The following is a 55,818-nucleotide window of genomic DNA, read 5'->3' as shown; positions in this document are numbered from 1 at the left end:
TGGCGCGGACGACGCCGGCCGCGCCGTCCGTGTAGCGGGTGGTCAGGGTGCCGGTGAAGCCGGCGACGGGGAGGCCGGTGAGGGCCGGGCGGAGTTCGGGGTGGGCGGGGTCGGCGGCCTTGGTCAGGAGGGCTGTGAGGAGGTTCGCCGTCAGCCGGTCGGCGCGGTTGAGGCCGCTGCCGTCCTTGAAGCGGGCGCCGTCGACGGGGAGGCCGAGTCCGCGGAGCCGGGCGGTGACCGCCCGGTCGGCGCCGGCGAAGTCGGCGCTCTCGCCGGTGGCGATCGCCGTCTGGCGGGCCAGGGCCTCGGCGATGTCGTTGTCGCTGTTGGTCAGCATGCGTTCGACCAGGGTGGACAGCGGGGGCGAGGAGACCTCGCCGAGTGTGCTCGCACGGGTTGTGGCCTTCGACGGGCCCGGGAACGTGGCCTTGATGCCGCGGGACTTGAGAAGGTCACCGAAGCGGCGGGCCGCGTCCGTCGCCGGGTCGGTGACGCGGGTGACCGGGCCGCTCGTCGAGTCGTTCGTGCGGCCCTCGTCGGCCATGAGGGGGCTGACGAGGGCGAGATTGGGGTTGACCCCGATCGGGTGCATTTGGGGGCCCGTGTAGCGGGTCGTGTCGTAGGAGAGGGTCACCTCGCGGATGCCGCGCTGGGCCAGGGCCGCGGCCGTCCGGTCGGCGAGGACGCGCAGGCTGGCCCACCCGTCGATGGCCTCGCGGGCCGTGAGGGTGGGGTCGCCGCCGCCGACCAGGACGACTTCGTTGGTGTCGGGTTCCAGCGCGGCGCGGGTGGTGAGGCGGTGGTCGGGTCCCATCGCGGACAGCGCGGCGACGGCCGTGGCGATCTTCGTTGTCGAGGCCGGGGTGAGCGCGGCGTCCGGGTTCGTGCCGTACAGCCGCCTGCCGGTCGTGACGTCCACGACCGCCGCGGCGGGCCGGGGGCCCAGCGCCGGGTCCTTCAGCAGGGGTGTGAGGGCGTTCGCGAGGGCCTTGCCGTGCGGTGCGGACCTCACGGTGTTGACGCCGCCGAGTCCGGTCAGGACGGGATCGGCGCTGGGGGCGGGCCGGGGCTGCGCGGGTGTGCCGGGGACTCGGCCGTGATCTGTGCCACCCACGCGGGAGAGGGCGGCGGCCCGGTCCCGCTCGGCCGTACGCTGACCCGAGGAGTCCCAGGGACCGGTGGCGGTCACCACGCCGGCGGCCAGGGCCAGCCCGGCGGTGGCGGCGCCCGCGGTGTACTGCCAGGTCTTCGGCGGCGTGACCCACGCGACCTGCGGTTTCCCGGCACGGGCGAGCCGCGCGACCCGTGGTTTCGCTGCCGCGGCGGCCCGGGCCAGGCGTGGTCGTACGGCATCCGCGATCCGCACCACGTGCGGTCTCGCGGCCCGCCAAGGCCTCAGCTCTGGCACGACCACCAGCCCCTTTCGCGATCACACACCTGCGTGAGGGACACTTAACCACCAGAACTATGTGTTGATCATGGAGGAGCCACCGGTGGAGTTCGACGTCACGATCGAGATTCCGAAGGGTTCGCGCAACAAGTACGAGGTGGACCACGAGACCGGTCGGATCCGCCTGGACCGTCGCCTCTTCACCTCGACCAGCTACCCGGCCGACTACGGCTTCGTCGAGAACACCCTCGGCGAGGACGGCGACCCGCTGGACGCGCTGGTCATCCTGGACGAGCCGACCTTCCCCGGCTGCCTCATCCAGTGCCGTGCGATCGGCATGTTCCGCATGACGGACGAGGCCGGCGGCGACGACAAGCTGCTGTGCGTGCCGGCGCACGACCCGCGTGTGGAGCACCTGCGGGACATCCACCACGTGTCGGAGTTCGACCGTCTGGAGATCCAGCACTTCTTCGAGGTCTACAAGGACCTGGAGCCGGGCAAGTCGGTCGAGGGCGCCAACTGGGTGGGCCGTACGGACGCCGAGGCGGAGATCGAGCGGTCCTACAAGCGCTTCGAGGAGCAGGGCGGTCACTGACCTACCTTTCTGACGCAGACGGGCCGCACGCGTGCGTGTGCGGCCCGTTCGTGCGTCTGTGCGCATACTGAGGCTGAACGGGTAACCGAGGCTGATGTGCAGGGTCGTACAGGGAGTTCCAGAGCAGTGACGGATGCGGTGGACCGCAAGCCGAGGTCGGACGAGGCGAGGAGCGGGTTCCTGCCGCCGTCCGGGACATCCGTCGACGGGGACATGTCGACGACGTCGGAGTTCGCGCTACCCGAGGGCCTGGCCGTGCCGAGACCGACGGCCACGGAGTCCGAGACGACGTCCGAGTTCGCGGTGCCGGACGGGCTGGACGTGCAGGCGCCCGCGGCGGAGTCGGAGGGCTCGGCGTTCACGCCGCCGAGCACCTACAGCGCGAAGCAAGCGCCGTCGGCGTTCACGCCGCCGAGCGGGATCCCCGTGGTCAGCCTGACCAAGGACGTGCCCTGGCAGGACCGGATGCGCACCATGCTGCGCATGCCGGTGGCGGACCGGCCGGCGCCGGAGCCCAGTCAGCGCGGCAGCGACGACAGCGGTCCCGCGGTGCCGCGCGTGCTCGACCTGACGCTGCGTATCGGAGAGTTGCTGCTGGCGGGTGGTGAGGGTGCCGAGGACGTGGAGGCGGCGATGTTCGCCGTCTGCCGGTCCTACGGGCTGGACCGCTGCGAGCCCAACGTGACCTTCACGCTGCTGGCGATCTCGTACCAGCCATCGCTCGTCGACGATCCGGTCACGGCCTCGCGGACCGTGCGCCGCCGGGGCACCGACTACACACGCCTGGCGGCCGTCTACCAGCTGGTGGACGACCTCAGCGACGACGAGACGGCGGTCTCCCTGGAGGAGGCCTACCGGCGGCTGGCGGAGATCCGCCGTAACCGGCACCCCTACCCCGGCTGGGCGCTGACCGGCGCGAGCGGACTGCTGGCGGGTGCGGCCTCGGTGCTGGTGGGCGGTGACGTGATCGTGTTCGTCGCGGCGGCGCTGGGCGCGATGCTCGGCGACCGGCTGGCATGGCTGTGCGCGGGGCGCGGGCTGCCGGAGTTCTACCAGTTCACGGTGGCGGCGATGCCGCCGGCCGCGATCGGGGTGGCGCTGACGCTGGGCCACGTCGATGTGAAGGCGTCCGCGGTCATCACCGGTGGGCTGTTCGCGCTGCTGCCCGGGCGGGCGCTGGTGGCGGGTGTGCAGGACGGGCTGACCGGTTTCTACATCACGGCGTCCGCGCGTCTGCTGGAGGTCCTGTACTTCTTCGTGGGCATCGTCGCGGGCGTGCTGCTGGTGCTGTACTTCGGTGTGCAGCTGGGCGCGCGGCTGAACCCGGACGCGGCGCTCGGGGCCTCCGACGAGCCGCTGCTGATGATCGGGGCGTCGATGCTGCTGTCGCTGGCGTTCGCCGTGCTGCTGCAGCAGGAACGAGCCACCGTGGTGTGGGTGACGCTGAACGGGGGCGTCGCCTGGGTCGTGTACGGGGCGATGCACTACGCCGGGGACATCTCGCCGGTGGCGTCCACCGCGGCGGCCGCGGGACTGGTGGGGCTGTTCGGGCAGCTGCTGTCCCGGTACCAGTTCGCCTCCGCGTTGCCCTACACGACGGCGGCGATCGGGCCGCTGCTGCCGGGTTCCGCCACCTACTTCGGTCTGCTGGCGATCGCGCAGAGCGAGGTGGACGAAGGGCTGGTGTCGCTGTCCAAGGCGGTGGCCCTGGCCATGGCGATCGCCATCGGGGTGAATCTGGGGTCCGAGATCTCGCGGATGTTCCTGCGGATCGGGTCCGCGGAGAAGCGGCGGGCCGCCAAGCGGACCAGGGGTTTCTAGCGCCGAGTGGCTTGTGGCTCGGGGCTTCCTGTCCGTTGGCGGCCGCGGGTCGTGCCGGTCAGTAGCCGCCGTTGTAGGGCTGCTGGTTGCCCTGCTGGGTGCCATACGGCTGCTGCTGGCCGTAGCCCGGGTTCTGCGGGTACTGGTTGTAGTACTGCTGGTCGTTGTAGCCGCCCTGGTTGCCGCCCTGGTTGCCGTACTGGGGCTGCTGGGGCTGCTGCTGGTGGGGCGGCTGGGCGTCCGGGGTGATGCGGCGGAGCTGGGTCGTCGCGTCGTCCATGGCCGGAGGCTGCTGCCGGTGTTCCGCGGGGGCCTCCGCCGCCGCGCGCTTCTTCTGGGAGCGGTCGCGGAGGTACTCGATGATGATCGGGACGACGGACAGGAAGACGATCAGGATGAGGATCGACTCGACGTTCTTCTTGATGAAGCCGATCTGGCCGAGCCAGTAGCCCGCGAGGGTGACGCCGGTGCCCCAGGCGATGCCGCCGATGACGTTGTACGTGAGGAACGTGCGGTACTTCATGCGGCCGGCGCCGGCGACGATGGGGGCGAAGGTGCGCACGATGGGGACGAAGCGGGCCAGGACGATCGCCTTCGGCCCGTACTTCTCCATGAACTCGTGGGCCTTGTCCAGGTTCTCCTGCTTGAAGAGCTTGGAGTTGGGCCGGTTGAACAGCTTCGGCCCCAGGAACTTGCCGATCATGTAGCCGACCTGGTCACCGACGACGGCGGCGATCACGATCAGCGTGCACACCAGCCAGAGCGGCTGGGTGATGTAGGTGCCCTCGGCCACGAAGAGGCCGGCCGTGAACAGCAGGGAGTCACCGGGCAGGAACGCGAAGAGTCCGGACTCGGCGAAGACGATGAGCAGGATGCCGGGCAGGCTGAACGTCGAGATCAGATAGTCCGGGCTGAGCCACTCGGGGCCGAGCGCAAGCGTGGTCACGGGGATGTGGCTCCTGCTGCTGGGGGGTACGGGCGGGGGCTGACTGCTTCAAAGTATCAACGCAGCCGTCATGACCCAGGTTCCATGGGCGTACTCAGGATGCACTGTGCGCGGTCCCGGTCAAAGCTGTGGACCATGAGCATCGATGAATACGGCGGTGGACAGGGCCCCCGGCCCGACGTCATCGTCGTCACCACGAACGACGTTCCCGGCTACCGCGTGCAGGAGGTGCTCGGTGAGGTCTTCGGCCTGACCGTGCGTTCCCGGCACCTGGGAAGCCAGATCGGCGCCGGCCTGAAGTCGATGGTCGGCGGTGAGCTGCGCGGGCTCACCAAGACGCTCGTGCAGACCCGCAATCAGGCCATGGAGCGGCTGGTGGAACAGGCACAGGCGCGTGGCGCCAACGGGGTGCTGGCGTTCCGCTTCGACGTGACGGAAGCGGCGGACGTGGGCACCGAGGTGTGCGCGTACGGGACGGCGGTGGTCCTGGCCCAGGAGTGAGACCCCCGGGCCAGGACTTCAGGAGGTGTGCCGGGCCGCGTTCGCGGCGATGGCGTCCCTGAGGTGTTCGGCGAGACCCGGGCGCATCGAGTCGTAGAACGCCTTGAAGCGCTCGTCGGAGACGTACATCTCGCCCAGGCAGCGGTGGAGTTCGTGGGAGCACTCGTAGAACCAGGTGCAGATGTGCTGCCGGTGCTCCTCCGCGAGGGTCATGGCCGCCTCGCCGGCGGGCGGTTCCCCGGCGGCCATCAGGGCGTCGTAGCGCGTACCCCAGTCGGCGGCCTCGGCCTGGATGCGTTGCCAGTCCTCCTTGGTGTAGCGGGCCGTGCGGCGCTGCGACTCGGCGTACTCGTCCGTGCCGCCCCAGCGCTCCTCGACCTCGTCGGCGTACTGCTCCGGGTCCTTGCCCCCGAAGACCTCGAACTTCTCCTCGGGCGTGAGGTTGATGCCCATCTTGCGTGCCTCCATGGCGTGCTCCACGGCCGCCGCCATCTTCCGCAGCTTCTCGATCCGGGCGGTCAGCAGCTCGTGCTGGCGGCGCAGGTGTACGCGCGGGTCCGCGTCCGGGTCTTCGAGCAGGGCGGCGACCTCGTCGAGCGGGAAGCCGAGCTCCCGGTAGAACAGGATCCGCTGCAACCGGTCGAGGTCGGCGCCGCTGTAGCGCCGGTGTCCCGCGTGGCTGCGTTCGCTGGGGACGAGCAGGCCGATGTCGTCGTAATGGTGCAACGTGCGCACCGTGACGCCGGCGAAGCCCGCGACCTGTCCCACGGAGTAGCTCACTTCCGCTCCCTTCTCGGTACGTCCTCCACGGTCGGGCCTCACGCCGCGTGAGGTGCAAGCGTGTTTCCGGTTTGTCAGCTTTTCTCCGCTTATGGTGTGCCCGTGGTCCAGGACTCCGCGCAGCAGGCGCCCTCCGTCACCCCCGCGACTCCCGCCCGTGATCTGCTGCCGTCGATCCTGCCCGCTGTCGCCGCAGGGGTGATGTGCGGCCTGCTCCTGGTGGGCGTGGAGGTCGCCGCCGAGCAGCTCCAGCACGTGCTGTGGCGGACCGTGCCGGACGCGCTGGGGATCGGCCGGTACTCCGTGGCGTGGATGTTCGTGATGCTGGTGGCGACCGGGTTCGCGGTCGGGCTGGTGGTGTGGAAGGTGCCGGGGCACGCCGGACCGGATCCGGCCACCCTCGGTCTGGACGCCCCCGTCCTGCCTCCGGTGGTGCTGCCCGGGCTGGTGCTGGCGACCGGGCTGATGCTGGCCGGCGGGCCGAGCCTCGGCCCCGAGAACCCGATCATCGCCGTGAACGTCGGCCTGGCGGTCTGGCTGGGCGCCCGGGCCGTCCCCCGGGCGCCGGGCCGGATCTGGCCGGTCCTGGCGGAGGCGGCGACGATCGGCGCCCTGTTCGGGACTCCCGTGGCGGCCGCCCTGGTGATCTCCGAGGCGCTGGCCGGACAGCAGACGCGCGGTCTGCTGTGGGACAACCTGTTCGCGCCGCTGACCGCTGCGGCGGCCGGTTCCCTGACCGCCACCCTTCTCGACCGCACGAGCTTCGACCTGGACCTGCCGGACTTCGGGCAACCCGCATGGGGGGACCTGGCAGCCGCGGTGGTGGTCGCCTCGCTGGGCGCGCTGCTCGCCCTGTGCGCCGTGTACGCCTTCCCGTACGTCCACGGGGCCTTCCGCAAGCTGCGGCACCCGATGCTGATGCTCCCGGCCGGCGGGGTCGTGCTGGGGGGCCTCGCGGCGGCGGGCGGCCATCTGACGCTCTTCAAGGGGCTCGACGAGATCGCCACGCTGGCGCACGACCCGGAGGGCTGGTCGGCCGGGGAGTTCGCCGTCATGACGGTGGTGAAGCTGGCCGCGCTGCTCGTCGCCGCGTCCTGCGGCTTCCGCGGCGGGCGGATCTTCCCGGCCGTGTTCGTCGGCACCGCCCTCGGGCTGGGCGCACACGCCCTGGTGTCCGGCGTGCACCCGTCGGTGGGTGTGTCCGCCGCGGTGCTCGGGGTGCTGATGGCCATCACCCGGCAGGGCTGGGTGAGCCTGTTCGTCGCCGCGGTGCTGGTCGCCTCGCCGGGGATCATCGCCCTGCTCTGCGTCGCCTCGCTGCCGGCCTGGCTGCTGGTGACGGGCCGGCCGCAGATGCAGCTGCGGCCGGACGGGACACCGGTCCGATGACATCGCCCTTTCGCACCCAACCGACACTGGAGGCTCCCTTGCCGCTCCACGAAGGCCCCCGCACGGACGGCGAACGCCGGATGTCCGTCAACCCCTTCTACGGACCCGCCAATCCCCTCGGCGACATGGCCGGGGCCCCGCCCACACACCGGCTCCCGGACCTGCCCATGCCACCGGAGATCGCCCACCAGCTGGTACGCGACGAGCTGATGCTCGACGGCAACGCGCGGCTGAACCTCGCCACGTTCGTCACCACCTGGATGGAACCGGAGGCCGGGCTGCTGATGGCGGAGTGCCGGGACAAGAACATGATCGACAAGGACGAGTACCCGCGCACCGCCGAACTGGAGCGGCGGTGCGCGGCGATGCTCGCCGACCTGTGGCACGTGCCCGACCCGGCGACGGCCATGGGGTGTTCGACGACCGGGTCGAGCGAGGCGTGCATGCTCGCCGGGATGGCGCTGAAGCGGCGCTGGGCGAAGCGCAACGCCGACCGGTATCCGGGGGCCCGGCCCAATCTGGTGATGGGCATCAACGTGCAGGTCTGCTGGGACAAGTTCTGCGCCTTCTGGGAGGTCGAGCCCCGGCTGGTCCCGATGGAGGGCGAGAGGTTCCACCTGGACCCGCAGGCCGCCGCCGAGCTGTGCGACGAGAACACCATCGGGGTCGTCGGGATCCTGGGCTCCACCTTCGACGGGTCCTACGAGCCGGTCGCCGACCTGTGCGCGGCGCTGGACGCGCTGCAGGAGCGGACCGGGCTCGACATCCCCGTGCATGTCGACGGTGCCTCCGGCGCGATGGTCGCGCCGTTCCTCGACGAGGACCTGGTGTGGGACTTCCGGCTGCCGAGGGTGGCGTCGATCAACACCTCGGGGCACAAGTACGGCCTCGTCTACCCGGGCGTCGGCTGGGCGCTGTGGCGGGACGCGGACGCGCTGCCGGAGGAGCTGGTGTTCCGGGTGAACTACCTGGGCGGTGACATGCCGACGTTCGCGCTCAACTTCTCCCGGCCGGGCGCGCAGGTCGTGGCGCAGTACTACACGTTCCTGCGGCTGGGCAGGACCGGCTACCAGGCCGTTCAGCAGGCCGCGCGGGACGTGGCCATGGGCATGGCCGCACGGATCGAGGAGCTCGGCCACTTCCGGCTGCTGACCCGGGGCGACGAGCTGCCGGTGTTCGCCTTCACGACCGCCCCGGACGTGACGGCGTACGACGTCTTCGACGTCTCCCGCCGACTGCGCGAGAGCGGCTGGCAGGTGCCCGCGTACACCTTCCCGGCCAACCGCGAGGACCTGTCGGTGCTGCGGGTGGTGTGCCGCAGCGGCTTCACCGCCGACCTCGCCGAAATCCTCATGGAGGACCTGGAACGCCTGCTGCCGGAGCTGCGGCGGCAGCCGGGCCCGCTCACCCGGGACACGGACGCGGCGACCGGGTTCCACCACTGACGACAGGGCGGTCAGGAGGGGAAGGCACCGCTCCTGACCGCCGTGACGAACGCCGACCAAGCGGACTCCGGGAGGATGATCGCGGGTCCCTGGGGGTTCTTCGAGTCGCGTACGGGAACGCCCTGGCGGTGGCCGTCGAGGACTTCCAGGCAACTTCCTGCTTCGCTGTTGCTGAAAGAAGACTTACGCCAGCCATTCAACTTGGCGGATTCCGGAACGATTCGGTCATTCATGGTGTCCGTAACCTCTCGCCGTGGCCCTGAGCATGGCCAGTGATTCCTTCATGGGCATGGCGTCACTCAGCGCGAGATCGTAGCGACTTTGCAGATCGTGAACCACGGTCGGTGAGTCGTGGAGCTTCCCCATTCGCACACCCTCGCTGTACGCCACAGGCGGCTGGTCCTCGAACCACATGAGCGTGAGCATTCCTTCCAGCAGCCAGTGGTGGCCCACGCCGAACGGCATCACGTGCACACGGATGCGTCCCGTCTCGGCGAGGCGAACGATGTGCGTGATCTGCTCCGCCATGACGCCTTCACCCCCCATCGGGCGCCTCAGCACTGCCTCATCGAGGAGCGCCCACACTACGGGCGAAACGGGGTCCTCAAGGATCATCGCGCGCTCAAGGCGTGTGACAAGGCGTCTGTCACACTCCTCTTCACTCACCGGAGGGAAGCCCGAGCTCAACACCGCACGCGCGTACGCTTTCGTCTGGAGGATTCCTGGCACGAACGACAGAGCGAACTCGCGAATCATCACTGCTTGCTGCTCAAGGAGACGCACCGACTCAAAGTAGTCCGCCGCTGCAACTTCCTCCTGCGGCAGAAAGCTGCTCAGCACGTTCCCCGTGTTCAGAGCGCTGTCCAGCCGCCTCGCGTCCTCCTTGGAGGGCACCCGGCGCCCCGCCTCGATATGCGCGATGTGAGTGCGCGTCATGACCGCCCTGTCGGCCAGCTGCTGCTGTGTCAGCCCGGCCGCCTCGCGCTGCTCCTTGAGCCAGTCGCCGTACTTGGTGCCCAAGAGATCTACCCCCTTGTGACAAATGCCCTGTCACGTCTCACCCCCTGGCGAGCCTAGTCCGATTGCTCTCACTCTGTATGTCGATCGCTACAGACAGCGACATCGATCACGGAGTCACGCCATGCCCGACGCCATCACCCGCCTGCTCGAAGCACTGCTTCACCTAGTCCTCCCCGCCACGGGGCGACATCGGCTCACCGCGAGGCACGGATACGCCCCTCCGCACCCGCCGGTCGACGGGCCGACTCCCCACCGGTTCGGCGCACGCCCTCTACGCGGTGAGGACAACGCCCTCGTACGCCCCTACCTCGTCGCACACGAGCGCCGGGAGCGGGAGCGGCGTCGGCGGGCCCGGCGTGGCCCCCTGCTGCTCGCCCCTCAGGGCATCGACCTGCGCCCGCATCACTCGTACCCGGACCCGATCCACGACATGGGAATGACCGCATGACGGACAGCGCCATCACACCGGCGCGGCTGCTGCCCTGGGCAAGCCCCGAAGGCAAGCCGTGCTATCTCCTGACCGACGGGAGCGGCCGGCTCTCCCGGGCCGCCGACGCCATCGAGAACGCCCAGCTCGGCATGGCCGATGCCCTCCTCGACCATGCGGCCGACATGCTCGAGGACCAGCGGGTGACCACCGGCCAGCTCCGCTTCCTGCTCGCCCGCATGAGCGAGGCGCTGACCGACGTACGCCGCATCGCGGAGAGCAGAGGCGCCCGCCTTCTCGCCCACCCGGACGCCGGGAGCGGCGCGAACAGCAGTCGTTGACCGCGCCGTACCGACGGAAAGCCCGTCCCTCGCCGATGTCGGTACGTCGCGAGAAGCCGGCCACGGTGCGAAGACAACTGCTGCGGCGTACGGCGTCGCTGCTCAGCACTCCTGGGGACGAGGTCTGCCCAGGGCGTTGGAGAACTCGACGCGCGTGGTGTCGTCCTTCTCGATCACCCAGAGCGTTCCGCTCCCGGGCGTCCAGTCCGATCCCACCAGGAACACGCGGTCGCCCGATACGTGGAAGAGGCGTAGGCCCGCGTAACGGAATCCGTAGGCACTGTCCTTGTCCGTGATGCGGTTGTAGCAGGTTCCGTTGCCGCGGATCAGCAAATCCTTCTCGCTGAAGACGACGACCGCGGGGAACGCCGTGTTGACGGTACGTGCGGCCTCGGCGGCCCGGCTGCGGCCCACGATCCCGGCGTACGCCGATGTGGCCCAGAACAACAACAGCACGCTGATCAGCACGGTCAGCCCCCACAGGCGCAGCGCTCTGCGGCGGTCGGTCGGCAGGGTTCCGGGGCCCGGAAGGGTGCGCGAGTACGTGGTCAGCAGGAAGCCGAGGATCATCGCCAGCGGGACGATCAACTCGAAGGCGGCAGGGTAGCCGGGCAGCAGCGCCAGCAGGGCCAGAGGCGGCAGCCACGCGTGGCGGAAAACTCGCGTCACCGTCTCGGCGCGTCCGGGGGACTGCTTCACCCAGTGGTGCAGGCCCGTACCGGCGAGCGCTGCGGCCGCCACGAGCCAGGCGGGCAGGAACAGGGCGTCCACGCTGCGCAGCAGGTAGTCGATGGTCGACAGGCGCAGCACGGTGTCGCGCAGCCCGAGGGCGCGGGTTTCGGCGTCGGTACTGGACCAGCCGAAGTAGAACAGCACAGCGGTGAGGAGCGACAGCAACGACCCGACCGCGCCGAGGAGTTCCAGCCAGCCGGGTGGGAGGGCGGCGTTCTCGTCCTGTGGCTCCGGGCTCGGGGCGGAATCGGAATCGGTGTCGGCGGGGCGGGTGGGAGCGGGATCAGGCAGGGGGTGAGGAGGGGGATTGGGCGGGGCGGGAGCAGAGGGTGGAGCGGGCGGGTCCGGCGTCGGCCCGGGGCCGGCAGGCGGCCCACCGCTCCGGGCCCGACGGCCCGCGTCGTCCGGGCGGGGCCGGCGGGCCCGGCTCGCCACGGCGCGCAACCGTGCTGTGCCACGGGGAGCAGGCATGGCGGCTACTGGACCTCGAAGGTGATGCGTGCGCTGATTCTGAAGCCGGCTCCGGTGACCGTCACTTCGTTCACGGTCCCCTTCGGCATGTTCTTCGGCACCGTGAAGCTGACGGAGGCGTTGTGGCAGCAGCTGTGCTGGTCGGAGTCCGGCAATCGGATGACCGGTGCCTCCGTCCCGTTCAGGAGGACACGCCCGACCTCGCTCGGCCAGGTTCCACGCGCCCAGAGCTCGGTCCCGGGAGCGACTGTCTCCGGGGACCGGCCGGTCGCGCTCACGTACACATCCTGGATCCGGTAGGGGCACGCCGCGGAGCCCGGTCCCGTCGGCGCGTCATCGATCAGCACCTTGCCGTCGGGGTGCGCCTGTACGAACGACGCGACCGCTTCCAGCAGCCGGTACCCCGCCTCGTACTTGCAGTTCCCCGTGGAGATTCCCCGGACGTCCCGGTAGGAGTCGACAACGGTTTCCCACTCACTCTCGTCTCCCTGCACGGCAAGACAGATGCCGATGAGCCCCTTGAGGAGATTCCAGGTGTTCGGGTCGCTGTTCGCCCTGCGCTCCGGGCCCACCGTGTCGTATTTGTCCCGGGCGTAGTCGCATTTGTGTTGCTGGACCGAATCGTAGACGTGGTCCGTGTTGATCGAGTCCATCACGGGGGACTTGGGGCCGATACGAAGCCAGGAGAAATGCTCCGTCGGCGTTTCCTCCTTTCCCTTTCCCTTTCCCTTTCCGTTCCCGTTTCCGTCGCCACCGCCTCCAGACCCTGGCGACCCTGGCGACCCGGGCGACCCCGGCGACCCGGGCCCGGACGGCCAGGTGGATGCCGCAGGCCCCGAGGCGGCCGGTGTCCAGGACCGTCCCTCGGAACCCGGAGCGCCTGTCCAACTGCCGCCAGGAGTGGATGATCCCGGCTTCCCGTCCGTGCCGTCTGTCGCGCGGGGCGACTTGGTCGGGCCATCGCCCGGCCCGGCGCTGCGCGGCGCGCCTGTCGTACTCCCCGGACTGTCCGCTCCCTGGTTGGACCCGGGCCTTTCGCAGCCGGCGAATACGAGAGTGCCCGCCACCAGAAGAACGATGAAAGATGCGACCCCACTCCACCATAGGGAGTGTGTTCGAATGCCGTTCTGTTGTGCCAATGTCCCGCCCCCGTGCAGCCATCACGACCACTGCGCGATCGAAGCGCGCATTGACGACGGTATCCCCGCTCGGCGGGAGGAGATGCGGAGGTTCCGGAAACCTTGCCGTCGTATTTCAGGGCCCGCGAATGACGAGCGCGTCACTTCATTCGACGTATGCCGGGGCCGTCTCGAGCCTCCGCCGGGTCGGCGGGGTCACGGCGTCGCTCGTACGGTGAAGCCCCCTCACCTACTGAGCCGCCCGAACCGCCGTACCGCCAGCGGGAAGAACACCGCCAGCAGGGCGAGTGGCCAGGCGATCGCCGCCCCCACGTGCCCGGACTCCGCGCCGGGGGTGCCGAACAGGTCCCGTACGGCCGTGGCCGTGTGGGACATCGGGTTCCACTCGACGACCGTGCCCAGCCAGCCGGGCATGGAGTCGGGCAGGGCGAGGGCGTTGGACAGGAAGCCGATCGGCCAGACCAGGATCTGCACGGCCTGGACCATCTCCGGCTTCCCGGCCACCAGCGCCAGGTGGATGCCGATCCACAGCATGGCGAACCGGAACAGGAGCAGCAGGCCCACGGCTCCCAGGAAGGCCGCCGGACCGCCGTGGGCACGCCAGCCGAGTGCGCTGCCCACGGCGATGAGCACCGCCAGGGCCATCGCCGACTGGAGCATGTCGGCGGCGGAACGGCCCACCAGCACGGCCCCGTTGGCCATGGGCATCGAGCGGAACCGGTCGATCACGCCCTTGTTCAGGTCCTGTGTGACGGCGATCATCGTGCCCTCCAGGCCGAAGGCCATGGTGAGCGCGAGCATGCCCGGGATCAGGTAGTCGCGGTACTCGCCGTTCACGCCCCGGCCGCCGCCGACCAGGTAGCCGAACATGAGCAGCAGCATGACCGGGAAGACGAGGTTGACGACCAGTTGGACCGGCTGCCGTCCCCAGCGGGCGAGTTCCCGGCGGGTCATGGTCCAGGAGTCGGTCAGGGCGTGGGCGGTCACGCGGCCTCCTTCACTCGGCGGTCGTCTCCGGTCAGGTGCAGGAACACCTCGTCCAGCGTCGGGCGCCGCAGGGCGACGTCCTCGGCCTCGATGCCGGACTCCCCAAGGGCCCGTACGACCGCGGAGAGCGCCTCCATGCGGTCGGTCACCGGGGCGCTCAGCAGTCGGCGGTCGGTGTCGACGGTGACCCCGGTCAGGGGCAGCAGGGCGACGGCCGCGCCCAGTCGGCCGGCGTCGCGCAGGACCACGTCGATGCGGTCGCCACCGGTCAGCGCCTTCAGCTCGTCCGCCGTGCCCTCGGCGATGACGCGGCCGGTGTCGACGACCGAGATGCGGTCGGCGAGCTGGTCGGCCTCCTCCAGGTACTGCGTGGTGAGCAGGACCGTCGTGCCGCCGCCGACCAGGGAGCGGACGGAGCTCCACACCTCGGCGCGGCCCCGCGGGTCGAGGCCGGTGGTCGGCTCGTCGAGGAAGAGCACCTCCGGTTCGGTGATCAGGGAGGCGGCGAGGTCCAGACGGCGCCGCATGCCGCCGCTGTACTGCCGCACCGCCTTGCGGCCGGTGCCGGCCAGGTCGAAGCGGTCCAGGAGTTCGTCGGCACGCGCGCGTGCCCGCTTGGCGCCCAGGTGGTGCAGCCGGCCGAACATCTCGAGGTTCTGCCGGCCGCCGAGTTCCTCGTCGAGCGCCGCGTGCTGGCCGAGCAGGCCGATGCGCAGCCGTACGGCGTACGCCTCGCGCACCACGTCGTGCCCGGCCACCTGGATCCGGCCCGCGTCGGGCCGCAGCAGGGTGGACAGCACCCGGACGAGGGTGGTCTTGCCCGCTCCGTTCGGTCCGAGCACCCCGTGCACCGTGCCGCGCGCGACCGTCAGGTCGAGCCCGTCCAGCGCCTTCTTGTCGCCGTACCGCTTCTCCGCGCCTTCGACGGTGATCGCCGCGTCGGCCACGCTGAGCCTCCCTCGCTAGTCAAAGTTGACTACAAGCACGAAGGTAAGCCCGGCCCATCTATTCGTCAAATTTGATTAGTGATCGTCGCCGGGATGCCGCTCCCCCGTGGCGTACGGGTTCTCCTCACCCTCGGCCAGGACTCCGACGAACGGGTCCCCCTCGTCGGCGAAGGTGTAGGCGCCGCCCTCGATGCGCTCGATGAGACCGCGGGTCCACTCGGCCTCGGAGTCGGCCGTGTGGACCCACATGTTCATGATCTCGCCGATGTGACCGAGCTGTTCGGGCCCCTCCTCGGGGACGTAGTGCTCCAGGACGGAGGCCCGCCACTGCTCGATCCGCAGGGTGCGCTCCTTCAGCAGGGCGACCGCCTCGGCCCGCGGCAGGTCGACGACGAAGCCGACGGCGGCCGTCTTCATGTCCCCGCGCTGGTCGTAGGTGACCAGCGCCTCCCGCAGCATCCGGAAGTACTCCTCGGTGCCCTGCCCGGTGATCTCGTACTCCGTGCGCGGCGGGCCGCCGGCCGTGGACGGGGCGATCTCGTGCGCGTGCAGCAGCCCCTGCTTCGCCATCTGCTTCAGCGCGTGGTAGATCGAGCCGGGCTTGGCTGTGGACCACTCGTGCGCGCCCCAGTACTCCAGGTCGTTGCGCACCTGGTAGCCGTGGGCCCGCCCGTGCATACGGACCGCGCCGAGCACGAGGAGGCGGATCGTTGACATGCGGCCAAGGTTATGCCTCGGCCACCGCCCGCTGTTCCTCGGCCACCAGCTCGAAGGCCGTCCTGCCGTCCAGGGACTCGCGGATGATGTCGGCGTGGCCGGCGTGCCGGGCCGTCTCGCGGATGAGGTGGAGGCAGAGCCAGCGGTGGGAGACCCGGCCGTCCGGCGGGAACCAGGGCTGGGCCGGCAGCGCGAAGGTGTCGTCGAGGCTCGGGACCGAGCGGATGTACGCCTCCGTCTCGGCGGCGACCTTCTCCCAGTACGCCAGCTGGGACGCGACGGTCTCGCCCTCGACCAGCCGGAAGCACTCGTGCCAGTTGCTCTGGTCCCGCACCACGGCCGGCGGCTCGCCCTTGGCCAGGGAGATCCACATCTGCTCGACCTCGGCGACATGCTTCACCAGCCCGGCCAGGGACAGCTCGCTGGCGCTGGGACGCGAGCCCGCCTGCTCGTCCGTCAGCCCGAGCACCGCCCGGCGCACGCCGCCCCGCTGCTCGGCGATGAAGGCCAGGAGCGCCCCGTGCTCGTCGCCGTGCGCCTCCGCCGGAACGTGAGTGACCATGACCGCCGCCTTTCGCCAGGTCCGGGGGCCTCTCCCCCTGACACCGGCAAAACTACGGGCCCTTGCGGTCAGGTTCTGTCCGCAAGGGCCCGGGCGTCGGAAGACGCTAGAACGGGAACCCGCTGCGGCCGTGCTGCACCGAGATCCACTTGGTCGTGGTGAACGAGTCCACCATCGTCTCGCCGTTGAGCCGGCCGAGGCCCGAGTGCTTCTCGCCGCCGAAGGGGACGATCGGCTCGTCGTGGACGGTGCCGTCGTTCACGTGGAACATGCCCGTGTCGATCTGCTTGGCGAAGGCGACGCCCCGCTCGACGTTCCCGGTGTGGACGGCGCCGCTCAGGCCGTACGGAGTGTCGTTGACGAGGCGTACGGCCTCCTCCTCACCGTCGAAGGGGACGAGGAAGGCGACCGGTCCGAAGACCTCCTGCCGCAGCAGGGCCGAGTCGGCGGGGACGTCGGTCAGGACGGACGGCTCGACGAGGTTGTCGGTCCGCCCGCCGCGCACCAGGGCTGTGGCGCCCTCGGCCAGCGCCTGCTCGACCGCCCCCTCGATCGCGTCGGCCTGCGAGGAGTTGATGACCGGGCCGATCACGGTCTCCGGGTCGCGCGGGTCGCCCGCCTTGAGCGTCTTCACCTTGGCGACGAACTTCTCCGTGAACTCGTCCGCGATCGAACGGTCGACCAGGACGCGGTTGGCGGCCATACAGACCTGGCCCTGGTGGACGTACCGGCTGAAGACCGCCGCGTCGACCGCGTAGTCGACATCGGCGTCGTCCAGGACCACCAGCGCGCTGTTGCCGCCCAGTTCGAGGACGGAGCGCTTGAACTGCCGGGCGCAGACCGTCGCCACGTGCCGGCCGACCTGGTCGGAGCCGGTGAAGGAGATGACCTTGGGCACCGGGTGCTCGAGGAAGGCGTCGCCGATCTCCGCGATGTCGGTGATGACGACGTTCAGCAGACCGCCGGGCAGGCCCGCGTCCTCGAAGATCTTCGCGACCAGGGAGCCGCCGACGATCGGCGTGTTCTGGTGCGGCTTGAGCACCACGGCGTTGCCGAGCGCGAGCGCCGGGGCGACGGACTTGATCGACAGCAGGAACGGGAAGTTGAAGGGGCTGATCACGCCGACGACGCCGACCGGCACGCGATAGACGCGGTTCTCCTTGCCGTCCACCGGCGAGGGGACGATCCGGCCCTCGGGGGCCAGCGCCAGGTGGACCGCCTCGCGCAGGAACTCCTTGGCGAGGTGCAGCTCGAAGGCGGCCTTCAGGCGCGTGCCGCCGAGCTCGGCGATGATGGCCTCGGAGATCTCCGCCTCGCGCTCCTCGATCAGCCTCAGGGCCTTCTCGAACACCGCGCGGCGGGCGTAGGGGTTGGTCGCCGCCCACTGCTTCTGGGCGCGGGCGGCGGCCCGGTACGCCTGATCGACCTCGTCGGCCGTGGCTATGGTGATCGACGCCAGCTTCTCGTCGTCGTACGGGTTGAAGTCGATGATGTCCCAGGAACCGGTGCCCGGGCGCCACTCACCGTCGATGTACTGCAGCGCAAGGTCGGTGAAGCAGGACGGCGACATTGTGATCCCTCGATCCCTGGAAGACCTCTGATCGCGGCTTCACGATCTGATCACACGTCATCGTACTGATGTTTCAGGAGAGTTGAAGGAGTCCCCGGAGAAGGTCCCGGCTCTCCGAGGGGCCCGGACTGTCGCTCTGGAGTTCCTTGAGCGCCTTCTCGTACTGGACGACGTCCTCGGGCTTGTCCAGGTACAGCGCGCTGGTGAGCTGCTCGAGGTAGACGACGTCCGACAGGTCGGACTCCGGGAAGCTGAGGATCGTGAACGCGCCACTTTCGCCGGAGTGGCCGCCGAGGCTGAACGGCACGATCTGCAGCCGTACGTTGGGACGCTCGGAGATGTCGATGAGGTGCTGGAGCTGACCGCGCATCACCTCACGGTCGCCGTACGGGCGCCGCAGGGCGGCCTCGTCCAGGATGATGTGGAAGTCCGGCGCACTCTCGTCGACCAGGTGTTTCTGCCGCTCCAGGCGCAGCGCGACCCGCCGCTCCACGTCGGCCTCGCTCGCGCCCTGCATGCCCCGCCGGACCACCGCGTGGGCGTACGCCTCGGTCTGGAGCAGGCCGTGCACGAACTGCACCTCGTACGCGCGGATCAGCGAGGCGGCACCCTCCAGGCCGACGTAGGTGGGGAACCAGCTGGGCAGCACGTCGGAGTAACTGTGCCACCAGCCGGCGACGTTGGCCTCCTTCGCCAGGGACAGCAGGGAGGCGCGCTCCTGCTCGTCCGTGATGCCGTACAGCGTCAGCAGGTCCTCGACGTCCCTGGTCTTGAAGCTCACCCGGCCCAACTCCATGCGGCTGATCTTCGACTCGGAGGCGCGGATCGAGTATCCCGCCGCCTCGCGCGTGATGCCCCGCGCCTCACGCAGTCGCCTGAGTTGCGATCCGAGCAGCATCCGCCGCACCACCGATCCCGGCTCTCCCGCGCTCACCTTCGACAGCCTCCCCAACGTCTCAGGGGCCGAAGTCTGCCACTAAAACACTCCGAGCAGTACTCGTCCGGTTACAGAAACGGAATCGAGACGACGGGCGCACGCGCGGGTAGGCAAGGAAGACGCAAGCCAACGGCCGGAGTTGGAGGACTAGACCGATAAAAAATTAGCCAACAAGCGGTACGGGCCGTCTCATTCCGGTCACGTGCACGTGCATCTGCCCTTGCATCTGCTGTACGCATCCGAAACCATGGTCTCGCACCACCGCTGCATCGCACCGACCGCGAATTCCCGGGAGTGCCTCGCATGGGGACGAATGGATCGACCATGCTCGAGCCGTTACGGCAGGGCCTTCCACCGCTGGATCCCGCAGCCGTGTCCGACGCCGCCTCCTGCGCCTTGCCCGCCCGCTACGAAGCGGTGCGCGAGGCCCGGCGGTTCACCCGCAAGACCCTCGACCAGTGGGACATGGGCGACCGTTTCGACGACGTCTGCCTCGTGGTCTCGGAACTCGTCACCAACGCCCTGCGGCACGGTCTGCCGGGGAACCCGGCGTGCGCCGGCGGCCAGGAGCCTCCCGTCCGGCTGCATCTGATGCGGTGGACCGAGCGGCTCGTGTGCGCGGTGCGCGATCCCAGTCACGACAGTCCCGTCGCCCGGGAGACCGACGACTTCTCGTCGGAGTCGGGACGCGGGCTGTTCCTCGTCGACTCCTTCAGCGACAGCTGGGGCTGGCACCCGCTGGCGGGCGCGCTGAGCGGCAAGGTGGTCTGGGCGCTGTTCCGGCTGCCGCGTCCCGGTTCGGGTCCGCACACGGAATGAGGAACCGCGACGCTTCCTCGCGTCGCGGTTCTACGCGCGTTACCGGGCGTTGAGTCCTGAATTGCCCCGGTTTCCCTGGGGCCTGTCCGGCCGTCAGCCGACCACGAGGTGGTCGAACTCGCCGTCCTTCACGCCCAGCAGCATCGCCTCGATCTCCGCGCGGGTGTAGACCAGCGCGGGACCGTCGGGGAAGCGGGAGTTGCGGACAGCCACATCTCCGCCCGGCAGCCGGGCGAACTCCACGCACGAGCCCTGCGAGTTGCTGTGCCGGCTCTTCTGCCAGGCCACACCGTTCAGCCTGGTGGCGGCCATCCCGTTGTACGCGTCGTGGTCCACAGGTCGCTCCCGGTGGTGCAGTGGCTGATGTGGCCATTGATGCAGTGGTCAACTGCCCCGGATCATAGCCCTGTTCATGTGCAGATGCATGGGCAGATGCACGTGCACGCGGGGTGGTCCTGCGGTTACAGCTCTGACGACCGCTGTGCCGAAGCTCTTGCCTGTCTGACGGCACCGCTCCGCCTCGCGTTCCACGGGATCGATGACGAAGTCGGCGGGTTCGGTGAAGGTCCGTCGGAGGCGGAGCATCCGGCATGGCGGCGCGGGCGGGCGGTCGTGCCGGAGAAGCGGGAGCTGGGGGTGTGCGGACGGGGTTGGCCCGTAGGTCCCGACTGGTCCGATGTGGAAGGCCGGGGGCGGTGGGCGGGAGCAGGGGGAAATGGTGCATATGGAGGGGGGCGAGGTCGTCTCCGCGTACGGGGCCCGCGTCACACCATCGCCGGACGTCCCATCGGCGGTCCTGTCCCTGACGGGCCGTCAACTGTGCGGAGCGGCAGGTCCGCACGGCGCTTCGGCCGGTCGTATCACGCGCATGAGGTTCCCCACGCGTCAAGCGTGGGGAACCTCACCGGGGCCGGACGGGTTCAACGGCTGGAGTACGGCAGCAGCGCCATCTCCCGCGCGTTCTTGATCGCCCGGGCCAGCTGCCGCTGCTGCTGGGCCGACACCCGGGTGACGCGGCGGCTGCGGATCTTGCCGCGGTCGGAGATGAACTTCCGCAGCAGGTCGGTGTCCTTGTAGTCGATGTAGGTGATCCCGGCCTGGTCCAGGGGGTTGGGCCGGTTCTTGACGGGCTTGCGGTCGATCTTGCGGGGCATCTCGGGTCAGACCTCCAGGAGGGCGTCGAAGGCGTGCGGCAGCCGTTGCCAGGCGTCCCGCCCGGCGGTGTACTCGGCGTCGGTGAGCAGGCAGGAATCCAGCAGGAGTTCCAGACCGTCCCGGTCGAGGCCGGGCGAGGTGAAGACCAGGTGCTGGCAGCGGTCGCCGTGCTCGTGGTGCCAGTCCAGCGCGGCGGCGGCGCGGCGCACCGGCGGGACCATCTCCCAGGCCGCGTCCGGCAGGGAGGCCAGCCAGGGCCCCGCGCTCTCCACGCACAGGGCTCCGCCCGCCGCGTCCCAGTGGAACAGCGTGTCGGGCTTGTCGGCGAGCCAGAAGCGGCCCCGGCTGCGGGCGGCCGCGCAGGTCAGGTCCTCCAGGGCGGCGTAGAGCCGCTCGGGGTGGAAGGGGCGGCGCTGCCGCCAGACCAGGGTGGAGACGCCGTGCGCGTCGGCCTCGGCGGGCAGCAGCGCACAGGCCGGGTGCTGGGCGGCGGCGGCCGCCTCGACGTCGAAGCCGGCCAGGGCGGCCTGGGCGAGGGGCGGGAGCGGGCGTCGACGCGGGGGCGGCGCCGTCAGTCCGTCGACGGCCGGGTCCGGCGCGTCCCCTCGGCCGATCAGGACCTGGCGGGCCGTGGGATGCAGTTGTGCGAGCAGCTCCCGGTCCTCGTCATCGGCCTCCGGGGACTCGGCGATCGCGAGGACGGGGGCGTACTCCAGCTGGCGCGCGAAGGTGTCGGCGACCGTGCGCTGGTCGGTGGTGGCGGCGGCCAGACCGCCGTCGGCCAGGTCGTCGCCGTTGCCGAGGTAGGGCAGGACCAGTGCCGGGTCGACGGCGGTGATCACGCCGGTGACGGTGAGCCCGCCGGCCGTGACGACCTCGGCCATGGCCTTGGGCTCGACGGAGTCCCACAGCTCGACGACGGCCAGGGGCGTGCTCCCGGCGTCCGCGAGCCGCTCCAGCTCCGGCACCAGGTCCTCGCGCAGGGCGCAGCAGGCGCAGTCGTTGACGAGCGGCGCCTCCCCCGCCGCCAGGACGCCGGTGGCGTCCCGGACGGTCCGTACGACCGTGCCGGCCGCGGCCGTGGCCAGGTCGTGGTGGAGTACGACACTGCCGGGCACGTCGGCGAGCAGCCGCGCCACGGCCGCCCTGCGGGCGTCGGCGTGCAGCCCGCCGACGATCACGACGGAGAGCCCAGGAGGGACAGCCACGGGGTCAGCCCTTCTTTCCGTACCGGCGCTCGAAGCGCTCCACGCGGCCCGCGGTGTCCAGGACCCGGGCCGTGCCGGTGTAGAAGGGGTGGCTGACGTCGGAGATCTCGACGTCGACGACCGGGTAGGTGTTGCCGTCCTCCCACTCGATCGTCTTCTCGCTCGTCATCGTCGAGCGGGTGAGGAAGGCGTAGTCCGCGGCGCGGTCGCGGAAGACGACGGGGCCGTACTCCGGGTGGATTCCCTCGCGCATGGTCAGCGCTCCTCTCGGAAGTCGACGTGGCGGCCGACGACCGGATCGAACTTGCGCAGGGTCAGTCGGTCCGGGTCGTTGCGGCGGTTCTTGCGGGTCACGTAGGTGAAGCCGGTCCCGGCCGTGGACCGGAGCTTGATGACCGGCCGGAGTTCGTTGCGTGCCATGCCGCTATGCTACTGAAAATGAATTCCATTTACATCACCTGAGTCAGAGAGGTACGTCACCACCCATGTCCGCGCACTGCATGCTGACCGGGACCCAGCCCGGCTTCGGCAACCGCATCTCGCACTCCCACCGGCGCACGTCCCGCCGGTTCGACCCCAACATCCAGACGAAGCGCTACTGGCTGCCGAGCGAAGGCCGGTACGTACGGCTCCGGCTCAGCGCCAGGGCGATCAAGACCGTCGACACGATCGGGGTCGAGGCCGCGGTCGCCAGGATCCGGGCCCGGGGAGTGAAGGTCTGATGGCGAAGAAGAGCAAGATCGCGAAGAACGACAGGCGACAGGAGATCGTCGCGCGGTACGCCGCCCGGCGGGCCGAACTGAAGGAGATCATCCGGCGGCCGTCGTCCACCGATGCCGAACGGCTGGCCGCGCAGGCCGAGCTGCGCAGGCAGCCCCGCGACGCGAGCGCCACGCGCGTGCGCAACCGGGACCAGGTGGACGGACGGCCGCGCGGCTACTTCCGGGCGTTCGGGCTGTCCCGGGTGAGCCTGCGGGGACAGGCGCACGCGGGGTATCTGCCAGGAGTGCGGAAGTCCTCCTGGTAAGAGGCCCTCCGGGAACCCTTGACGAGCCCTGGTAGCTTGCTGCGGTCGTTTGGGCCACAGGAGCCGGCCGGTTCCGTCCGGGCCGGCCGGCTACAGCTTGGGGGCTAGCCATGACTTCGGTGATCTTCTCCCGTCGCCCGGGAGCGCGGCGGCGGCTGCGGGTCGCGGCGGCGGCCGCGGGCCTGGCGGGCGCGCTCGCGCTGACCGCGTGCAGCGACGGCGGCGGCTCCGGGGACGACTCGGCGGCCGGCCCGACCCCCTCCTCGACGGCGTCCGCCGGGACCGGCGGCGGCTCGGACGACTCCGGCTCGGGCTCCGGCTCCGGCTCCGGGGAGTCGGCCTCCGGCGGTCTCGCGGGCAACTGGCTCGCGACGACCGACGGCAAGGCCGTGGCCCTGGTGGTCACCGGCGAGCAGGCCGCGCTCTTCGCCACCGGGGGCAGCGTGTGCACCGGCACCGCGGGTCAGGAGTCCGGGATGCGGATGATCCGCCTCAAGTGCACGGACGGCAGCAAGGACCGGACAGCCGGCATGGTCGACTCGGTGAGCGGGAGCAGCCTGAAGGTCACCTGGGAGGGCGGCCTCGGCGAGGAGACGTACACCAGGGCCGAGGGCGGCAAGCTGCCGACCGGGCTGCCGACGGCGGGCCTCGGGTAGGACCCCTCCGAGGTCCAGAGAGAGGGCGGGCGGCTCCGGCCTGCCTGGGTGCGTGACGGTGCTGGTGTCCGGGATGATCCATGCGTCGGAACCGCACTTCGCCATCACGCACCAGAGGACCCCATGCGCACCCTTCCTCCCCTCGCCCTGGCAACCGCCCTCGCCGCGACGCTCCTGCTGACCGCCTGCGGCGGCGGCAAGACCACGGACGGCGACGCCAAGGACGCCGACCGGAAGACCGGTTCGGCCTGCGCGGTCGGCGACATGGAGGTGCAGGTCGGGGCCGGCGCCGCCCCGGCGGCCGGGGACACCGGCAACGTCACCGTCACCCTCACCAATCAGGGCGCGCCGTGCACCCTGAAGGGCTTCCCCGCCGTGGATCTCCTGGCCGAGGACAGCACGACCTCCGTGTCCCCGGAAGAGGGCGCGAAAGCCCAGCCGCTCACGCTCGGGAAGGGCGCCACGACGTCCTTCACGATCACCTACGTGCGGGGCGAGGCCGGCTCCCCGAAGAGCCTCGCCGTGCGGAAGGCGTCCTTCACCCTGCCCGGCGCCTCCAGGGACGAGCACGAGCTGAAGTGGTCGTACGGCGAGGTCGCCGGGAGGGACGGGGACGGGGGCGGCGCGGCGCAGGCCTCGGTGAGCGGCTTCGAGTCCTCGGGCGACTGACGGCAGGTCAGCGCAGCGGCGGCCGCTGCCTCATCTGCGCCCGGTCCGCCGCCTGCGCACCCTCCGTCCAGCCCGCCGCGTCGCGCACTCCGCGCAGCCGGGTCGTGGTGGTCTCCGGGAACATGCGGTCCAGCCGCCCGGTGACGGCGACCTCGCGGGAGGCGAGGACCGGCAGCAGGTCGTCGGTCACCTGCGTCTCGGCCGCCGTGGCGAGGCGGTTGCCGATGCGGTGGGCGTAGGCGGCGAGGAAGGACTGCCGGAACGTCTTGGTGCGCTTGCGGCCACCCGCGCGCTGTGCCGCCTCCGCCTTCGTCATGGCCGTCGTGGCCTGCACGAGAAGCGAGGTGTAGAGGAGTTCGACCGCCTCCAGATCGGTCTCGAAGCCCACGACGGTCGAGAAGCCCAGCGGCTCGTTCCACACCGCCCGGCAGTGGTTGGCGGTGGCGACGGCGTCCAGCAGCACCGCCTTGGCCTGCTCGTACGGCGGCTCGACACCGATCCGGCAGGCACCGGGCGTCTCGGGCGACGGCGCCCCCGCCGCCAGCAGCGCCTCGTCGACACTGTGCCGGGCCATCAGCTCCTGCGCCTTGGCGCTCAGCGCCTCCGCCTCCTCCGGGAACCCGGTCGCCTCCGCCTTGGCGAGCAGGGCGCGGATACGGGTGAGCATCCGGGACTCGGCCCTCGGCTTCCCGGACGACTCGTCGAGGGCGTCGAGCGCGTCGAGCGCCTCGAGCGCGGGCAGCCGCAGCAGCAGGCGGTACAGCGCCAGAACGGCGGTGGCGTGCGAGAAGCGGTCGGTGCGGGGCGCGGCGTCGGTGGGGAGCTCGGCGAGCTGCGCGCTCCAGCGGCGGCCGCGGGGACCGTCGTGTGCCCGCTGTGCGCGGATCAACTCCGCCACGAGGCGTACGTGCGTGTCGTCCAGCTCGCGTCGCACGATCCGTACGACGTCGGCCGGCTGCCAGCCACGCCGCCAGGCCGCCGCGACCAACTCTTCCCCCCGCCGGGCGAGTTCGGCGTCCGCCGCCGGGTCGGAGGCGAGAAGGGACGCGCCGGTGTCGAGGGCCGTCTCGCCGGTGTCATAGAGGGCCGCTTCGAACGCGCGGTCGACGGTGCTGGACGTACTCACGGGCCCGATGGTGCCACGCCCTCGCGGGGCGCCCGGGCCCCGCGGCCCGCCCCGTCTCACTCTCCGGAATTGGCTCACCCCCTCGGGACGGGGCTCCGAGCATGGCCCGCATGGTGGACATGACTCTGTACGCGGCGTTCCTCGTCGCCGCCTTCGCGCTCTGCGTCACACCCGGCCCCGACATGATGTTCATCGTGGCGATGGGCGGCCGGGGCGGGCCCACCGCCGGGGTGATGGCGGCGTCCGGGGTGGCCTGCGCGATGCTCGTGCACTCGCTCGCGGCGGCTCTCGGCCTGTCGGCCCTCTTCACGGCGTTGCCGACGCTGTACCACGTGCTGCGCTGGGCGGGCGCCGCCTACCTGCTCTACCTGGCCGTGAAGGCGTTCCGCGACCGCTCCGTGCCGGGGGAGGGCACCGCCGGTGCCGTGGGGCCCGGGATGCGGCGGGCGTTCTGGCAAGGCGCGATCACGAACCTGCTGAACCCGAAGGTGATCCTCTTCAACGTGGCGTTCCTGCCGCAGTTCGTGGACCCCTCGCTCGGGCACGTCCGGGGGCAGTTGCTGCTGCTCGGCGTCACGCTCGTGGTGATGGGCTTCCTCTGGGACGGCGCGGTGGGGCTGCTCTCCGGACGTCTGGCGTCCTTCCTCCGCCGCAGCGCGCGGGTGAACCGGTGGCTGAACATCGTCTCCGGGACGGTGTTCGCAGGGCTGGCGGTGCGGTTGGTGGCGACCTCGCCGAAGTAGGAGCGAGCGGTGAGAGCGAGCCGGAAGACACTGTCAACTCTCGGTTGACACCCTAGTGGGGCGCAACCTACGGTTGACACATGACGAACCCGGACACCACGTCATCCATCCGTCTCGACGACCTCATCGCCGCCATCAAGAAGGTTCACGACGAGCCGCTCGACCAGCTCCAGGACGCGGTGATCGCCGCGGACCACCTGGGCGACGTGGCCGACCACCTGATCGGCCACTTCGTGGACCAGGCCCGGCGTTCCGGCGCCTCCTGGACCGACATCGGCAAGAGCATGGGGGTCACCCGGCAGGCGGCGCAGAAGCGCTTCGTGCCGAAGGAGTCGGCCGACCTCGACCCGAGCCAGGGCTTCAGCCGCTACACGCCCCGCGCCCGCAACACGGTGATGGCCGCGCACAACGCAGCCAAGGCCGCGCACAACGCCGAGGGCCTGCCCGAGCACCTCGTCCTCGGTCTGCTGGCCGAACCGGAGGGCCTCGCCGCGAAGGCGATCACCGCGCAGGGCGTCTCCCTCGACGCGGTCCGCGAGGCGGCGACGGCGGCACTCCCGCCCGCCGTCGAGGAGGCCCCGGAGCTCGTGCCGTACGGCCAGGCCGCCAAGAAGGTCCTGGAGCTCACCTTCCGCGAGGCCCTGCGCCTCGGCCACAACTACATCGGCACCGAGCACCTCCTTCTCGCGCTGCTGGAGCACGAGAACGGCGAGGGCGTGCTCAGCGGCCTCGGCATCGGCAAGGAGCGGACCGAGCGGTACGTGGCCGAGATGCTGGAGAAGATCGTGCAGGCCCAGAAGGACACGCTGGACGAGTCCTGACCTCCGCCGGCGGCCTCGGCAGGGGGTGATGTCAGACCCCCCTGTCAGACTCGCGGCATGGCCGACCGGTGGGCACTCGCTCCGGCCGAGGACGGTGGCGTGGACGTAGCCCCCCTCGGTCCTGACGGGCTGCCCGCCGGGCCGGTGCGGCGGGAGGCGGGTCCCGCCGAGGCCGTGCGCAGCCGTCCCGGCGTCACACGCTGGGTGTGGCGGTCCACCGCCGAGATCTACCCGCGCCTGCTCGCCACGGGGGCGCGAGTCGAGCGGTGCTACGACATCGAGGCGGCCGAGACGCTCCTCCTCGGCCACGAGGGGCGGTACGGGGAACCACGCTCGGCCGCGGCCGCCCTGGCCCGACTGCGGGGCGGCCCCGTCCCGCCCGACCCGCCCCAGCGTTCCGCCGAACCGGGCTCGCAGTCCTCGCTGTTCGAGCCGCAGGGCGTCCAGCTGCCCCTGCCGGACCTCCTCGCGGTCTACGCCGAACAGCAGCGACGGCACGAGCGGGCCGAGCACCCCGACCGGATGCGCCTGCTGACGGCCGCCGAGTCGGCGGGCATGCTGGTCGCCGCCGAGATGAACCGGGCCGGGCTGCCCTGGCGTGCCGACGTGCACCGCGCGGTGCTGCACGACCTGCTGGGCGAGCGGTACGCGGGCGGCGGCGAGCCCCGCCGCCTGGCCGAACTCGCCGACGAGGTGTCCACCGCGTTCGGCCGCCGGGTCCGCCCCGACCTGCCCGCCAACGTGGTCAGGGCCTTCGCGCAGGCCGGCATCAAGGTGTCCTCGACCCGTAAGTGGGAGATCGAGTCGGTCGACCATCCGGCCGTGAAACCGCTGCTCGAGTACAAGAGGCTGTACCGCATCTGGGTCGCCCACGGCTGGTCCTGGCTCCAGGACTGGGTGCGCGAGGGCCGGTTCAGACCCGAGTTCCTCGCGGGCGGCACGGTGACCGGGCGCTGGGTGACCAACGGCGGGGGCGGGCTCCAGATCCCCAAGGTGATCCGGCGGGCCGTGGTCGCCGACCCCGGCTGGCGGCTCGTCGTCGCCGACGCCGACCAGATGGAGCCGCGCGTGCTCGCCGCGATCTCCCGCGACCCCGGACTGATGGAGGTGGCCGGCCGGGAGACCGACCTGTACCAGGCCGTCTCCGACCGCGCCTTCTCCGGCGACCGCGCCCAGGCCAAACTCGCCGTGCTCGGCGCGGTCTACGGCCAGACCTCCGGCGACGGCCTGAAGAACCTCGCCGCGCTCAGACGCCGCTTCCCCAGGGCGGTGGCCTATGTGGACGAGGCGGCCCGCGCCGGCGAGGAGGGCCGGCTGGTGCGGACCTGGCTCGGCCGCACCTGCCCGCCGGCGGCCCGGGGGACGGACGAGAACGCGGAAGAGGCGGGCATCCCCCTCGCCGACGACGACACCCAACAGTGGGTCCCCGGCTACGCCTCCACCAACGCCCGCGCCCGCGGCCGCTTCGCCCGCAACTTCGTCGTCCAGGGCAGCGCCGCCGACTGGGCGCTGCTGCTGCTCGCCGGGCTGCGGAAGACCTGCGCGGACCTGGCGGCCGAGCTGGTCTTCTTCCAGCACGACGAGGTGATCGTGCACTGCCCCGAGGAGGAGACGGCGACGGTCGTGACGGCGATCCGCGAGGCGGCGGCCCTGGCCGGACGGCTGACCTTCGGGGAGACGCCGGTGCGGTTCCCTTTCACCACTGCCGTGGTGGAGTGCTATGCGGAAGCGAAGTGACCACGCGGCGGACCGGACCATGTCGTCGGCCGGGGATCGAGGGTCGCCGAACCGGCCGTTGCGCGGCGGTGCGTGTGTCCGACACGCGAGCCGACGGCATGCCGTCATCGCGATTCCGCGTCCGGGCCCCGTCGGCGGACGTGACCGGACGGGGCCCGTCAGCCACTCGGGGGCAGCGTCCGGTCCGCAGCCGGTCGTCAGGTCGTCAGGTCGTCAGATGACGGGCGGCCGCCCCAGCCGCGTGAGCCGCCACACCGTACGCCAGCTCATGGGCCGCCGCTCCCCCGCCGGCTCCCGCACTCCCTCCACGAATCCGCCGAACCACGCGCGCAACCCGGCACCCGACCGGTTCCGCAGGAGGGTGAGCAGCACCCACACGCCCAGATGCACGGGGACGAGCGCGATCGGCAGCCGGCGGCGGGCCAGCCAGACCCGGTTGCGGGCGTTCACGCGGTAGTAGATGGCGTGCCGGGCGGGCGAGGTCTTCGGGTGCTGGAGCAGCAACTCGGGCGCGTAGAGGATCCGCCAGTCCGCGTCGGCCGCGCGCCACGCGAGGTCGGTCTCCTCGTGCGCGAAGAAGAACTCGGCCGGCCAGTCGCCGACCTCGTCGAGCATCGCCATCCGCAGCGCGTGCCCACCGCCGAGGAACCCGGTGACGTACCCACCGCGCCGCGGGTCCGACTTGCCGAGCCGGGGCACGTGCCGCTGCTGCGTCTCACCGAGCTCGTCGGCGATACGGAACCCGACGATTCCGAGCCGCTCGTCGGCGGCGTACAGATCCCGCACGCGGCGCAGCACGTCGGCGTCCACGAGCAGTCCGTCGTCGTCCAGGTCCACGACGACGTCGATGTCGCCGAACTCCCGCAGCCGCGCGAGGGCCGCGTTCCGCCCGCCGGGGCATCCCAGATTCTCGTCGAGCTCGACCGGAGTGACCTCGCCGGGCAAGGACAGCCGCCGGGCGAACTCGGGCAGCGGGCAGCCGTTACCGACGATCACGATCCGCTCGGGCGGCACGTCCTGCTTGGCGACGGACCGGAGCAGGGCGTCGACCTCCTCGGGCCGGTTTCCCATGGTCACCACGGCGACGGCGATCCTGGGCGCCCCCATGTCCTCACCTCGTCCCGGTCGGCATCTGACGGATTGACGGGCGATGCTATCCGTTCACCGTAAGGACTCCTTGAATGCGACCGCCGTACGGCGTCTCGCCCATGCCGTCCGGCGCAGCCCGCACCCGACCGGATCGGGCACAGGATGTCGGGTGCCGGAGTGCGCGCGCTGCCTAGCGTGAGGGCACGAAAAGGAAGGGAGGCCGGGCGTGCTGGACCGACTCAACGAGGCCATGGCTCACATCGAACGCCACCTCGACCAGCCCATCGACGCGGCGGACCTGGCACGTACGGCATGCACCTCGGAGTACCACCTGCGCCGGATGTTCTCCGCACTGGCAGGCCTGCCCCTGTCGGAGTACATCCGTCGCCGGCGGTTGACCGTCGCGGGTGCGGAGGTGCTCGCGAGCGACGCGACGCTGCTGGAGATCGCGATGCGCTACGGCTACGGCTCGGGCGAGGCGTTCGCGCGGGCGTTCCGCGCGATGCACGGCGTCGGTCCGGGCGAGGCCCGGCGCACCGGCGCGGCACTCGTCTCGCAGGCCCGGCTGACCTTCCGCCTCACTGTCGAAGGGAGCAGCAGCATGCACTACCGCGTGGTGGACCGGCCGGCGTTCACCGTCACCGGTTTCAAGACCCGTATCCCCCTGGTGCACTCGGGGCCCAACCAGGCCATCATCGACTTCGTCCGCGGTATCGACCCGCAGGCCCTGGAACGTCTGAAGGCGATGTCCGACCAGGAGCCGCACGGCATCGTCTCGGTCTGCGACGACCTGGACCCGAGCCGGGCCGAGGGCACCGAACTCGACTACTACCAGGCGGTGATCACCGCCGGACCCATCCCCTCCGAGGGCCTCCCGAACGCCCCCGAGGGCTCAACCGTCCTGCCCGTCCCACCCGGCACCTGGGCGGTCTTCACCACGTCCGGCCCGGCACCGCAGGCCATCCAGGAGCTGTGGCGGGACGTGTTCACCGAATGGTTCCCGTCGAACCCGTACCGCAGCCGCCCCGGCCCGGAGATCCTGCGGACCGACCTGTCGGCGGACGGGACGCGGGCGGATGCCGAGCTGTGGCTGCCGGTGGAGCGGGAGACCTCCCGCTGAACTACCAGGGACCCCGGGTCGGAGTTCCTCTGGCCTGGGGTTGCTGCGGTCGGAGTCCCGCAGGTGCGGCCAGGGCATCGACTACGGCAGGCTGTGGAGCGGCCTACCGGACCACTCAGCACGAAAGCAAAGAAACCCCAGGTCAGATCCCTGACCCGGGGTTCGATGAGAGCCGCCTTCGGGATTCGAACCCGAGACCTACGCATTACGAGACCATGAGCGATCATGTTGCGTGGTGCCTCGTCGTGCTGTCCGGTGACGTTTGTCCTGATCAGAGCAGGTGCGGCAGGTTGACCCGTGCCACCTCGTGATGCAGCGTCCAAAGGCGTCTGTCCACCGGCTGTCCACCGGCGGGCTCCTACGGGCCTGCCCCTGGGCTGCCGGCGATGCTGTCGACCGGTCGGAGAGAAGGGCGGAGGTCACTGTCGGACCTCTACAAGCCATCCGCCAGCAGGTTCCTCCACGGAGGAACCTCCCGGTAGCACGAAAGAAGGTGACGCACGCACCACCCGGACCGGCTCACGTCATACCAGGCCGATGTTCTGGGCGATGTCCTCGGCGCGGCGCAAGTGGTCGTGGGCGGCCTCGCCCAGAGCCTCCACCACCGCGGCCACGACCGTCTCGATGACCGCGAGGGTCGGCACCAGGCTGTCGTAGGGAGAGGGCGCCGTCACCCGGCAGGGCAGCGTGACGTCGGCCCGGCCGGTCACCGGGGAGAGCCAAGCGTCCGTGAAGAGCAGGACCTTTCCGCCTCGCGCCCTGGCGAGTTCGGCCATCGCGACTTTGTCCGCCTCATAGCGCCGGTAGTCGAAAAGCACGAGGAGGTCACGGCGGCCGAGCGAGGCCAGGGCAGCGGTGCGTTCCACGCTGCGGTCGGGCAGGAACCGCACGTCCTCCCGCAGCTGCATCAGGTGCAGTCCGAGATACTGCGCGAGCAGGTGTGTGAAGCGGCCTCCGGCGAGCGTGACGCGCAGTCTGGCGTCGGCGAGCAGGCGGACGGCATGGTCGAGGTCATGCGGCGGGAGCTCCGCCAGCGTCTTGGCCACCTCGCTCGGAAAGATCCTCCCCGCGCGGTCGAGCAGGCTTCCCTGGTCGGTTCCCTCCTCCACGGGACGGCCGTAGGCGGGAGCGTCGTACAGGGACAGCGGCGAGGCGTTGCGCTCCTGCAGTTCCGCCCGCAGCGCCGCCTGGAAGTCGGGGAAGCCGCGGAAGCCGAAGCGGGAGACGAACCGCAGCACGGTGGGGGCGCTGACCTGCGCGCGCTCGGCGATGGCGGCCACGGTCTCGAAGCCGGCGGACGGGTACGCGGCCAGCAGCACGCGCCCGACCTTGCGTTCGGCCGGACTGAGTTCGCCGAGCTTGTGGCGGATCTCGTCCGCCAGAACGCCAGTGGCCATCCTGTCAGTCTTCCTTCCCGCGGCGTTCGGACCGGGTGGAGCGCGGTCGACGCCGACGAGCCTAACCCGTGGCCGGTGCGCCGATCAGGGAGGTCGGCGCACCGGCGTCCTGCCCCGGGCACCAGCGCCGCCGGCTCACACGAGCCGCGTGCATTGCGCAGCACCGGGCGCCGGCCGTCAGGTGCGGCCGTCGCCCACCGCCGTGATGAGCGAGGCGAGGAGGGCCACGCGCCGGTGCACAGAGCCCAGGTCGAGCCACTCCTCGGGGGAGTGGTCGGCGCCGCCGACGGGGCCCAGCCCGTCGAGTACGGGTATGCCCGCGCCCGCGATGATGTTCGCGTCGCCGACGCCGCCCGTGGTGGTGGCACGGACGGGCAGGCCGAGTTCGGTCCCCAGCTCGCAGGCCGTGGCCAGCAGCCGGCGGGCGGCGGGCGTGTACTCCATGGGGGGACAGAAGTCCAGCTGCTCGACGTGCGCGCTGGTGCCGGCCACACCCGGCTGTGATGCCGCGGTCGTGATGGCGTCACGTGCGGCATCGATGCCCGACGCGGTGGCCGAGCGGACCTCCACGCGCAGCTCCGCCTCCGGGCAGACGATGTTGGCCCGGGTGCCCGCACGCACCACCCCCACGTTGACCGTGACCCCGTCCCATCGGCCGTTGAGGCCCTGCAGCGCAACGATCAGGTGGGCCGCGGCCAAGGCGGCGTTGGCTCCACGTTCCGGTTCGATGCCGGCGTGTGCGGCCCGGCCTGTGACGGTGACGCGGAAGTCCGCGACGCCCTTGCGGGCGCTCACCAGGTCGCCGTTCTCCCGAGCGCACTCCAGGGCGAGGGCGACATCGCTCTCCCGGGCGATCCGCTCGGTCACCGGACGGCTGCCCGGTGATCCGATCTCCTCGTCCGGCGTGGCCAGGAACACCAGCTCCCGGTAGGCGTCCACGCCCGCCTCGGCGAGCACGTCGAGCGCCGTGAGACCGGCGAGCAGCCCACCCTTGTCGTCGCACACCCCGGGACCGTGAGCGAGTCCGTCGCGGGTGGTGAACGGCCGCAGCGCGGCGGTGCCGTCCTCGAAGACGGTGTCCATGTGGGCCGCCAGCAGCACGCGGCGCCCGCCCTGCGCGGCGGACAGGGCACCCGCCTTGCGGGCCACGAGCACGTCACCGACACGCTGCCCGTCGGCGGTCACGGGCAGCGCGACCCGCTCCACGGTGAAGCCCAGAGTCGTGAGCCGGTCGTCCACCCAGTCCGCGACCCTGTTGACCCCGTCGGGACTGGAGGAACCGGAGTCGATGCCCACCAGTTGGGCCAGATCGTTCACGAAGCCGGATTCCCGCTTTCCCACCAGCGCCAGCAGGGCGGTGGCGTGCGGGCGTACCGCGGCGGTCACAGGACTTTGGACAGGAACACGCGGGTGCGCTCGTGTTCGGGGTCGACCAGTACCTTGGCGGGCCTGCCCGCCTCCACCACGGTGCCGCCGTCCATGAAGACGGCCGTGTCGGCCACTTCCCGGGCGAAGCCGATCTCGTGGGTCACCACGACCATGGTCATCCCGTCGTCCGCGAGTTGTCGCATCACCTCCAGCACGTCGCCGACCAGTTCCGGGTCGAGCGCGGAGGTGGGTTCGTCGAAGAGCATCAGTTTCGGCTTCATCGCCAGGGCGCGTGCGATGGCCACACGCTGCTGCTGGCCGCCCGACAGCTGGGCCGGATAGTGGTGGGCCCGGTCTTTCAGTCCCACCCGGTCGAGCAGCCTGACCGCTTCCTCTCGGGCGGTGGCGCGGCTGACGCCCGCCACCCTGACCGGGGCTTCGACGACGTTCTCCAGTGCCGTCATATGGGGGAAGAGGTTGAAGCGCTGGAAGACCATGCCGATGTCGCGTCGGCGCTCGGCGACCTCGCGCTCGCGCAGTTCATGCAGCCGGTTGCCGTCCTGGCGGTAGCCGACCAGTTGCCCGTCGACGGACAGGCGTCCGCCGTCGACTTTCTCCAGATGGTTGATGCAGCGCAGAAACGTCGACTTGCCGGAGCCCGAGGGGCCGAGCAGGCAGCACACCTGTCCGCGCTCCACGGTCAGATCGATGCCCTGGAGCACCTGAAGCCGGCCGAAGTGCTTGCGCACGCCCTCGGCGTGAACCATGGGAGCGCTCATCGGCCCCCCTCCTTCCCGCGCAGGGCCGCGGCGGCCCCCAGGAACATGCGCTGCAAGGGAGAGGTGGGGCCGGCTCCGGCGCTGCCGCGGCCGTAACGCCTCTCCAGCCAGGCCTGCGGGACACTCAGTACGCTCACCAGGGCCAGGTACCAGACGCTCGCCACCACCAGCAGAGGAATGACCTGGTAGTTCTGTGCGTAGACGTCCTGGATGTTGGACATCAGGTCGTGGGCGGCGATCACCGACACGAGGGCGGTCATCTTGAGCATGTTGATGGTCTCGTTGCCCATGGGCGGGACGATGACCCGCATCGCCTGCGGGAGCACGATGCGGCGCATGGTCATGGCCGGCCGCATGCCCAGCGAGTGCGCGGCCTCGGCCTGTCCGGCGTCGACGGACTGGATGCCGGCGCGGACGATCTCACTGGCGTAGGCCGCCTCGTTGAGTCCCAGGGCGAGCAGGGCCGCGACCGAGGGTGTGAGCAGGGAGTTGGTCTCGGCCCGGAAGAAGGTGATGTCGGTGAAGGGGATGCCGATCAACACGTACTTGTAGAGGGCCGCGGCGTAGCCCCAGAAGATGATCTGCACGAGCAGTGGGGTGCCGCGGAAGAACCACACGAAGAGGGAGGACAGCCCGTAGAGCACCGGGTTGGCCGACAGACGCATGACGGCGATCAGGGTGCCAAGGCCGAGACCGAGCACCATGGCGGCGGCCGTCAGCCACAGGGTGGTTCCCAGGCCGTCGAAGATCAGGCCGGCGAAGAGGTAGTGGCCCACCACGTCCCAGTGGACGTTGGCGTTCCGGGCGAGGGAGCCGATCAGTCCGGCCAGGGCCGTGGTCGCGGCGACGGCGGCCGCCCAGCGGCCGTAGTGGCGGACGGGGACGACCTCGAGATCCTGTGCCGCGGGCTGTTCGGCCGCCGCGTGCGGCGGCGGCTGGGTGCTGGTCTGCATCAGTCCACCGCCGCGTTCCGGGTGGCCTTGTCGACCGCGATCGAGCCGACGCCGTACTTGTCGCAGATCTCGGTGAGTGTGCCGTCGTCGATGAGTGCCTGCAGGGCCTTCTGGATCGCATCGGTCAGCTGGGGCAACCGCTTGCTGACCGCGATGCCGTTGGGCGAGGCGTTGTAGCCGCCGGGGGCCTTGGGGTCCTCGACGAGGTCGAAGGCCTTGCCGCCGTCGGCGGTCTTGGCGATCCAGCCCGCAGCCGGCTTGGTGAGCACGTCGGCGACGACCTTCCCGGACCTGAGAGCCAGCTGGGCGTCGGAGTCCTTGGGGAAGGTCTCGATGTCGGCCTTGCCTCGGCCGGACCTGGCACACGCCGCCTGGTGGGCGGTGAGGAGCTTGAGCTGGTTGGTCGCGGCCTGGACGGCGACCTTGCGCCCGCACAGGTCGTCCAGCGTGGTGATCTTCTCCGGGTTGCCGTCGGCGACCAGGATGCCCGAGCCGGAATGGGTGTAGTCGACGAAGTCGACGACCTGCTGCCGTTCCTTGTTGTCCGTCATCGCGGACATGGCCACGTCGAATTTCCCTGCCTGCAGGGCCGGCACGATGCCGTCGAACTTCTGCGCCGAGAAGGTGAAGCGAACGCCGAGCTTGGCTCCGAGTGCCTGCCCGAGGTCGTAGTCCAGACCCGTCATCTCCGTGCTGCCGGCGGCGGTGTACATCTCGAAGGGCGGGTAGGGGATGTCGGTCGCCACACGGACGATGCCCGACTTCTTGACGGCGTCCGGCAGGAGCTTGTGGAGCGCGGCGTCCTGCTCGACGACCTTGCCGGCGATGGTGAACTTTCCACCGGCTGCCGCCTGCGTGCCGCCGTCGTCGTTGTTGCCGGAGCAGGCGGACAGCGTGAGCAGCGCGGTCGCGCAGGACATGGCCGCCACGATGGTGCGGCGGTTCGAGGAGGTCAGCTTCACGGTCAGGTCCTTCTCGACGGGCTGGCGGGCGACGGCGCGGGCGGCCGTCGAATGACTTGGACATTACATCCGACTCGATTAGATGCCTAGATGTATCAACTGTTACATTGAGGTAACGCAGCGCTCCACCGTTCCCGCACGTCGGGCGAGAGGCGTGCGACAGCAGACAGGAGGCCGTATCCGACTCGGCTGCGGCCTCCTGTCGCGGACACGTGGTCCCGGGCGGATGCGCTGCCATCTCGCCCCAGGCGCGGTCCACGTGCGTGTCGTGGCCGGCGTCGCCCGGGCCGAGCACCTCGATCGCCCCGGCGCGGCGGCACGAGGCCATCAGGGCGTCGGCCTGCGGGTTGGAGGCGTCGGCGCCCCTTCCGCCTTTGAAGCGGCGGGATGGCTCGCCTTGCGTGGCCATCGGCCTGACGAGACGGGCGGACGAGGGCCTTCGACGTCTACTTCGCGGCGTTGTCGGGCGTCGTGATCCGGGCGATGCCGAATCCGGTGAAGCCGCAGATGAGCGCGAACACCACGCCCAGGTAGTTGAGGAACGCATAGGGCGCGTAGGCGACCGTCGCCACGCCCAGCGTCGTCGACATGTACATTCCCGCCTCGGTCCACGGCACCAGCGGGACGAACACCGTGCCGGAGTCCTCCAGCGTCCGCGAGAGGTTCTTGGCGGCGAGCCCACGCTCTCGGTAGACGTCCTTGAACGCCTGGCCGGGGATCAGGATCGCCAGATACGACACGCCCATGGCCATCGCCGTGCCGAGCGAGGAGACGGCGGTGGCCAGGATGACGCCGCCGGTGCGCCGCACTCGCTGCAGCAGGCGGCGCATCAGGACGTCCATGCAGCCCGCCTCGGTGAGGATCCCGGCGAGGGCGAAGCCGACCAGGCCGATGAGGATGGTCTGCGCCATGGAGGTCATCCCGCCACGGTTGAGCAGGACGCCGGCGGCATCGGGCAGGTGGGAGGGGTCGACGCCGTGCCCGGCCAGCATCGTCACGTTGAAGCCCGTCGCGGCGGCGTCGCTGACGTCGTGGATCGTGAAGCCCTGAACAGCCATGCCCAGGACGGCCGCGACCACCGAGGACAGCACGATCGTCGGCACCGGAGGCTTTTTCATCAGCGCGCCCACCAGCACCACCAGGGGCGGCAGGAGGAGCAGGACGTTGAAGTCGAAGGCGTGGTTGAGCACCGTCAGCAGGGCGTCTGAGCGGGCGGCGGCGTGCCCGTCGGTGTGCTGGGCCAGGCCGAGGACGAAGTAGAGGACCGCCGAGACTCCGGCCGCCGGGAGGGTGGTGTAGAAGAGGTGGCGGATGTGCTCGAAGAGCGTGGAGCCGGCCACCGCCGGCGCGAGGTTGGTGGTGTCGGACAGCGGTGACATCTTGTCGCCGAAGTAGGCGCCGCTCACGATCGCGCCCGCGGTCATCGGAAGCGACGCTCCCAGCCCCGTGGCGACGCCCATGAGCGCGACACCGACCGTGCCGACCGAGCCCCACGAGGTACCGGTCATCGTGGAGACCACCACGGTGATCAGGAACGACACCAGGACGATCCAGGACGGCTGGATGACCTGCAGTCCGAAGTCCACGATCATCGGAATGGTGCCGCTGAGCGTCCACGTGCCGATGAGCATGCCGATGGCGACAAGGATGAGCAGCGCCGGCATCGCCGAGTCGATCTTCTCGCGGATGCCATGGAGCATCTCCTCCCACGTCACCCCCAATCGCCAGGCGATGATCCCCGCACACGAGCCGGCGACTATGAGCAGGACGACCGGGTTGAGCCTGAGCCAGATCGAGCCGGGGACGACGATCACCAGCATGAGGACGATGGGCAGGGCCGCCTCGAACAGTGTCGGTGTGCGGCGCGGGCGGCGGCGTGGCGACGCCGTGGCGACGTCGGCGACAGGCGTTTCGGACATGGGGACGGTGCTCCTCAAAGCCGGACATGCCGGCAGCCGGGTGCGAGGGCAGGGAAAAGAAGCGTGGCGTGGAGAAAGAAACGGTGGGGAGTGGTGAGGGAGGCCGGCGGCGCGAGACGGGGGGTCGTCAGTCGCGGGGGGCGTCGGTGCCCGTCATGCTCGTGATCATCTGCAGCCGTACACGGTCAAGGTGCAGCTCCATCAGTTCGGCGGCACGGTCGACCTGCCCCTCGGCGATGGCCTCCGCGATCTGCTCGTGGTCGGTCAGCGAGGCGTCGGTGTGCGCTGCGGCCACGTCGTGCCGGCCGCGCACCACGATGATCTGCTGATGCACCCGCCACACCTGCTCGGTGATGCGGGGGCTGCGGGCCGCGGCGAGCAGCGCGCGGTGGAAGTCGAGGTCCATGCGGTGGGCGAACTCGCGGCCCACGGCGAGGAGTTTCCTCGACCGTTCGCAGGCGCGGCGCAGCGCGGCGATGTCCTTGCGGTCGCGCCGTGCGGCGGCCAGGCGCGCAGCGGCGGTCTCGAGTGCCGAGCGCAACTCGAAGAGCGCCTCGACCTCGTCCGGCTGGGCCTCGAACACGACAGCGCCCTTGTTGGGGCGGTGCACCAGGAGGCCCTCGCTGACGAGCTGCCGGATCGCCTCGCGCAGGGGTCCCCTGCTGATGCTGAACTCGCGGGCGATCTCGACCTCGTTGATCCGGGTCCCGGAGGCGATCTCACCGCTGAGGAGGCGTTCGCGAAGCGTCTCGGCGAGCTGGACGGCGAGGCCGCGCTCAAGGGTGTCGGGCATGTGTGCCGTCCGTCCGTTCAAGGTGTGCGCTGGTCAATCGCCGCGTATTGTGCCGTCGACTGCAGCAGCAAAGTGTTGACATTCGACAGTGGACAGGGGCTGTACGGAGTCTGTCAATACCCTCCCGCGACATCGACGCGGGCGGTGGCAAGGTGATAACTGTTAACACTTGAGTGGCTCGGCAGATACGGCCGAACAGGAAGGAGCGCGCCATGCACGCTGTGGTGGCTGAGGTCTGGCGAGGAGACTTCCTCGAATCGGTGCACCACGGAACGGTCCACGCGGCCGGGCCGGACGGCCAGCCCGTGCTGAGCGTCGGTGAGCCGGACCGCCCCATGTACCCCAGGTCGGCCGCCAAGCCCCTTCAGGCGCTCGGCATGCTGCGCGCCGGACTCGACCTGGACGGCGAACTGCTGGCACTGGCCTGCGCAAGCCACTCCGGCGAAGCCTTCCACCTCGATGGTGTGCGCAGAATCCTCAAGGACGCGGGGCTCGGCACCGGGACACTGCAGTGCACGGCCGCCCTGCCCATCGGCGAAGCCGCCCTCCACGCCCACCTTGCCGAGGGCAAGGGCCCGACCCCACTGACGATGAACTGCTCGGGCAAACACGCCGCGATGCTCGCCACCTGCGCCGCCAACGGCTGGGACACGGCGACGTACCGGGACCCGCACCACCCGCTCCAGCGCGCGCTGCGCGAGACGATCGAGGACCTGGCCGGCGAAAGGGCCACCGCGACCGGCGTCGACGGCTGCGGAGCTCCGCTGTTCGCCATCGGCTACCGGGGCCTGGCCCGGGCGTTCGCCAAGCTGGCGACGAGCCCGCCCGGCTCGCTGGAGCGGCGAGTCGCCCTCGCGATGAACACACACGCCGCATACGTCGGCGGAACCGGCCGGGACGTGACCCGGCTCATGGGCGCACTTCCCGGATCGGTCGCCAAAGAAGGCGCGGAAGGCGTCTACGCGATGGCACTCCCCGACGGCTCGTCGATCTCGCTGAAGATCGCCGACGGCTCCCACCGCGCTCGCCCCGTCGTCATGATCGCCGCACTACGGCGGCTCGGCGTCGACACCGACGCCGACGAAACCCTCACCGAACTCGCCACCGCCCCCGTCCTCGGACACGGCAAGCCGGTCGGGGCGGTATGCCCGGCGCGGATTCTGCACGGGTAGTCATCGCCGGCCGTCGCCCGGGCCAGGCGGGCCGATCCGATGCTCGAACAGGCGACCCGCGCGCAGAATGCCCTTGCAGAGGTTCGTGCTGCAAAAGCCACCGCCGAGACCGCTGTGCGGCTGCTCGCGCCGACCGCGTCGGTCGCTCGCACCTCGTCGATCATCGGGCAGGGCGGATCTGTGCACGAGCGCAGGGCCCACGCCCTGGTTGCCGGCACCCGTGATGGCGTCCTGTTCACCGACGACATCCGCTGCCCGGTAAACGTCGAAGACCTCGCCTCCGCTTTGCGGGAACTCGCCGTGTCCGATCAGGCCGGGATGTTCCACCTTGCCGGCGCGGACGCCCTCAGCCGTCACGAACTCGGCGTTCTCATCGCCCGGCGCGATGGACTCGAGGCAACCCGGCTGCTTACGGGGCGGGGAGCCGACGCCCCCATGCCCGGGGCCCTGGAAGTCCGCCTCGACAGCAGCGTCACCCAGAAACGCGTGAGAGGTACGGGATGAGTTTCCGGTCGGCGGCCTGTCACGCCGGGCCACGGTTGGCGTCAGTGCAGTGGTTGGTGTTCTTCGACCTGAACAACACCCTGGTGGACCGGCAGTCGGCGTTCACGGCACGGGCGAGGGAGTTCGCTGAGGAGCGCGGGCTCGGATACGAGGCGGTGCCCTGGCTGAAGGCCGCTGACGGGCAAGGCCACGGACCTCGTGATCAGTTCTTCCGCGCGGTCCGGGAACACTTTGGGCTGGCAGAGCCCGCCGAGGAGTTATGGGCGGGGTTCCGGGCCCGGATGCCGGAGCTGGTTCGGTGCGCCCCTGAGGTGCCGGAAGGTCTTTCGCAGCTCCGGGCGTCGGGCTGGCGGGTGGGCATCGTCAGCAACGGGATGGCCGACAACCAGCACGAGCTGGCCGCCGAACGGTGCGGGACGGATCTGGCTGCCGGCGGATGGATGATCGGCGACAGTCCCGAGCACGATGTCGCGGGTGGACCGGCGGCGGGGCTGCGGACGATGTGGATCGGCAGGCAAGGCTTGGCCGAAGGGCGAGCCGCAGGCCGACCGGACGGTTCCCGATGCCAACCAGGACGACTCCCGCCCTCCTCCCCCGCCCGCTGAAACTCCCGGCGTGATCCGGGAGCCACTGGTGCATTCTGACGGAACAGCACGCACGCCCGTCCACCGGCTGTCCACCGGAGCCACTGCCAACGAGACCATCCCGAGGGTGCAATGCACCAAAATGCGACCTACGCATTGCGATGCGTAGACCACGGGTGTCCGATTGGCCCGGATTCCAAGGTCAACGAAATAAAGAAAACCCCAGGTCAGAGGCCTGACCTGGGGTTTACCATGGAGCCGCCTTCGGGATTCGAACCCGAGACCTACGCATTACGAGTGCGTTGCTCTGGCCATCTGAGCTAAGGCGGCGCGCTGTCCGCACCATGGTGCGATCAGCAACGACGGTAAGTCTACACAGTTTCCGAGGGTGCTCCGTACCAGCCCCGGAGGCGGGCCTGAAGGGGCTGGGGCGGGGGTCATGAGCAGCGCTTGCCGTCCTTGGGCGGGGTACCGCGGAGGAGGTAGGCGTTGATCGTGCGGTCGATGCAGGAGCTGCCGCGGCCGTAGGCCGTGTGGCCGTCGCCGTCGTAGGTGAGCAGGCGGGCCGAGGAGAGCTGGTCGGCCATGGCCCGGGCCCAGCGGTACGGCGTCGCGGGGTCGCGGGTGGTGCCGACCACGACGATGGGTGCCGCGCCCTTCGCCTCGATGCGGTGCGGCTCGCCTGTGGCCTGAACCGGCCAGTACGCGCAGTTCAGGGAGGCCCAGGCCAGGCCCTCACCGAAGACCGGGGACGCCTTCTCGAACGCGGGGAGGGCCTTGCGCACCTCGTCCGGGGTGGCGAAGGCGGGCGGCAGGTCGAGGCAGTTGACCGCGGCGTTGGCGAACATCAGGTTGCTGTAGCCGCCGTCGGCGTCCCGTTCGTAGTAGCTGTCCGAGAGGACGAGGAGCCCGGCGCCGTCGTTCTCCTTCATCGCGGACGTCAGCGCCTCGCGCAGGTGCTGCCAGGCGCTCTCGTCGTACATGGCCGCGATCACGCCGGTGGTGGCGAGGGACTCGGTGAGGCGGCGGCCGTGGGAGTCGCCCGTGGGCGCCGGCCGCGCGTCCAGCCTTTCGAAGAACGCCTTGAGGTTCCGGCCGACCTGCTCGGGCGGGGTGCCCGGCCTGCCCAGGGGGCAGTCGGCCCGGCGCACGCAGTCCTTGGCGAAGGACCGGAACGCCGTGTCGAACCCCGCGGTCTGTTCGAGGTTCAGCCGTCGGGCCGGCAGTGACGGGTCCATCGCGCCGTCCAGGACCAGTCGGCCCACCCGGCCCGGGAAGAGCCCGGCGTAGGTCGCCCCGAGGAAGGTGCCGTAGGAGGCGCCGACGTAGTTCAGCTTCTCGTCGCCGAGCACCGCCCGCACGATGTCCATGTCCCGGGCCGTCTCCACCGTGGACACGTGGCGCAGCAGCCTGGGTGAGTCCGCGCCGCAGCCCTCGGCGAATGTCCGGTACGCCTTGACCAGCCCGTTCGTCTCCCTCCCGTCGTCGGGCGTGATGTCCGTCCGCGTGTACCTGTCCATGTCCGGTCCGTCCAGACACTCGACGGGCTCGCTGCGGGCCACGCCGCGCGGGTCGACCGCCACCATGTCGTAGCGGGCACGGACCCCGGCCGGATAGCCGATGCCGGCGTACGACTGGACGTAGCTGATCGCCGAGCCGCCCGGCCCGCCGGGGTTCACGAGCAGCGAGCCCAGCCGCTTGCCCGGGCCGGTGGCCTTCTTGCGGGTGACGGCGAGCCGGACGTCGCCCTTGGACGGCTCGGCGTAGTCGATGGGCGCCTTGACGGTGGCGCACTGGTAGCCGGGGACACCGCAGCCGCGCCAGGCCGGCTTCTGGTCGTAGTACCGGGTGAGTGCCGCCGGTGTGGACCGGGGCAACGCGCCCAGGTCCGCCGCCTCCGCCGCGTTGGCGGACGTCGACGAGCTCCCGGCGGAGCACGCGGAGACGAGCAGAGCGGCCGTGGCGAGGAGACCGATCGCGGTCCTGGCTCCGCTGTGGATCCCGCGGTGGGCGCGGACGGCGTCTACGGGGTGGGGAGCGGGTCCGGAGACGGTGCCGGAGGCGGTGCGGGAGGTGCGCCTTGTGTCCATCCAGCGAGCGTAACTCTGGGCGACGGGATGAACGCCGTGCGTGCGTGTCGTGCCTCGTACGGGTGACGAGGTCAACCCGAGTGCGCCTGGGGTCCGGGGGTCCCGTGCCCGCCGGTCGGCTCGGCCCGCCGCAGTCGTGCCGGGTCTTCGCCGACTCAGCAGCCTCGGCCGCCTCGGCCGCCGGCTCAGTGGCCTCAGCGCCTCAGCCCGCTCTGAGTGCCATCGTCATCGCCTCCACCGCCAGCAGCGGTGCCACATTGCGGTCGAGGGCGTCGCGGCACGCGGCGATGGCCTCGATGCGGCGGAGCGTGGACTCCGGGGAGCTGCCCCGGGCGAGCCGCTCAAGGGCGTCCTCGGCGTCCGCGTTGGCGATGGCCACGCGTGAGCCGAGCTGGAGGGCGAGCACGTCGCGGTAGAAGGCCGTGAGGTCGGTCAGGGCGAGGTCGAGGCTGTCGCGCTGCGTGCGCGTCCTGCGGCGCTTCTGCTTGTCCTCCAGGTCCTTCATCACGCCTGCCGTGCCGCGTGGCATCCGGCCGCCCTGGGCCGCGCCGAGGGCGGCCTTCAGCTCTTCGGTCTCCTTGGCGTCCGTCTCCTCCGCGAGCTGCTTGGCGTCCTCGGCGGCCGCGTCGACGAGCTCCTGCGCGGCCTTGAGCGCGCCGCCGACCTCCTCGACGCGCAGCGGCAGCCTCAGGACGGCGGCACGGCGCTCGCGCGCGGCCGGGTCGGTGGCCAGACGGCGCGCCCGGTCGACGTGGCCCTGGGTCGCACGGGCCGCCGCCGCGGCGACGTCCGGCTCGATGCCCTCACGGCGTACCAGCATGTCGGCGATGGCGTCGACCGACGGCGTGCTCAGGTTCAGGTGGCGGCAGCGGGAGCGGATGGTCGGCAGGACGTCCTCGATGGAGGGGGCGCACAGCAGCCAGACCGTGCGCGGGGCGGGTTCCTCCACAGCCTTGAGGACGGCGTTGGCCGACTTCTCGTTCAGCCGCTCGGCGTCCTCGACGAGGATGACCTGCCAGCGGCCGTTGGCCGGCGACGTGAACGACTTGCGGACGGTGTCGCGCATGTCGTCGGCGAGGATCTGGGTGCCGACCGCGGCGACGGTCGTGACATCGGCGTGCGTGCCGACCAGCGCGGTGTGGCATCCCTCGCAGAAGCCGCAGCCGGGGGTTCCGCCGAGCGCCCGGTCGGGGCTGACGCACTGCAGCGCCGCCGCGAACGCCCGCGCCGCCTGGTTCCGCCCGGCCCCGGGCGGGCCCGTGAACAGCCATGCGTGCGTCATCTTCGACGCCTCGGGCGGGGGGGCGTCGGCCGCGGCCGCGGTGACCAGGGCGTCGGCGTCCCGAGCGGCAGCGTCCAGCTGCTCGCTCACCCTCTCCTGCCCGACGAGGTCGTCCCACACGGTCATGGGTCACGCCGCCCTTCCGTCACGTCCGCGTTCCCGGACCGTACTGCCGCTGCGAGATCCATTGTGCGGGTGACCACTGACAGCGGACCGCTGACAGCTGACAGCTGACAAGGGACCAGCGCCACGGGCCGCTGACAACGGACCCTGACAAGGGACCACTGACAACGGGCAGGGGCCTCAGCGGCCCCGGCCCCTCCCCCGGCGGTTCCGTCCCTCGTCCGGCTCGTCGTCGTGCGGTCCCAGCAGCTCGTCCGCCAGCGAGGGCAGGTCGTCCAGTGGCGTCTCCTCGGCCCAGTCGGACCGCCGGCGCGGCCTCCCCTCGGCGTCCAACTGGGGCAGCTCACGCGTACGGTCATCGGTGCCGTCGGGCCTGGCGGCCGGGGTGTCCTTGCGGAAGTACCCGGGCGGCACCCGGTCCGTCGGTTCGTCTCCGCGTACCGGCGGCAGGACGGCCGTCTCCTCGGCGTCCCCCGGCCGGACGGGAGGCAGCACGGCCGTGTCGTCCGCCGCGCCGGGAGGAACGGCGGGCAGCACCTCGGTCTCCTCCCCCGCCCCCGGCGGCACCGGCGGCTTCGGCAGCTCGGCGGTCCGCTCGGCGTCGGACCCGGCCGGGGACCGGCCCGGGGCGTTCTCCGGTTTCACCACGGGTGTCGGGACGGTCGCCGCGTCCTGGCCGGCCGCCGGACCGGAGGCGCTCGGCTGGGCGGAGTTCGTCGGCCCGGCCTCCGCCGCCGCGGCCGCCGCCTCCGCCAGACGCCGCGCTTCCTCGGCCCGCCTCAGGGCCTCCTCGGCCTTGCGCTGCTTCTCCAGGCGGAGTGCCTCGGCCTCGGCACGCAACCGCGCCTCTTCCTCGGCCTGCTTGCGGCGCCGTTCCTCCTCGGCCTTGCGCCGGGCCTCCTCCTCGGCGCGGGCCTTCTCCTCCGCGAGCAGCCGCGCCCGCTCCTCCTCGGCCTTCTTGCGGGCCTCCTCGGCGCGCCGCCGGGCCTCCTCCGCCTGCCGTTCGGCCTCGCGGCGCTGTGCCTCCTCCAGCTCGCGCCGCTTGCGCTCCTCCTCCTCGGCGCGCAGCTTGGCCAGCTGCTCCTGGCGCTCGCGCTCCAGGCGCTCCTCCTCGGCCTTGCGCGCGGCCTCTTCCTCGGCCTTACGGCGGGCCTCCTCCTCGGCCTTGCGCCGCGCCTCTTCCCGGGCCTCGATCTCGGCCTCGGACAGGGGCAGCACCTGGTCGAGCCGGTGCCGGATGACGGTCGTGACGGCCTCGGGCTCCTGGCCCGCGTCCACCACCAGGTACCGCCCGGCGTCGGCCGCGGCCAGCGTGAGGAAACCGGCCCGCACCCGCGCGTGGAACTCGGCGGGCTCCGACTCCAGCCGGTCCGGCGCCTCCGTGAACCGCTCGCGCGCGGTCTCCGGCGCGACGTCCAGCAGGACGGTCAGATGCGGCACGAGTCCGTTCGTGGCCCAGCGGTTGATCCGGGCGATCTCGGTCGACGACAGGTCCCGGCCCGCGCCCTGGTAGGCCACGGACGAGTCGATGTAGCGGTCCGAGATGACGACCGCGCCGCGCTCCAGGGCGGGCCGTACGACGGTGTCGATGTGCTCGGCCCGGTCGGCCGCGTACAGCAGGGCCTCCGAGCGGTGCGACAGACCCTCGCTCGACACGTCCAGCAGGATCGACCGCAGCCGCTTGCCCACCGGAGTCGCCCCCGGCTCGCGCGTCAGCACGACCTCGTGGCCCTTGCCGCGGATCCACTCGGCGAGCGCCTCGGCCTGCGTGGACTTCCCGGCTCCGTCGCCGCCCTCCAGGGCGATGAAGAAGCCGGACGCCGCGGGCGCCTGCTCCGGGTCGCCGCCCAGCAGCGCGTCCCTCAGGTCCTGGCGCAGCGGGACACCGGAACGGTCGTCGACCTTGGCCAGCACCAGGACGGCGACCGGCAGCAGCAGGGCACCGGCCAGCATCAGGGTGAAGGCCGCGCCGCCGTGCGCGAAGACGAACTTGCCGCTCTCCAGCCGGTGCGGACCGATGCCCGCCGCGACCAGCGGGGCGATCACCGCGCCGAGCGCCACGCAGACCCGGACGACCGCGTGCAGGTGCTCCGTCGTACGGGCCCGCCGGTACTCCTCGGTCTCCTGGTCGAGCAGGATGTGCCCGATGTTGGCGGCCGTGCCCGCGCCGACGCCGGCCAGCGCGAGGATCAGCAGCACGGTGGTGACGTCCGGGACGAGCCCGGCGGCCAGCAGCGCGACACCGGTGAAGGCGATCGCCAGGGCGAGCAGCCGGCGGCGCGGGAAGGCGGGCAGCAGGGCGGGCGCCCTGCGGATGCCGACGACGACACCGCCGGTCAGCGCGCCCACGAACAGCCCGTACAGCACCGGGCCGCCGCCCAGGTCCTTGGCGTGCAGGACGGCCACGGCGACGGCGGCCGACACCGCCGCGGCGACGGCCGCGCACGCCAGCACCAGCAGCGTCATCGCGCCGGTGCGGCCCTTGTCTGCGCCGGTGGTGCTCTTCGGGCGGCGCAGCCCCTCGAGCGGTGACCGTGCGCGGGGGGTGCGGGTGCCGGGCACCTCGAGGAAGGTGAGCACGGACAGGGACGCGGCGAACAGCCCGGCCGCCACGTAGGAGGCGAGGGCCGCCTGGTGCTGGCCGAACCAGTCGATGCCGGCGCCCAGCAGGTTGTTGAACAGGGACGCGATGACGAGCGCCGCGGCCGCGAGCGGGATCGCGACGAAGCCGGTTCGCAGCGACAGGCGGCGCAGGGCGTCCATGTGGTCGGGCAGCGGGCGGACCGTCGCGCCTTCCGGCGGTGGGGCGGGCAGCAGCGCGGGGGCCGCGCTCTCGCGGCACACCGCCCAGAACCGCTCGGCGACTCCGGTCACGAAGGCCGTGACGAGGAGGACCGCGAGCGCGTCCTCGGGGGTCCAGTCGATCCACAGCGGCGCGACGATGAGCAGCGCCGCGCGCAGCCCGTCCGCGCCGACCATGGTCCAGCGGCGGTCGAGCGGGCCGTCCTGCGAGGTGAGCGCCGTGAGCGGACCGAGGAGCACGGCGCCGAACAGGAGCGTCGCCAGGATGCGCACCCCGAAAACGGTCGCCACTGCGAACGCCACGCCCCGGTAGCCGCCCCCGAACGACGCTTCGACGACAGCCGCCTGGAGAGCGAGGAGGACCAGCACGAAAAGGGCGAGGGTGTCGCCCACACCGCCCACGAGCTGTGCGCTCCACAACCGCTTCAACTGCGGACGGCGCAGCAGGGCGCGGACGGCACGCTCGCGGGAGTCCGCGACCAGGGCGTCGTCGGGGGCCGGCTGAGGGCCCGTTGGGTGCTCGGCTCGCGTCATGCGTTCAGCCTATCGGGCGCCGCCGACACCCCGGAGAGCCCGGCCTGGCATGCGCACGCCCCGGCACCGAAGTGGTGCCGGGGCGTTCGCTTTCCGAACCTGTGGCGAAGATCCGGGCCTTGGCCGCCCGGTTTCCGAACAGGTCCCGGACGGGCCTCAGTCCTCCGCCGACTTGGCGGCGGTCGCCGTCTTGGCGGCCGTCTTCTTCGCCGTCGTCTTCTTCGCCGTCGTCTTGGTCGTCGTCTTCTTGGCCGCGGTCTTCTTCGCGGCGGTCTTCTTCGCCGCTGCCGTCTTCTTGGCCGGTGCCTTCTTGGCCGCCTTCTTCGCGGTCTTCTTCGCCGGGCCCTTCGCACGCTTCTCGGCGAGCAGCTCGAAGCCGCGCTCCGGCGTGATCGTCTCGACACTGTCGCCGGAGCGCAGGGTCGCGTTGGTCTCGCCGTCGGTGACGTACGGCCCGAAGCGCCCGTCCTTGACGACGACCGGCTTCTCGCTCACCGGGTCGGTGCCCAGCTCCTTCAGCGGCGGCTTGGCGGCGGCCCGGCCACGCTGCTTCGGCTGAGCGTAGATCGCCAGCGCCTCTTCCAGCGTGATCGTGAAGAGCTGCTCCTCGGACTGGAGCGAGCGCGAGTCGGTGCCCTTCTTCAGGTACGGGCCGTAGCGGCCGTTCTGCGCGGTGATCTCCTGGCCCTCGGCGTCGGTGCCGACGACACGCGGCAGCGACATCAGCTTGAGGGCGTCGTCGAGGGTGACGGTGTCCAGGGACATCGTCTTGAAGAGGGACGCCGTGCGCGGCTTGACCGCGTTCTTGCCCGTCTTCGGGGTGCCCTCGGGGAGGACCTCCGTCACATACGGTCCGTAGCGGCCGTCCTTGGCGACGATGGTGTGGCCGGTGGCCGGGTCCGTGCCCAGTTCGTAGTCACCGCTCGGCTTGGCGAGCAGTTCCTCCGCGAGGTCGACGGAGAGCTCGTCCGGCGCCAGGTCGTCCGGGATGTCGGCGCGCTGGTGCTGCTCGGTGTCCTTCTCGCCGCGCTCGATGTAGGGCCCGTAGCGGCCGACCCGCAGCACGATGTCGTTGCCCACGGGGAACGACGACACCTCGCGTGCGTCGATGGCGCCCAGGTCGGTCACCAGCTCCTTGAGACCGCCGAGGTGGTCCCCGTCGCCGTTGCCGGCGTCGGCGGCACCACCCGGGGCTCCCGGGGCGGAGCCGCTGTCGGACGCCGTCTCGCCGAAGTAGAACCGCTTCAGCCACGGCACGGACTGCGCCTCACCGCGGGCGATGCGGTCGAGGTCGTCCTCCATCTTGGCGGTGAAGCCGTAGTCGACGAGCCGCCCGAAGTGCTTCTCCAGGAGGTTGACCACGGCGAAGGACAGGAAGGACGGCACCAGGGCCGTGCCCTTCTTGAACACGTAGCCGCGGTCCAGGATCGTGCCGATGATCGACGCGTACGTCGACGGACGGCCGATCTCGCGCTCTTCCAGCTCCTTGACCAGGGAGGCCTCGGTGTAGCGGGCCGGGGGCTTGGTGGCGTGCCCGTCGACCGTGATCTCCTCGGCGCTCAGCGCGTCGCCCTCGCTGACCTGGGGCAGCCGGCGCTCACGGTCGTCAAGCTCGGCGTTCGGGTCGTCGGCGCCCTCGACGTAGGCCTTGAGGAAGCCGTGGAAGGTGATCGTCTTGCCGGAGGCGCTGAACTCGACGTCCCGGCCGTCGGCCGCGGTGCCGCCGATCTTCACCGTGACGCTGTTGCCGGTGGCGTCCTTCATCTGGGAGGCGACGGTCCGCTTCCAGATCAGCTCGTACAGCTTGAACTGGTCGCCGGTCAGTCCGGTCTCGGCGGGAGTGCGGAAACGATCGCCGGAGGGGCGGATCGCCTCGTGGGCCTCCTGCGCGTTCTTGACCTTCCCGGCGTACGTCCTCGGCTGCGGCGGCAGGTAGTCGGCGCCGTACAGCTGGGTGACCTGGGCGCGGGCGGCGGCGACCGCCGTGTCGCTCAGCGTCGTGGAGTCCGTACGCATGTAGGTGATGTAGCCGTTCTCATACAGCTTCTGCGCGATCTGCATCGTGGCCTTCGCGCCGAAGCCGAGCTTGCGGCTGGCCTCCTGCTGCAGCGTCGTCGTACGGAACGGGGCGTACGGCGAGCGGCGGTAGGGCTTGGACTCCACGGAGCGCACGGCGAACCGCGTCTGCTCCAGGGCGGCGGCCAGGGCGCGGGCGTTCGCCTCGTCGAGGTGGAGGGTGTTCGCGCTCTTCAGCTGTCCCAGGGAGTCGAAGTCGCGGCCCTGCGCGACCCGCCTGCCGTCGACCGACTGCAGGCGCGCGACCAGCGACGACGGGTCCGACGGGTCGCCGGCCCGGCCGGTCGCGAAGGTGCCCGTCAGGTCCCAGTACTCAGCGGAACGAAAGGCGATGCGCTCGCGTTCCCGCTCGACGACGAGTCGGGTGGCGACCGACTGGACACGGCCCGCGGACAGCCGCGGCATGACCTTCTTCCACAGGACCGGCGAGACCTCGTAGCCGTAGAGGCGGTCGAGGATGCGGCGGGTCTCCTGGGCGTCGACGAGCTTCTGGTTGAGCTGGCGCGGGTTGGCCACGGCGGCCTGGATCGCGGCCTTGGTGATCTCGTGGAAGACCATCCGCTTGACCGGGACCTTGGGCTTGAGCACCTCCTGGAGGTGCCAGGCGATGGCCTCGCCCTCGCGGTCCTCATCGGTGGCGAGGAAGAGCTCGTCGGAGTCCTTCAGCAGGTCCTTGAGCTTCTTGACCTGTGCCTTCTTGTCGGCGTTGACCACATAGATCGGCTGGAAGTCATGTTCGACGTCCACACCGAGGCGGCGGACCTCGCCGGTGTACTTCTCGGGCACCTCGGCGGCGCCGTTGGGGAGGTCGCGGATGTGCCCGACGCTCGCTTCGACTACGTAGCCGGGGCCGAGGTAGCCCTTGATCGTCTTCGCCTTGGCAGGCGACTCGACGATGACGAGTCGGCGGCCGCCCTGTGCGGTCTCGCTGGTCGGGGACAACTTCGCTCTTCTCTCCGGTCGACGCTGGGGCCTCCCCAGGCTTCTTCCCGGGGCTGGGTCGTGTGGTGACGCTGCGGAGTGTGACGGTACAGCCCGCCCCCGTGTCAAACGGGAAAAGCCCGCAACGGCCACTCGAACGGTAACCCGACTACCACCATTCCTGCCGCCCGGAGTACCGGGAGAAGACCCGCCCCTATGCGGAGTGCGACCTCTCGGTCACGGGCGGGAACGCCGCCGACCCGGGCCTCAGAGGCGGGTGAAGCACCAGGCTCCGGCCGCCAGGGCGAGCACCGCGACGACGCTCGCGAGGGTCGCCGATGCGACGGGCCTCACACCGTGGGCGACGGGCAGGTGCTGGCGCACGCGTGTCACGGTCCACGCCAGCAGTCCCCCTCCGAACAGGGAGAACACCGTTCCCGCGAAGATCGCCGGTTCGCTCTCCATGGCCCGCCGTGCCCCTTTTCCTGTGTCCGCGTCTCCCCAGCCCCGGGAGGCTGACACGCGCGGGCGGCGGGCAGGCGAACCAGAGGTGAACGACGGGTCGACACGGCCGTGGACCGGCGGCGTCCGGCCCTTCACAGCCCGTTCGGACGAGGTGTTCAAATCGACTCGAATTTATTGGCGAGCCCCTCCGAGACGCCCCTCGAAGACGACCCCGCGGTCTTCCCCGGAGCCTCTCAGCGGACCGGCTCGAGGAACCCCTGCTCGACCAGCAGCCGGATCTGCGCCGGGGTGCGGTCGCGCAACAGGACCGGGTCCTCGCCGACCAGCTGGGCGATGGCGTCCAGGATGACCCCGGCGCTCATCGTGCCGTCGCACACGCCCGCGAAGCCCGCGCCGACCGTGTCCACCCGGGTGGCCCGGCGCATACCGCGGTTCTGGCGCAGCACGACATGCTCGGGGTCCTCCGCACCGGGCAGCCCGACCTGCTCCTGCACGACCTCGGCGGTGAGCCGGAAGCGCTCTTCGAGCAGGGCGGCGTCGTCGTGGTCGCGCAGGTAGGCGAGCCGGTCGAAGTGGGCCCGGATGGTGTCGCCGAGCGGCTGCTCCACCGGATGCGGCCACTCCTCCACCGTGACGGAGGGCACGGCGGCGCCCGCCTTGCGCAGGGTGATCCAGCCGAATCCGACGGCCTTCACCTTGCGTGCCTCGAACTCGTCGAGCCATGCGTCGTACCGGGCCTGGTACTCCGCCGCGTCCTCGCGGTGGTCGCCCGCGTCCCGCAGCCACAGCTCGGCGTACTGGTTGACGTCCTGCACCTCGCGCTGCACGATCCACGCGTCGCAGCCGCGCGGCACCCATGACCGGAGCCGCTCCTGCCAGTCCTCCCCCTCCACGTGCTGCCAGTTGGCGAGGAACTGCGCGAACCCACCCTCGTTCAGGCGATCGCCCGCCTGCTGAACGAGCGTGCGGCACAGATCGTCCCCGCCCATGCCGCCGTCGCGGTAGGTGAGCCGGGCACCGGGCGAGATCACGAACGGCGGGTTGGAGACGATCAGGTCGTACGTCTCGTCGTCACGGACCGGATCGAAGAGGGAACCCTCGCGCAGGTCGGCCGCCGGGGCACCGGACAGGGCCAGCGTGAGGGCCGTCATGTGCAGCGCGCGCGGATTGAGGTCGGTGGCCGTCACGCGGGTGGCGTGCCGGGTGGCGTGCAGCGCCTGGATCCCGGACCCGGTGCCCAGGTCGAGCGCCGCGGCCGCGGGCCGCCGGACGGTGATGCCGGCGAGTGTCATGGAGGCGCCGCCGACCCCCAGGACGACCCCCTCGTCCCGCCGGCCGATCCCCCCGGCGCCGCCGACCGCGCAGCCCAGGTCCGACACGATGAACCAGTCCTCGCCGCCGGGCCCGCCGTACGGACGGACGTCCACCGTGGCGGCGATCTCGTCCCCGCCGACGCGGGTCAGCCAGCCGCTCTCCAGACAGGCGTCGACGGGCAGGACGTCCGCCACGCGCGCCTGCGGCACGGGCTGCTGGAGGAGGAACAGCCGCACGAGCGCCTCCGGCGGCGTGTCCCCGCGGGTCGCCCGGAGCGCCGGCACGGTCTCGCTCCGGGCCAGTGCCGCGTACGCGGGCGCACCGAGCAGCTCGAGCAGTCCGTCGGCCGTGAAGGAGGCGTGGAGCAGGGCGTCCCTCAGCCGGTCGGCGGCTTCGGGGCGGTCGGAGGCGGGCAGCGGGGACAGGGGTGACTGGCTGGCGTTACTCACGCCCCCCATTGTGGCCGCCGGTACGGGTATCGCGCGTGCCCGTGCCGGGTGGTGTGCGCGCCCCTCAGCTCGGGGTGGACCTCAGCTCTGCGTGGCCGGCGCCGTCGCCGCCTTGCAGGTGGACTGGCGGGCCATCGCCTGGCCGACCTCGCCCTCCTCCAGGGTCCGGAGCGCGTCGTTCCCGCTCTTGCCCAGCTTGTCCAGCTCGGTGGCGATGTCCTTGAGGCCGTCCGCGAACTTGCCCTGGTCCTTGGTGTCGAGGTCGTCGACCTGCTTCTTCAGGGAGGCGTACGCGGCGGAGATCGAGTTGAGCTCCTTGACCGCGTCCTGCTGCTTCTTCTTGCCGTTCTCGACGTCCGGCGGCCCGGCCTTGGTCACCGCGGACCCGATGGCCTTGTACGCGTCGGACATGTCCTGGAAGGCCTGCGCGTCGGTCTTCTGGACCTCTTCCGGCTTGCTGCTGTCCGAGGTCTCCTTCTGGATCGAGGCATTGGCCGACTCGATCTTCTTGGCCTGCGGCTGTACTGCGTCGCAGACCTCCTTGGCCCAGGAGTCCAGCTTCTCGTTGTCGTCGCCGCCACACCCCGACAGCGCCAGTACCAGTACCGCACCGCCGGACAGTGCGGCCGCGAGCTTCTTGTTCACCGGTTTGGTCCCTTCCATGGCTCTCGGCCCCGGAACATACACGCCAGATGCACGGCAACCGCACGCCGAGCATCCATTAAGACCGTTTCGTAATCTTTTGCGCCAAGCGAGAGAAGGCTCACGGCGTGAACGTGTACCCGCGCAGAGCGGGCGGGCGACGCGTCAACGCGCGCCGCCCGCCCGCACCTTGAGCTGGGGCTTGGGAACCCTCCCTAAGAAACCACCGCCGGGTCCGCCGACTTGGGCTTCGGCTCGGCGTTGCCTTCGTCACCCATCGCGATCCCGCGCCGCTTTGACACGTAGACCGCGCCGGCGATCACGACGAACGCGAGGGCAGCGATCAGGATCCGTACCCCGATGCTCTTGTCCGGGCCGTAGGAGAACTGGATCACCGCGGGCGCGATGAGCAGCGCCACCAGGTTCATGACCTTCAGCAACGGGTTGATCGCGGGACCGGCGGTGTCCTTGAAGGGATCGCCGACCGTGTCGCCGATCACGGTCGCCGCGTGGGCCTCACCGCCCTTGCCGCCGTGGTGGCCGTCCTCGACGAGTTTCTTGGCGTTGTCCCAGGCGCCACCGGAGTTGGCCAGGAACACGGCCATCAGCGTGCCCGCGCCGATCGCGCCCGCGAGGAACGCGCCGAGCGGGCCGACGCCGAGGGTGAACCCGATGAAGATGGGCGCCATCACGGCCAGCAGACCGGGCGTGGCGAGCTCGCGCAACGCGTCCTTGGTGCAGATGTCGACGACCTTGCCGTACTCCGGTTTCTCGCTGTAGTTCATGATCCCGGGCCGCTCGCGGAACTGCCGCCGCACCTCGAAGACCACGGAACCCGCCGACCGCGACACCGCGTTGATCGCCAGCCCCGAGAAGAGGAAGACGACCGCGGCGCCCGCGACGAGACCCACGAGGTTGTTGGGCTGCGAGATGTCCATCATCAGGCTCATCGGGGCGCCCTCGCCGCCGAGCTGTTCGCCCACGTCCCGCGCTCCGGTGATGATCGCGTCGCGGTACGACCCGAACAGCGCCGCCGCCGCGAGCACGGCCGTGGCGATCGCGATGCCCTTGGTGATCGCCTTGGTGGTGTTGCCGACCGCGTCCAGGTTGGTGAGCACCTGCGCGCCCGCGCCCTCGACGTCGCCCGACATCTCCGCGATGCCCTGCGCGTTGTCGGAGACCGGCCCGAAGGTGTCCATCGCGACGATGACACCGACCGTGGTGAGCAGGCCGGTGCCGGCCAGCGCCACCGCGAACAGCGCCAGCACGATCGACGTGCCGCCGAGCAGGAACGCCCCGTACACCCCGAGCCCGATCAACAGGGCCGTGTACACGGCGGATTCGAGACCGACGGAGATACCGGCGAGGACGACGGTGGCCGGGCCGGTGAGCGATGTCTTGCCGATGTCCCGAACCGGCCGTCGGGTGGTCTCGGTGAAGTAGCCGGTCAGTTGCTGGATCAGGGCGGCGAGCACGATGCCGATGGCCACCGCGACGAGCGCGAGGATCCGCGGGTCGCCGTCCTTGCCCTGGATCGCGGCGTCGGTGACACCGTCGAGCTCTGAGTACTTGGCCGGCAGGTAGACGTAGACGGCCACCGCCACCATCACGAGCGAGATCACCGCGGAGATGAAGAACCCGCGGTTGATGGCGCTCATGCCGCTGCGGTCGGAGCGCCTCGGCGCCACGGCGAAGATGCCGATCATCGCCGTGATCACACCGATCGCCGGCACCAGCAGCGGGAAGCCGAGCCCGGCGTCGCCGAAAGCCGCCGAGCCCAGGATCAGCGCGGCGACCAGGGT

The 55,818-nt window shown here is 71.0% G+C and carries 54 protein-coding genes and 1 tRNA gene (2 of these 55 running past the window's edge); 19 read left to right on the top strand and 36 right to left on the bottom strand.

Translation table 11 applies throughout. The features are described from left to right. A protein-coding gene (gene dacB / locus IE97_RS0111395; protein WP_030236033.1) for a D-alanyl-D-alanine carboxypeptidase/D-alanyl-D-alanine-endopeptidase crosses the window boundary here: on the bottom strand, positions 1–1,414 show its 5' portion. It extends 167 nt beyond the left edge of the window; only the first 1,414 of its 1,581 coding nucleotides appear in the window; its start codon is at positions 1,412–1,414; the stop codon falls past the left edge of the window. Positions 1,415–1,493: 79 nt separating this feature from the next. On the opposite strand from dacB, the gene IE97_RS0111390 reads away from it, so the two are divergent. Next, positions 1,494–1,985: an inorganic diphosphatase gene (locus tag IE97_RS0111390; protein WP_030236029.1), complete on the top strand. Its 492-nt coding sequence runs from the start codon at positions 1,494–1,496 to the stop codon at positions 1,983–1,985. A 126-nt stretch (positions 1,986–2,111) separates the two neighbouring features. Beyond that, positions 2,112–3,806: a threonine/serine ThrE exporter family protein gene (locus IE97_RS0111385; RefSeq protein WP_030236025.1), complete on the top strand. Its 1,695-nt coding sequence runs from the start codon at positions 2,112–2,114 to the stop codon at positions 3,804–3,806. Between the two features lie 58 nt (positions 3,807–3,864). On the opposite strand, the gene IE97_RS0111380 is transcribed toward IE97_RS0111385, so the two are convergent. Beyond that, positions 3,865–4,752, bottom strand: coding sequence for a DedA family protein (locus tag IE97_RS0111380; protein ID WP_030236021.1), 888 nt, complete (start codon positions 4,750–4,752; stop codon positions 3,865–3,867). A 135-nt stretch (positions 4,753–4,887) separates the two neighbouring features. Between IE97_RS0111380 and IE97_RS0111375 the strand changes: the two genes are divergently transcribed. Further along, on the top strand, positions 4,888–5,253 hold the full coding sequence (locus IE97_RS0111375; protein WP_030236018.1) for a YbjQ family protein: 366 nt from the start codon (positions 4,888–4,890) through the stop codon (positions 5,251–5,253). Between the two features lie 18 nt (positions 5,254–5,271). Here IE97_RS0111375 and IE97_RS0111370 read toward each other — a convergent pair whose 3' ends face one another. Beyond that, a complete protein-coding gene (locus tag IE97_RS0111370) occupies positions 5,272–6,033 on the bottom strand; it encodes a MerR family transcriptional regulator (protein WP_030236013.1) in 762 nt (253 codons plus the stop codon). Between the two features lie 102 nt (positions 6,034–6,135). Here IE97_RS0111370 and IE97_RS0111365 point away from each other — a divergent pair, with 102 nt between their 5' ends. Then, on the top strand, positions 6,136–7,422 hold the full coding sequence (locus IE97_RS0111365; protein ID WP_030236010.1) for an ion channel protein: 1,287 nt from the start codon (positions 6,136–6,138) through the stop codon (positions 7,420–7,422). A gap of 38 nt (positions 7,423–7,460) precedes the next feature. Further along, positions 7,461–8,867, top strand: a complete 1,407-nt coding sequence (locus IE97_RS0111360) for a glutamate decarboxylase (RefSeq protein ID WP_030236007.1) — start codon at positions 7,461–7,463, stop codon at positions 8,865–8,867. An 11-nt stretch (positions 8,868–8,878) separates the two neighbouring features. On the opposite strand, the gene IE97_RS40115 is transcribed toward IE97_RS0111360, so the two are convergent. Together IE97_RS40115 and IE97_RS0111355 are read right to left on the bottom strand one after the other, a co-directional pair. Beyond that, a complete protein-coding gene (locus tag IE97_RS40115; RefSeq protein ID WP_078603177.1) occupies positions 8,879–9,100 on the bottom strand; it encodes a DUF397 domain-containing protein in 222 nt (73 codons plus the stop codon). Beyond that, entirely contained in the window at positions 9,093–9,887 is a 795-nt protein-coding gene (locus IE97_RS0111355; RefSeq protein WP_030236004.1) for a helix-turn-helix domain-containing protein, read from the bottom strand. Before IE97_RS0111355 ends, IE97_RS40115 begins: the two co-directional genes overlap by 8 nt. 121 nt (positions 9,888–10,008) lie before the next feature. Here IE97_RS0111355 and IE97_RS40110 point away from each other — a divergent pair, with 121 nt between their 5' ends. Both IE97_RS40110 and IE97_RS0111345 read left to right on the top strand, forming a co-directional pair. Continuing rightward, a complete protein-coding gene (locus IE97_RS40110; protein ID WP_078603176.1) occupies positions 10,009–10,335 on the top strand; it encodes a hypothetical protein in 327 nt (108 codons plus the stop codon). Then, the gene (locus IE97_RS0111345) at positions 10,332–10,655 is read left to right on the top strand and encodes a hypothetical protein (protein ID WP_030236001.1); all 324 of its coding nucleotides are present in this window, start codon (positions 10,332–10,334) and stop codon (positions 10,653–10,655) included. The genes IE97_RS40110 and IE97_RS0111345 overlap by 4 nt, the downstream gene beginning before the upstream one ends. Before the next feature lie 102 nt (positions 10,656–10,757). On the opposite strand, the gene IE97_RS0111340 is transcribed toward IE97_RS0111345, so the two are convergent. The 8 genes from IE97_RS0111340 to IE97_RS0111305 form a co-directional block, all read right to left on the bottom strand. Continuing rightward, on the bottom strand, positions 10,758–11,858 hold the full coding sequence (locus IE97_RS0111340) for a hypothetical protein (protein WP_158708272.1): 1,101 nt from the start codon (positions 11,856–11,858) through the stop codon (positions 10,758–10,760). A 5-nt stretch (positions 11,859–11,863) separates the two neighbouring features. After that, positions 11,864–12,511, bottom strand: coding sequence for a hypothetical protein (locus IE97_RS0111335; protein WP_030235994.1), 648 nt, complete (start codon positions 12,509–12,511; stop codon positions 11,864–11,866). A 711-nt stretch (positions 12,512–13,222) separates the two neighbouring features. Next, positions 13,223–13,984 carry an ABC transporter permease gene (locus IE97_RS0111330; protein ID WP_030235991.1) on the bottom strand — a complete coding sequence of 254 codons (762 nt, stop codon included), beginning with the start codon at positions 13,982–13,984 and terminating at the stop codon, positions 13,223–13,225. Then, complete coding sequence (locus IE97_RS0111325) at positions 13,981–14,931, bottom strand: daunorubicin resistance protein DrrA family ABC transporter ATP-binding protein (RefSeq protein ID WP_030235988.1); 951 nt, start codon at positions 14,929–14,931, stop codon at positions 13,981–13,983. The genes IE97_RS0111330 and IE97_RS0111325 overlap by 4 nt, the downstream gene beginning before the upstream one ends. Before the next feature lie 75 nt (positions 14,932–15,006). After that, the gene (locus IE97_RS0111320; protein ID WP_030235985.1) at positions 15,007–15,648 is read right to left on the bottom strand and encodes a PadR family transcriptional regulator; all 642 of its coding nucleotides are present in this window, start codon (positions 15,646–15,648) and stop codon (positions 15,007–15,009) included. Positions 15,649–15,658: 10 nt separating this feature from the next. After that, positions 15,659–16,210 carry a DinB family protein gene (locus IE97_RS0111315; RefSeq protein ID WP_030235982.1) on the bottom strand — a complete coding sequence of 184 codons (552 nt, stop codon included), beginning with the start codon at positions 16,208–16,210 and terminating at the stop codon, positions 15,659–15,661. A 106-nt stretch (positions 16,211–16,316) separates the two neighbouring features. Continuing rightward, positions 16,317–17,780, bottom strand: coding sequence for an aldehyde dehydrogenase family protein (locus IE97_RS0111310; RefSeq protein ID WP_030235978.1), 1,464 nt, complete (start codon positions 17,778–17,780; stop codon positions 16,317–16,319). A 73-nt stretch (positions 17,781–17,853) separates the two neighbouring features. Continuing rightward, positions 17,854–18,678 carry a helix-turn-helix domain-containing protein gene (locus IE97_RS0111305; RefSeq protein ID WP_051704922.1) on the bottom strand — a complete coding sequence of 275 codons (825 nt, stop codon included), beginning with the start codon at positions 18,676–18,678 and terminating at the stop codon, positions 17,854–17,856. A gap of 342 nt (positions 18,679–19,020) precedes the next feature. On the opposite strand from IE97_RS0111305, the gene IE97_RS0111300 reads away from it, so the two are divergent. Further along, complete coding sequence (locus IE97_RS0111300; protein WP_078603175.1) at positions 19,021–19,536, top strand: ATP-binding protein; 516 nt, start codon at positions 19,021–19,023, stop codon at positions 19,534–19,536. A 93-nt stretch (positions 19,537–19,629) separates the two neighbouring features. On the opposite strand, the gene IE97_RS0111295 is transcribed toward IE97_RS0111300, so the two are convergent. The 5 genes from IE97_RS0111295 to rpmG form a co-directional block, all read right to left on the bottom strand. Then, on the bottom strand, positions 19,630–19,848 hold the full coding sequence (locus IE97_RS0111295) for a DUF397 domain-containing protein (protein WP_051704925.1): 219 nt from the start codon (positions 19,846–19,848) through the stop codon (positions 19,630–19,632). Positions 19,849–20,456: 608 nt separating this feature from the next. Continuing rightward, entirely contained in the window at positions 20,457–20,690 is a 234-nt protein-coding gene (rpsR, locus tag IE97_RS0111290) for a 30S ribosomal protein S18 (protein WP_030235962.1), read from the bottom strand. Positions 20,691–20,696: 6 nt separating this feature from the next. Beyond that, positions 20,697–21,899 (bottom strand): GTP-binding protein, encoded by a 1,203-nt coding sequence (locus IE97_RS0111285; RefSeq protein WP_030235959.1) that lies wholly within the window; start codon positions 21,897–21,899, stop codon positions 20,697–20,699. A gap of 4 nt (positions 21,900–21,903) precedes the next feature. Beyond that, positions 21,904–22,152, bottom strand: a complete 249-nt coding sequence (locus IE97_RS0111280) for a type B 50S ribosomal protein L31 (protein ID WP_030235956.1) — start codon at positions 22,150–22,152, stop codon at positions 21,904–21,906. A gap of 2 nt (positions 22,153–22,154) precedes the next feature. Beyond that, complete coding sequence (gene rpmG / locus IE97_RS0111275; RefSeq protein WP_030235952.1) at positions 22,155–22,319, bottom strand: 50S ribosomal protein L33; 165 nt, start codon at positions 22,317–22,319, stop codon at positions 22,155–22,157. Between the two features lie 65 nt (positions 22,320–22,384). Here rpmG and rpmB point away from each other — a divergent pair, with 65 nt between their 5' ends. The 4 genes from rpmB to IE97_RS0111255 all read left to right on the top strand — a co-directional run bounded on the left by rpmB (position 22,385) and on the right by IE97_RS0111255 (position 24,251). Next, positions 22,385–22,621 carry a 50S ribosomal protein L28 gene (rpmB, locus tag IE97_RS0111270; RefSeq protein ID WP_030235949.1) on the top strand — a complete coding sequence of 79 codons (237 nt, stop codon included), beginning with the start codon at positions 22,385–22,387 and terminating at the stop codon, positions 22,619–22,621. Then, entirely contained in the window at positions 22,621–22,926 is a 306-nt protein-coding gene (gene rpsN / locus IE97_RS0111265; RefSeq protein ID WP_030235946.1) for a 30S ribosomal protein S14, read from the top strand. The genes rpmB and rpsN overlap by 1 nt, the downstream gene beginning before the upstream one ends. A 110-nt stretch (positions 22,927–23,036) precedes the next feature. Then, positions 23,037–23,582 (top strand): hypothetical protein, encoded by a 546-nt coding sequence (locus tag IE97_RS0111260; protein WP_030235942.1) that lies wholly within the window; start codon positions 23,037–23,039, stop codon positions 23,580–23,582. A 123-nt stretch (positions 23,583–23,705) separates the two neighbouring features. Further along, the gene (locus tag IE97_RS0111255; RefSeq protein WP_030235939.1) at positions 23,706–24,251 is read left to right on the top strand and encodes a DUF4232 domain-containing protein; all 546 of its coding nucleotides are present in this window, start codon (positions 23,706–23,708) and stop codon (positions 24,249–24,251) included. 7 nt (positions 24,252–24,258) lie between these two features. Here the strand turns inward: IE97_RS0111255 and IE97_RS0111250 are convergent, their stop codons facing one another. Next, positions 24,259–25,377, bottom strand: coding sequence for a DUF2786 domain-containing protein (locus IE97_RS0111250; RefSeq protein ID WP_030235936.1), 1,119 nt, complete (start codon positions 25,375–25,377; stop codon positions 24,259–24,261). Positions 25,378–25,487: 110 nt separating this feature from the next. On the opposite strand from IE97_RS0111250, the gene IE97_RS0111245 reads away from it, so the two are divergent. The 3 genes from IE97_RS0111245 (at position 25,488) to IE97_RS0111235 (ending at position 28,678) form a co-directional block, all read left to right on the top strand. Further along, positions 25,488–26,120, top strand: a complete 633-nt coding sequence (locus IE97_RS0111245) for a LysE family translocator (RefSeq protein ID WP_030235933.1) — start codon at positions 25,488–25,490, stop codon at positions 26,118–26,120. A gap of 80 nt (positions 26,121–26,200) precedes the next feature. After that, positions 26,201–26,941, top strand: a complete 741-nt coding sequence (locus tag IE97_RS0111240) for a Clp protease N-terminal domain-containing protein (RefSeq protein WP_030235921.1) — start codon at positions 26,201–26,203, stop codon at positions 26,939–26,941. 57 nt (positions 26,942–26,998) lie between these two features. After that, positions 26,999–28,678: a bifunctional 3'-5' exonuclease/DNA polymerase gene (locus tag IE97_RS0111235; protein WP_030235918.1), complete on the top strand. Its 1,680-nt coding sequence runs from the start codon at positions 26,999–27,001 to the stop codon at positions 28,676–28,678. Between the two features lie 213 nt (positions 28,679–28,891). On the opposite strand, the gene IE97_RS0111230 is transcribed toward IE97_RS0111235, so the two are convergent. After that, positions 28,892–29,785, bottom strand: a complete 894-nt coding sequence (locus IE97_RS0111230; protein ID WP_030235914.1) for a glycosyltransferase family 2 protein — start codon at positions 29,783–29,785, stop codon at positions 28,892–28,894. Positions 29,786–29,993: 208 nt separating this feature from the next. On the opposite strand from IE97_RS0111230, the gene IE97_RS0111225 reads away from it, so the two are divergent. Next, positions 29,994–30,887: an AraC family transcriptional regulator gene (locus IE97_RS0111225; protein ID WP_030235911.1), complete on the top strand. Its 894-nt coding sequence runs from the start codon at positions 29,994–29,996 to the stop codon at positions 30,885–30,887. Between the two features lie 524 nt (positions 30,888–31,411). Here the strand turns inward: IE97_RS0111225 and IE97_RS0111220 are convergent. From IE97_RS0111220 to IE97_RS0111190, 7 genes are all read right to left on the bottom strand, one after another. Next, positions 31,412–32,284: a MurR/RpiR family transcriptional regulator gene (locus IE97_RS0111220; protein WP_030235908.1), complete on the bottom strand. Its 873-nt coding sequence runs from the start codon at positions 32,282–32,284 to the stop codon at positions 31,412–31,414. A gap of 177 nt (positions 32,285–32,461) precedes the next feature. Continuing rightward, on the bottom strand, positions 32,462–33,670 hold the full coding sequence (locus tag IE97_RS0111215) for a M20 family metallopeptidase (RefSeq protein ID WP_051704921.1): 1,209 nt from the start codon (positions 33,668–33,670) through the stop codon (positions 32,462–32,464). Beyond that, positions 33,667–34,431, bottom strand: coding sequence for an amino acid ABC transporter ATP-binding protein (locus IE97_RS0111210; protein ID WP_030235901.1), 765 nt, complete (start codon positions 34,429–34,431; stop codon positions 33,667–33,669). Before IE97_RS0111210 ends, IE97_RS0111215 begins: the two co-directional genes overlap by 4 nt. Next, positions 34,428–35,384 carry an amino acid ABC transporter permease gene (locus IE97_RS0111205; protein WP_051704920.1) on the bottom strand — a complete coding sequence of 319 codons (957 nt, stop codon included), beginning with the start codon at positions 35,382–35,384 and terminating at the stop codon, positions 34,428–34,430. The genes IE97_RS0111210 and IE97_RS0111205 overlap by 4 nt, the downstream gene beginning before the upstream one ends. After that, on the bottom strand, positions 35,384–36,346 hold the full coding sequence (locus tag IE97_RS0111200; RefSeq protein WP_234310680.1) for an ABC transporter substrate-binding protein: 963 nt from the start codon (positions 36,344–36,346) through the stop codon (positions 35,384–35,386). Before IE97_RS0111200 ends, IE97_RS0111205 begins: the two co-directional genes overlap by 1 nt. A 446-nt stretch (positions 36,347–36,792) precedes the next feature. Further along, positions 36,793–38,265 carry a Na+/H+ antiporter NhaC gene (nhaC, locus tag IE97_RS0111195; protein WP_030235885.1) on the bottom strand — a complete coding sequence of 491 codons (1,473 nt, stop codon included), beginning with the start codon at positions 38,263–38,265 and terminating at the stop codon, positions 36,793–36,795. Positions 38,266–38,392: 127 nt separating this feature from the next. After that, positions 38,393–39,058: a GntR family transcriptional regulator gene (locus IE97_RS0111190; RefSeq protein ID WP_030235882.1), complete on the bottom strand. Its 666-nt coding sequence runs from the start codon at positions 39,056–39,058 to the stop codon at positions 38,393–38,395. Positions 39,059–39,270: 212 nt separating this feature from the next. Here IE97_RS0111190 and IE97_RS0111185 point away from each other — a divergent pair, with 212 nt between their 5' ends. From IE97_RS0111185 to IE97_RS0111175, 3 genes are read left to right on the top strand one after another with little or no spacing between them, the layout of a single operon-like run. After that, positions 39,271–40,230 carry an asparaginase gene (locus IE97_RS0111185; protein ID WP_030235877.1) on the top strand — a complete coding sequence of 320 codons (960 nt, stop codon included), beginning with the start codon at positions 39,271–39,273 and terminating at the stop codon, positions 40,228–40,230. Positions 40,231–40,269: 39 nt separating this feature from the next. Continuing rightward, positions 40,270–40,734 (top strand): sugar nucleotide-binding protein, encoded by a 465-nt coding sequence (locus IE97_RS0111180; protein ID WP_078603174.1) that lies wholly within the window; start codon positions 40,270–40,272, stop codon positions 40,732–40,734. 56 nt (positions 40,735–40,790) lie between these two features. After that, positions 40,791–41,339 (top strand): HAD family hydrolase, encoded by a 549-nt coding sequence (locus IE97_RS0111175; RefSeq protein ID WP_234310706.1) that lies wholly within the window; start codon positions 40,791–40,793, stop codon positions 41,337–41,339. 232 nt (positions 41,340–41,571) lie between these two features. Here the strand turns inward: IE97_RS0111175 and IE97_RS0111170 are convergent. From IE97_RS0111170 to IE97_RS0111130, 9 genes are all read right to left on the bottom strand, one after another. Beyond that, positions 41,572–41,648, bottom strand: a tRNA-Thr gene (locus IE97_RS0111170). 107 nt (positions 41,649–41,755) lie between these two features. Further along, the gene (locus tag IE97_RS0111165) at positions 41,756–43,408 is read right to left on the bottom strand and encodes an alpha/beta hydrolase (RefSeq protein WP_078603173.1); all 1,653 of its coding nucleotides are present in this window, start codon (positions 43,406–43,408) and stop codon (positions 41,756–41,758) included. 202 nt (positions 43,409–43,610) lie between these two features. Beyond that, complete coding sequence (locus tag IE97_RS0111160) at positions 43,611–44,816, bottom strand: DNA polymerase III subunit delta' (RefSeq protein WP_030235865.1); 1,206 nt, start codon at positions 44,814–44,816, stop codon at positions 43,611–43,613. A gap of 177 nt (positions 44,817–44,993) precedes the next feature. Continuing rightward, complete coding sequence (gene tmk, locus IE97_RS0111155) at positions 44,994–48,149, bottom strand: dTMP kinase (protein WP_030235862.1); 3,156 nt, start codon at positions 48,147–48,149, stop codon at positions 44,994–44,996. 156 nt (positions 48,150–48,305) lie between these two features. Beyond that, positions 48,306–51,167, bottom strand: a complete 2,862-nt coding sequence (topA, locus tag IE97_RS0111150) for a type I DNA topoisomerase (protein WP_030235859.1) — start codon at positions 51,165–51,167, stop codon at positions 48,306–48,308. A gap of 246 nt (positions 51,168–51,413) precedes the next feature. After that, the gene (locus IE97_RS0111145; RefSeq protein ID WP_030235857.1) at positions 51,414–51,611 is read right to left on the bottom strand and encodes a hypothetical protein; all 198 of its coding nucleotides are present in this window, start codon (positions 51,609–51,611) and stop codon (positions 51,414–51,416) included. A 233-nt stretch (positions 51,612–51,844) separates the two neighbouring features. Next, on the bottom strand, positions 51,845–53,383 hold the full coding sequence (locus IE97_RS0111140; RefSeq protein WP_030235853.1) for a N5-glutamine methyltransferase family protein: 1,539 nt from the start codon (positions 53,381–53,383) through the stop codon (positions 51,845–51,847). Positions 53,384–53,455: 72 nt separating this feature from the next. Then, positions 53,456–54,037 (bottom strand): hypothetical protein, encoded by a 582-nt coding sequence (locus tag IE97_RS0111135; RefSeq protein WP_030235849.1) that lies wholly within the window; start codon positions 54,035–54,037, stop codon positions 53,456–53,458. Between the two features lie 194 nt (positions 54,038–54,231). Further along, positions 54,232–55,818 carry the 3' portion of a sodium-translocating pyrophosphatase gene (locus IE97_RS0111130; RefSeq protein WP_030235846.1) on the bottom strand. Its footprint extends 819 nt past the window's final position, so only the last 1,587 of its 2,406 coding nucleotides appear in the window; its start codon lies off the right edge, out of view; the stop codon is at positions 54,232–54,234.

The organism is Streptomyces sp. NRRL S-455 (genome assembly GCF_000717875.1).
GTDB lineage: Bacteria > Actinomycetota > Actinomycetes > Streptomycetales > Streptomycetaceae > Streptomyces.
The sequence above is the reverse complement of the archived record's forward strand: the minus strand, read 5'-3'. Positions and strand labels throughout refer to the sequence as shown.

What these genes read in the sequence shown, in the direction of transcription:
- IE97_RS0111375 (WP_030236018.1), top strand. Translation starts at nt 4,888, where the DNA reads ATGAGCATCGATGAATACGGCGGTGGACAGGGCCCCCGGCCCGACGTC.
- IE97_RS40115 (WP_078603177.1), bottom strand. Translation starts at nt 9,100, where the DNA reads ATGAATGACCGAATCGTTCCGGAATCCGCCAAGTTGAATGGCTGGCGT.
- IE97_RS40110 (WP_078603176.1), top strand. Translation starts at nt 10,009, where the DNA reads ATGCCCGACGCCATCACCCGCCTGCTCGAAGCACTGCTTCACCTAGTC.
- IE97_RS0111345 (WP_030236001.1), top strand. Translation starts at nt 10,332, where the DNA reads ATGACGGACAGCGCCATCACACCGGCGCGGCTGCTGCCCTGGGCAAGC.
- IE97_RS0111340 (WP_158708272.1), bottom strand. Translation starts at nt 11,858, where the DNA reads ATGCCTGCTCCCCGTGGCACAGCACGGTTGCGCGCCGTGGCGAGCCGG.
- IE97_RS0111335 (WP_030235994.1), bottom strand. Translation starts at nt 12,511, where the DNA reads ATGGACTCGATCAACACGGACCACGTCTACGATTCGGTCCAGCAACAC.
- IE97_RS0111320 (WP_030235985.1), bottom strand. Translation starts at nt 15,648, where the DNA reads ATGTCAACGATCCGCCTCCTCGTGCTCGGCGCGGTCCGTATGCACGGG.
- IE97_RS0111315 (WP_030235982.1), bottom strand. Translation starts at nt 16,210, where the DNA reads ATGGTCACTCACGTTCCGGCGGAGGCGCACGGCGACGAGCACGGGGCG.
- IE97_RS0111310 (WP_030235978.1), bottom strand. Translation starts at nt 17,780, where the DNA reads ATGTCGCCGTCCTGCTTCACCGACCTTGCGCTGCAGTACATCGACGGT.
- IE97_RS0111305 (WP_051704922.1), bottom strand. Translation starts at nt 18,678, where the DNA reads ATGCTGCTCGGATCGCAACTCAGGCGACTGCGTGAGGCGCGGGGCATC.
- IE97_RS0111300 (WP_078603175.1), top strand. Translation starts at nt 19,021, where the DNA reads ATGGGGACGAATGGATCGACCATGCTCGAGCCGTTACGGCAGGGCCTT.
- IE97_RS0111295 (WP_051704925.1), bottom strand. Translation starts at nt 19,848, where the DNA reads ATGGCCGCCACCAGGCTGAACGGTGTGGCCTGGCAGAAGAGCCGGCAC.
- rpsR (WP_030235962.1), bottom strand. Translation starts at nt 20,690, where the DNA reads ATGCCCCGCAAGATCGACCGCAAGCCCGTCAAGAACCGGCCCAACCCC.
- IE97_RS0111280 (WP_030235956.1), bottom strand. Translation starts at nt 22,152, where the DNA reads ATGCGCGAGGGAATCCACCCGGAGTACGGCCCCGTCGTCTTCCGCGAC.
- rpmG (WP_030235952.1), bottom strand. Translation starts at nt 22,319, where the DNA reads ATGGCACGCAACGAACTCCGGCCGGTCATCAAGCTCCGGTCCACGGCC.
- rpmB (WP_030235949.1), top strand. Translation starts at nt 22,385, where the DNA reads ATGTCCGCGCACTGCATGCTGACCGGGACCCAGCCCGGCTTCGGCAAC.
- rpsN (WP_030235946.1), top strand. Translation starts at nt 22,621, where the DNA reads ATGGCGAAGAAGAGCAAGATCGCGAAGAACGACAGGCGACAGGAGATC.
- IE97_RS0111260 (WP_030235942.1), top strand. Translation starts at nt 23,037, where the DNA reads ATGACTTCGGTGATCTTCTCCCGTCGCCCGGGAGCGCGGCGGCGGCTG.
- IE97_RS0111255 (WP_030235939.1), top strand. Translation starts at nt 23,706, where the DNA reads ATGCGCACCCTTCCTCCCCTCGCCCTGGCAACCGCCCTCGCCGCGACG.
- IE97_RS0111245 (WP_030235933.1), top strand. Translation starts at nt 25,488, where the DNA reads ATGGTGGACATGACTCTGTACGCGGCGTTCCTCGTCGCCGCCTTCGCG.
- IE97_RS0111240 (WP_030235921.1), top strand. Translation starts at nt 26,201, where the DNA reads ATGACGAACCCGGACACCACGTCATCCATCCGTCTCGACGACCTCATC.
- IE97_RS0111235 (WP_030235918.1), top strand. Translation starts at nt 26,999, where the DNA reads ATGGCCGACCGGTGGGCACTCGCTCCGGCCGAGGACGGTGGCGTGGAC.
- IE97_RS0111230 (WP_030235914.1), bottom strand. Translation starts at nt 29,785, where the DNA reads ATGGGGGCGCCCAGGATCGCCGTCGCCGTGGTGACCATGGGAAACCGG.
- IE97_RS0111220 (WP_030235908.1), bottom strand. Translation starts at nt 32,284, where the DNA reads ATGGCCACTGGCGTTCTGGCGGACGAGATCCGCCACAAGCTCGGCGAA.
- IE97_RS0111210 (WP_030235901.1), bottom strand. Translation starts at nt 34,431, where the DNA reads ATGAGCGCTCCCATGGTTCACGCCGAGGGCGTGCGCAAGCACTTCGGC.
- IE97_RS0111205 (WP_051704920.1), bottom strand. Translation starts at nt 35,384, where the DNA reads ATGCAGACCAGCACCCAGCCGCCGCCGCACGCGGCGGCCGAACAGCCC.
- nhaC (WP_030235885.1), bottom strand. Translation starts at nt 38,265, where the DNA reads ATGTCCGAAACGCCTGTCGCCGACGTCGCCACGGCGTCGCCACGCCGC.
- IE97_RS0111190 (WP_030235882.1), bottom strand. Translation starts at nt 39,058, where the DNA reads ATGCCCGACACCCTTGAGCGCGGCCTCGCCGTCCAGCTCGCCGAGACG.
- IE97_RS0111185 (WP_030235877.1), top strand. Translation starts at nt 39,271, where the DNA reads ATGCACGCTGTGGTGGCTGAGGTCTGGCGAGGAGACTTCCTCGAATCG.
- IE97_RS0111180 (WP_078603174.1), top strand. Translation starts at nt 40,270, where the DNA reads ATGCTCGAACAGGCGACCCGCGCGCAGAATGCCCTTGCAGAGGTTCGT.
- IE97_RS0111165 (WP_078603173.1), bottom strand. Translation starts at nt 43,408, where the DNA reads ATGGACACAAGGCGCACCTCCCGCACCGCCTCCGGCACCGTCTCCGGA.
- IE97_RS0111160 (WP_030235865.1), bottom strand. Translation starts at nt 44,816, where the DNA reads ATGACCGTGTGGGACGACCTCGTCGGGCAGGAGAGGGTGAGCGAGCAG.
- tmk (WP_030235862.1), bottom strand. Translation starts at nt 48,149, where the DNA reads ATGACGCGAGCCGAGCACCCAACGGGCCCTCAGCCGGCCCCCGACGAC.
- IE97_RS0111145 (WP_030235857.1), bottom strand. Translation starts at nt 51,611, where the DNA reads ATGGAGAGCGAACCGGCGATCTTCGCGGGAACGGTGTTCTCCCTGTTC.
- IE97_RS0111140 (WP_030235853.1), bottom strand. Translation starts at nt 53,383, where the DNA reads ATGGGGGGCGTGAGTAACGCCAGCCAGTCACCCCTGTCCCCGCTGCCC.
- IE97_RS0111135 (WP_030235849.1), bottom strand. Translation starts at nt 54,037, where the DNA reads ATGGAAGGGACCAAACCGGTGAACAAGAAGCTCGCGGCCGCACTGTCC.